This window comes from Bacillus sp. MRMR6, from assembly GCF_001940785.1.
Lineage (GTDB): Bacteria > Bacillota > Bacilli > Bacillales > Cytobacillaceae > Neobacillus.
This window is the reverse complement of sequence record NZ_MSLS01000005.1, coordinates 1-57,671: the sequence shown is the minus strand read 5'-3', so window position 1 is coordinate 57,671 and position 57,671 is coordinate 1. Positions and strand designations below refer to the sequence as shown.

Below are 57,671 nucleotides of genomic sequence, written 5' to 3'. Positions count from 1 at the left end.
GCTGCTTTAACACTCGTTGGTGGTTATATATATGAAATATCACCCGGGCTTTCCTTCTTATCTATGATTGCCTGTACCGTGCCGGCGATGGTGCTGATTGTATCGACAAGAAAGAAATTCAACTATTAATTATGATTGAATGGTTGGTATTAGATGTAACTAAACCACTAAATTCTTTAGCAAGCTAGTCACTCCGACTAGCTTTTATTTTATAGACCTTGCATCTTTTATTGCTTTTCTAGCAATTCTGTATATGAATACCATATATATTTGCTACTGTGTATGCTACAATAGGAACATTCATTTTTGAAACATCAGTATCCCATTAGCACGATTCTTGCAAGAATAGTTGGGTACTGTCTCGTTTTAGCTCGTGTATTATTGGGAATTCCTCTTCTAAAAAAACAGAAGATTCAATATCGTCAAATTTCCAAAGTCTTACTGCCGACTGATTAAATAGTAGATATTTAAATATATAGAAGAAAGTAAAGATTAGAGAAATTTGGTGTTAGCAGTAGGAGAGGAAAAGTCGAAAAGTGTAAGGATTTAATCACATGATCTTTAAGCTAGTCAAAGACCACGTTAGAACTACCATACTAGGAATACTGATCATTTGGATATATTCTAACGTTGAACAAAGTTGGAGGGACTGTAGTGTCAAAGAAAATTCCTGTTTCATTTTTAATAACTTTAGGTTTTATGCTATTTGCCCTATTCTTTGGTGCAGGAAATCTAATTTTTCCTGTCATGCTGGGTCAATCAGCAGGAACAAATATCTGGTCAGCTAATGCTGGATTTATCGTTACTGGAGTCGGTTTACCTTTACTCGGGATTATTGCAGTGGGTATATCAGGGAAAAGCGATGTACAATCTTTAGCAAGCCGTGTACATCCTATTTTTGGTATCATTTTTACAGTTGCTCTTTATTTAGCCATTGGACCCTTGTTTGCAATCCCAAGAGTAGGGACTGTTTCCTTTGAAATCGGGTTTAAGCCATTTATACCTGAAGATTACACTGTAATGGGTTTACTAATCTATACGATTATCTTTTTTGGACTTACCGTATTTTTATCATTAAAGTCCTCGAAAATTGTAGATATTGTTGGAAAACTTTTAACCCCAGTGTTGTTACTTATTATTGCGATTCTAATCATAACAGCATTTTATAACCCGCTAGGGCAATTTCAATCACCTACAGAACACTATATGAATCATGCCTTCTTTAAAGGATTCCAAGAGGGATATCTCACCATGGATGCTCTTGCCGCTTTTGTATTTGGAATCATCGTTATCAATGCAGTTAAAGAAAAGGGTGCCTCGAGTAAAAGGGAAATTTTGATGGCTGTTACGAAAGCAGGAGTAATAGCAGCCGCCATTTTAGGAGCCATTTACGCATCTCTTTCCTTCATTGGGGCTTCAAGTGTAGGTCGTCTTGGACTATTAGATAATGGGGGAGCCGTGCTATCAAGTGTATCGAAATATTACTTCGGTTCATATGGCAGTGTTTTACTGAGCTTGATTGTTTCTGGAGCTTGTTTAACCACAAGTATTGGACTCATTACTTCTTGTGGTTCATATTTCTCTAAATTAATGCCAAGTATTTCGTATAAAACATTTGTTATCATTTTTTCGGTTTTCAGTGCAGTTTTAGCTAATTATGGTCTTACTGAATTAATTGCGATATCCGTTCCCGTTTTAGTAACCATTTATCCTTTAACGATTTGTTTAATTGCCTTAACCTTTTTACATCCATTTTTTAAGGGCGAAAAAGTAGTTTATCAAGGAAGTATGTCATTCACTTTGTTTGTAGCTTTATTTGATGGGCTAAACGCAGCAGGAATTGCAATAGCTCCTATCAACGACCTATTTACCAAGATTCTACCTTTGTATGAAGTGGGCTTAGGCTGGATTGTACCTGCTTTAGTTGGTGGAATATGCGGTTACATTTTTGGTGTATTACGGAAGAAAAAGCTATTTCCAAGTATCATTCACTTGAATAAAAACCCAAAACAGTAAATCGTAAGATAGGTTTAACAGGAGAGTTAAGTATAACTTGATACCTTCCTTCTGTTTTATTGAGTGCCAGCACATGTTATAATGAGTAACTTAGGACCATTTCTACTTTTATTTATAATTTAAAGGGTACCAGGAAAAGCCTCGGAATTAGCAATCCAATATGGAGGTGTAAGAGAATGAATAAACGATGGACGATTGGTAAAATAAAAGAGTTTGTTGAGAACAATTCGGAAAGTAAGTTGTTAACGACGGAATATCACGGTTTCTCTCAAAATTTACTATTTCAATGTGAATGTGGCAGCAACTTCGAAAAAACATTTACAAAATTTAAAAATAATAACCAACGTAAATGTGACGTGTGCCAACCGGCAAAAGTGTCTCGATAACTATAGAGAATAAACGAAGTGCCAATTTCTATTAAAGAGAAGTAGGCACTATTTTATTTTCTAAGGGGAAGTAAAAGGTGGATTAGTCACAAAACGATAGTTCAATTAATGTTCTGGAGATTATATAGTAAATATCAGAAATTAATTTAAAATATTATTGTAAATACTGCGGTCAATTATGCTATAATTAAGAAAATTTAAAATACCTTTTAAAAAACGCAATGATTGGGAGTAGTAAGGAATATTTTTTGTTTAGAGAGCTGTCGGCTGGTGAAAGACAGTCAAAGAATTCCCCAACTCGCCCAGGAGTGGTAAGGCTGATTGGTAGGCCTTAACGGTTGACCGCCGTAATCAAGTCATTAAGTGGGTTCGTTTCGGGTTAAAACGAATCAAAAAGAGTGGTACCACGTAGGCAAAGCCTGTCGTCTCTTATGAGATGATGGGCTTTTTATATTCCAAAAAAATCGAAAAGGTGGTCATAACAATGAAAAATGTCGATAAGTATGCAAGAGGGTATTTTATGCCGCCCGTTAAAAGCTTGAAATGGACAGAGAAGGAGTACATAACAGAAGCTCCTACCTGGTGTAGCGTTGACTTAAGGGATGGAAATCAGGCGTTGATTGTTCCAATGAGTTTGGAGGAAAAGCTAGAATATTTCCAATTGCTTTTGGAAGTAGGGTTTAAGGAAATTGAAGTGGGTTTTCCTGCCGCTTCAGAAACGGAGTATGCTTTCCTAAGAACCTTAATTGAACAGGATTTGATTCCGGAGGATGTAACAGTTCAAGTGTTAACACAGTCCAGGGACCATATTATTGAAAAAACATTCGAAGCACTTCGAGGTGCGAACAAGGCCGTGGTCCACCTTTATAATTCCACTTCAGTGGCACAGCGTGAGCAGGTTTTCAAAAAATCAGAAGAAGAAATTATCGAAATAGCGGTTAGTGGAGCGAAACTCTTACAAAAATACGCAGCTGAAACAGAAGGGAATTTCCAATTTCAATATTCGCCAGAGAGCTTCACGGGTACAGAGGTGGAGTTCGCACTTGAAGTTTGTAACCGGGTACTAGATGTATGGCAGCCAACTGCAGAAAACAAGGTCATTATTAACCTTCCTGCAACAGTGTCGATGAGTATGCCTCATGTTTACGCTAGCCAAATTGAGTATATGAGTGAGCACCTGAACTACCGTGACCATGTAATCCTTTCTCTTCATCCACACAATGACAGAGGAACAGGAGTGGCCGATGCTGAGCTTGGCATGCTTGCAGGTGCACAAAGAGTAGAAGGTACTTTGTTTGGAAACGGAGAAAGAACGGGGAATGTCGATATCGTCACGCTTGCCATCAATATGTTTTCACACGGAGTTGACCCCAAGCTTCATTTTGAAAATATCCGTGAGATTATCTCCAAGTACGAAAAATTAACCAGAATGACAGTCCATCAGAGACATCCCTACGCTGGCGAACTGGTCTTTACTGCCTTCTCAGGTTCCCATCAGGACGCTATTGCGAAAGGGATGAAATGGCGGGAGGAAGAGGACCGCCAGCATTGGAGTGTCCCATATCTATTAATTGATCCAAAGGATATTGGCAGGGAATATGAAGGTGATATTATCCGGATTAATAGCCAATCAGGTAAAGGGGGAATCGGCTACATACTGGAACAGCATTATGGACTTGATCTTCCTGCGAAAATGCGTGAAAGCTTTGGCTATAGTGTTAAAAATGTATCAGACCGTCAGCACAAGGAACTTCTGCCAAATGAAATCTATGAGATTTTCATGAAGGAATATGTAAATATTAAAAGCCCGGTCGAGTTCATTAGCTATCGTTCAACGCAAAATGAAAATTACGAAACGAGCGTTAGAATTCGGATGAATAATGAAGAGCATGAATTTATTAGCACAGGGAATGGAAAACTTGATGCCATCAGCAATGTTCTGCAAACACAGCTTGACATCACTTTTAAAGATTTAGTCTATAAGGAACATGCACTAGAAATAGGCTCGAAATCAAACGCTGTTTCTTATGTTGGCTTTACCGGTATGGATGGAGCCGTTTATTGGGGAAGCGGAATTGACCCAGATATTATGACCTCTTCTGTAAAAGCACTATTTAGTGCCGTTAACAACATGATCACGAGTGCAAACCTGCCAATTGAAAAAGCACTTTCTATTACAAAGAACTAATTTCGATAAAATCTTGCAGAACCTGTTTTTGAACAGCTTCTGCAAGATTTTTTACATGAAATGTTATAATACATAATAATGTTATGTAAACTTATGATGCAGTTACTTTCTTCACCAAAAGGGGAGAGATGCAAGAAAGCGAGTCTCATTGATGAGAGACTCGCTTTTTTATATCTTATCCTGCTAGTTGATTCTTTTCACTTTCTAACACAGCTTTTCCCTTTTTCAAGGAAATTTTATTAATGAAGAATGTAATAAGGAAGGAACAAACTAAGCTACCAGCCATGGCAATAATAAAACCAGGTGTGTTATTGGATAACAATGGTGCCATGAACGAAGGTACATATGCTGTTCCTCGAACATCAAACAGGCCGACGAGTAAACCGCCAAATCCAGATGAAATGATGGCGCCAGCAAAGATAAATTTATTGGAAAACATAAACGGATAGGCAGCCTCTACAAAGGTTCCAAAGCCCATATTGATGGCAAACCCAGGTGCTGCCACCGCCGCTTCGCCTTTATCCCGCGGTGAAACAATATTAGCAAGCGTGATACCTGCTGAAACCATAACCAATCCGACCATGTCAACAGCTCCTAAGAAACTATTGCCTGTCCGCTCCATCTCCAAAAGGACAATCGGGAGGATGGCTGCATGATAAACACCGCCAATAATCGCCGGCCAAATTAACAGGCCTGCAATTAGTCCAGCAAGAATTCCATTGGTTGAAACAAGAAGATCAATCAATGAACGGATTCCTTCACCAGCCCAGAGAGTAATAGGCGAAATTAGGAAATATACAGCCAACCCTGAAATCAACCCGGCAAGACCGCCTGCAGCGATATTTACTGTTGTAGCAGGGAATCGCCATTCGAGACACTTTCTAAATATGTATTGAACTAAAAGACCGGCAAGAATACCTCCGATAATCCCACCAATCATTCCACCTTTTACTGATAATACACCCGCCACGATCCCAGCAACAATCGAGACATCGTCAAGGTCGGCCACTTGTTTAGCAGCGATTACTGCTAGAATGACCGGGAGTGCGTTAATCATTAGATTGAAAACATCTCCTAGCATTGTCAATCCAGGAATCTTACTAAGAGCTAATACCAATGCCATTGCAATGAAACCTGGAAGCGAGGACAACATGATCCCGCGTAGATTTATTCGCTGAAACGCCTTCACAGAGGATGTCTCTACTTCGGTATTAGATGCTACTTTCCCGATAACTGGACGATAATTGAGACCAAAATGTTTACTGAATGCTGTTAGGAAGCTGACCGCCCGTGTTCGATTGGTAGTACCTGTTGTTCCCGAGGTCGAAATGACATTTACCCCTTTAGAGGCAATGGCTGCCATCGACGTTCCGCCAGTACCAGCTGCAGGTAATTTCATGTTCGCCGCAGCTTCAACAGCTAATTGATTCGCTCCATTCGGGTCCGCACTCATTAAAATAAGCGAATCGATTTCTCCATTATTAATTTTTACCGCAATTTCTGCATCCAACAGGGCAGCCGCCTCATTTACTTCCCCAATGGTTCCAATTGCACTAATAGTCGGCTGCTTAGTTGATTCATCCCAACTATATAATACTGCTCGCGTATCCTTCTTGATTGCATCCATAGAAGCTTTTGCGGCAATAAATTGTAAGGAGCCGCACTCCATACCGGCCGCCTCAATTTGTAAAAGCAATTCCTCTAATAGTTTTTCCGGCTCTTTACCGCCTAAATAGTAGAGGTTTCCGCCACTGCTCCCAAGAATAGCTACTTTCTTTTTCATCGAATCTTCCACCGACTTTCATCCTTCCCTAAAGCATTTTTATTTTAACTTAATATTATAGTAAAGCGTTAACTTATTAAAGTACTAAAATAAAAAATGGATAAAATTTCTTTGTGTGATCGGTTTTTTCTACAAGCTTTACCAAATTTGTTTCTAGTTTTATTTAAGAATGCTGTCATAACCTCATTTGAAAAAAGCTGCCAGGCAGTTTATTTGCACATTGCAGTTAACAGTAAGAACTAAATCAGGATATTTATTTCTATTTAGAGAAAATTATAGGAAATTGATTATTTTATAAATTTGGTTTTAATTGAACAAAATTAAAGCGAAAAGTTTCCAAATACTTAAGAGGAAATAAGTAGTGATACCTTGGCAGATCTTTTCCACTTTTGAAAGTAATAAGTGACTCTTTCTTTATGGGGGTTTGATATGGAACCACAAACTATTTTTGTTTATACAACCAGCATTGTTTTTGTGTTAGTGGCTTATAAAATTCCAAAAAAAATGAAACTGTATGAAATGTATGCAACCTCCATATTCGCAACATTATTTGGTCTGCTTGTTGATACAGTTTTAGCTGTAAAATACAAATTATATATACTTGACAAGCCAGGGATCCAAATACCTCCATTAGTTGGCCAAGTTATTTTTTATTTCACTACCAGTATCATATTATTAAACCTATTTCCTTTTAATAAGCCAGTGAAATGGAAACTAGTTTATATCTTATGTTTTTCTTTCCTAACTGTTGCCTTTGAGTTCATTTCCTATAAATTTGGATTAATAAAATATAATGAGTGGAAAATTTGGTATTCAGCTTTGTGTTACCCATTCTTAATTTTATTTCTACTTTTAAACTTTAGGTTTTTTCAATGGTTGGTCAGACGATCCTTGTAATCCTTGTGCCGATTCAACCCAAGAAAAATTTACACGTGAATCAATATTTGAAAACACTTAGTGAATCGATTAAACTTGATGATTGTAATAGTATTAAGAATAGATTGTGTGCAAAAAGCGACTCTTCTTTGAAGAATCGCTTTTTTTGTCTAAAAAATCGCCTGACACCTTTTTAGTTGTTTGCTTGTTGAGCAAGATTAGTGGCTGTATTTGATGCAGTTAAATCCACCTTCAGCTGCTCGCTCAATTCATGCGGATGATAAAATCCCTTTGCGACCATATAGTTTGTAATGTTTTCATGCGTTTGAATGGCCATTCGTAATTGTTCTCTTAATTCATTTCGAAGCTCGGGCGTAGCTGCTTCGGTAATGGCAACTGTATAGTTTCTAATCCCAGCTTTTGTCGAGATTAAAAAGTCAGTTGCAATAACTTGATCCGTCATACCGCCCATTCCCATCAAATTTTGAATAAATTGGTTCATTATTGCACCTCACGATTTGTTAAAAATTCTTGTAATCGCTCAATTTGCTGTTGTCCTGCAGTAGCATCATTTTTAAGTATAGTTTTTAATGCTTCATCTTGTGCAAATGGGCCCATTGTTGTTGATTTTGTTAAACTAAGGGCTTTAAAGGTTATTAGCTCGTGAAGATCAAGAGTCTCGTGCAACCCTAAATATTTGGTCATTCATCTCACTCCATTATTATGCCTATTTTTACTTTCTTATATTTTCAAATGGTTAGGCTAAATATTCATTCTTGCATAATAATAAAAAATGATGTACTTACCTTCCTATTTCCACACATAAAAAAAGTAGCAAGTTGGGGATAATAGACCTGTTAATAGTAAATGGAGGTGGGGGAAAGTGAACCAGGATAAACTAGCTTTACACGAGACATTAGAAACCCATGAACTCATCAATTTTAAAACAGTTTGTTTGCTTAGATCTAAATTAATGCAAGGAATTTGCTTTAATAACGAGTTAAAACAACTGATGGAAAAAGATGTTAAACAATCCATTCAGGATTTAAATGAACTCATTCCATTTTATAAACAGAGTCAAATACTTCATTAAGCTGGAGGTGAAGAAATGCAAGATTACTTAGACCCAAGAAATGCGGAAGGCATGCCTAACTTAGCTGATTCAGCGTTTGCCATGGATTTCTTATTATCTGTAAAAAACGGGATTCGTAATTATGGTTTCGCCATAACTGAAACCGCAAACCCAGAACTCAGAAGAGTATTAGCAAAACAATTAGAAGCAGCCATTGATCTACATGGTGAAATTACCGAATTAATGATAAAAAATAAGTGGCTGCATCCTTATAACTTTAAGGAGCAGTTTCCAGTAGATTTAAAAAGCGCAGAGACTGCCATACAAATAGCTCAATTAAACCTGTATCCTATTGACACCGATCGAGGTGGTATGTTTGCAACACCAAATCAATAAAAGGCGGGATATACTTAGATGAAAGCTGTTACCTACCAAGGGATTAAAAATGTTGAAGTAAGAGAAGTTAAAGATCCCTCAATTAAGAACTCAGATGATATTATTGTGAAAATCACGTCCTCCGCCATTTGTGGTTCAGATTTGCACTTAATTCATGGAATGATCCCGAATATGCCTACGGACTTTGTCATTGGACACGAGCCTATGGGCGTGGTTGAGGAAGTAGGGCCAGACGTTCGAAACTTAAAAAAAGGAGATCGCGTTATCATTCCTTTTAATGTTAGCTGCGGAACTTGCTGGTATTGTTCTCATGACCTAACGAGTCAATGTGATAATTCCAATCCCCATGGTGACATGGGCGGATTCTTCGGATATTCTGAAAATACCGGCGGCTATGCCGGAGGCCAAGCTGAATATATGAGGGTTCCGTATGGGAATTTTACCCCTTTCAAAATTCCTGAAGATTGTGAAATGGATGATGAAAAGCTTGTTTTGCTGTCTGATGCTGCGTCTACTGCATACTGGTCGGTTGATCATGCTGGTGTGAAAGAGGGGGATACAGTTATTGTACTAGGCTGTGGACCCGTGGGCTTACTAGCTCAAAAATTTGCCTGGTATAAAGGTGCCAAAAGGGTGATTGCGGTAGATTACATTGACTACCGCTTACAGCATGCAAAACGTACGAACAAAGTGGAGATTGTAAATTTTGAACAGCATCAAAATACGGGAGAATACCTTAAGGAAATTACCAAAGGCGGGGCAGATATTGTGATTGATGCAGTAGGAATGGATGGAAAGTGGACACCGATGGAGTTTTTGGCATCAGGGTTAAAGCTTCAAGGTGGAGCCATGGGAGCCATTGTCATCGCAAGTCAGGCAGTCCGAAAAGCTGGTACGATTCAAATAACAGGGGCTTATGGCGGGCGTTATAATGGATTCCCACTTGGGGATTTAATGAACCGAAATATTGATATAAAAATGGGACAAGCTCCAGTTATTCCCTATATGCCTTTCTTATATGACATATTTGCAAAAGGGGAAGTTGACCCTAGTGATGTGGTAACACATGTATTACCTTTAGACCAGGCAAAACATGGATATGAAGTATTTGATACAAGAACGGATGATTGTATCAAAGTTGTTTTAAAACCATAAACATACATGCCCAGATCGAGAACTATATCTTAGGTTCTAAGGCTGGGTTTTTACTATTACGCCGATTAAATCTTCTCCACTTTTCTTATTACACGCCAATTTCTTGTTTAGCGTTCTCTTCTGTTTTTAATGTCAAAGGCGCCCTGTTCAACTAACTAGGCCCCTTTTTGTTTTCAATGATTCTCTATTAATCCGGTACAGGATATATGTTAAAATACTATTAATAATGAATAAAATAGAAAAAGAGAGTTTATTTTGAAATTTAACGACTAGTTAAGAGGAGAGGAATACATTGTCAAAAGAAGTGTTAGCGAAAAACACAGCGGGTGTTATAAGTGCTGTTATTAAACAGCCCCATTGGGAAAAAGAGAAGCTTCAAAAAGGGCTTAGCAAAGTACTTAAACAAATAAGAGAGGGAGCGGGCTCTCATGAAGAATATTTAGAGTCAATCTTGAGAAACGTAACCTATCAATATGCAAACACAAATACGGCAAGATCCTTTCTTACGCAGTGTATTGAAGAAGAAAAATTTATCCCGCTAGAAAGTTTTCAAGCCATCATGGTAGATGTTCCTAGACAAGTCAAGGAATCTAATTTCTTAGCAGAGAATATGCCTCGGTTTAAAGAATTGGTATACCAAGGGGCAACGCCTGAAGAGCAGGTAGTTCATGCAGAAAAGGTATTTTACCACAGCAAGCTAGTAAATGAACTGATAGTTGAATTTATAGGAACCTTTCTTCAGCCGAATAACCAAAACTTTATGGTGAACTTTATGGAATATTCTTCTACTATAGTCGTTGACACCGTGACACATTACTGCCAAAGCTATTCTAATTTAATACTTGAGGAGCAATAATCGATTAAGCGTTCTTAATGGTTTACTTGTTATCTATAATTGTAGATTCAACTTACATAAATAGGAAAAGAGTGTATGTTACCACCCTAAGATGAACGTTTTGGTCATAATCACCCCTGCATTACCGTACAAATGATATAGGGTGTATTTTATCCATATATTTGTATAATCTTTCGAAATTCTCAACTTAGAGTTTTTTATCATTAAGGGGGAGTATCTGTGAAATCAATTGGAATCTTGGGCGTAGGTCAAGCAGGTGGTAATATAGCGGAAGTAGCCTCAGCCATGGGGTTTCAGACAGCACTAATTAATACGAATCAGCGTGATGGTGCTGCCAACACCCGGGTGGAAAGAAAGTATTTTGTTCCCGGATATAATGGAGCTGGGCAAGATCGAGCATTAGGATTACGGGCGGTTCAAGGCCACTACCGTGAGCTCATTGATTTTGTCGACAGTTCTTTTAAAAACATCAAGCTGTTATTAGTCGCTTTTTCAACGGACGGTGGCACAGGTTCCGGGATGAGCCCGCTACTAATTGATCTGTTAATCGACCAATTACCCGGTGTCAACGTAGGTGCGATTGCGGTTATTCCTGAAAGAAATGTATTGGCTGGCAATCGAATTAATACTGCAGAGTGTATGGAGGAGCTTTCCAAGATTGAAGGCATTTCTTCTGTGTTTCTAGTAGATAATGATCAGATGCGGAAAATGAAGCCGCAATCAAGCAAACATGAAATTTATCTTTCTGCTAATCTTCAAGCCATGGAGGCGATCAATCACCTGCTGAAAATAACGAAAAAGAGTTCGGTGTACGGAAACTTTGATGAAACAGATCTTATGAATATCCTGGGGTCTAGAGGAGTTACGCTCATATCTTCAGCAGCGATTACCGATGCGAAAACGACTTCGGACGTCTCATCAAAAGTACAACTCTCTTGGGCTAACTCGATTTTCTGTCCCGTTGAATCACAGGGCGTTATCCGGGCCGGGTTGATTTATGAAGGGCCAGAAAGTATTTCCAAACTCATCAATGTGCCGTCGATCTTTGAAAGAGTGGGAGAACCGCTGCAATTATTCGAAGGTACCTATATCACTGAAAATGATCCGACCATCACTACCATACTTTCCGGACTATCCTTCCCGACCAGAAGAATGCTAGCCGTTGAGGAAACGATCGAAAAGAACAGAGAACGACTACAAAATCTTGTTAAAAAGGAATCTAGCCAGAAATATGAATCTCGCATCACCTGGGCATCCAATCTAAAGCTGATCAAACCAGAAAGACAAACGGTTAGCATCACAACCAAATTAAATAAGTATCAGAAATAGTAAATGGAAACACATCGGACCATCCCGATGTGTTTCTTTTAATGCTTAGGAATTTTCTAATGTGATAAAATTTTTTATAAAAATCAGCACATTTTTCAACCTAACAGCATATAGTGACTATTGTGTGAGAAATTGTTAGGAAGGAAGAGAGCACAAATGAGAAACGACAAAATTATCCTATCAACTAAAATCGAGGACAATGCTGGAGAAAATGGATATGAAATTATTGAAGTCAATATTAGCGATCCCATCGAAAACGTCTATGCCGTAGTCACTCCTATTAAAATGAAATAAGAGAAACCTTTTCTCTATACCACCCTATTAATTTGAATGCTAAAAAGGAAAAACGTGGTAAAATATACTTATTCTAGTTCTGTTTGAGGGTGGAGGAGTTCAATTGAAACAAGCACTTTTAGTTATTGATGCACAACAGGCATTAATAGATGGTGATGGTATTGAACAAGGTGTTTTTGAGAAAGAAAGATTAATTAAAACTATTAATAGAGTTGTTAATAATGCGTTAGTAGAAAATGTTCAAATTGTTTTTATAAGAGATAGAGATGTCTCAAATGGTGAATCTCCCGGCTTTGACATTCATAAGGATATCAATATACCTGAGAGTGCCGTTATTTTTGATAAATCTGCTACCAATTCGTTTTACGGGACCAAACTAAATGATTATTTGCAAGAACATAGGACTGAGCATCTAGTCATTATGGGATGTAAAACGCAATTCTGTATTGATTCTGCGGTACGGACTGCAACGATTAATCAGTATGATGTCACTCTAGTTGGGGATGGACATTCTACCTCAGACAGCAAACACCTGTCGGCTGAACAGATTATCCAGCATCATAATGCCGTTTTGTACGGACATGATAATGTAGATCATTTTTCACTCGTTAGAAACTCTGAAGAAGATTTGTTCACACCTATTCATAATAACTATAGGTAAACTTTTGTGCCAGGACCTATCGAGTCCTGGCATTTTTTATATATAGTTCTTAAAATATTGGTAGAATTTATGTTACTATTATCCTATTGTGTTTTTTTCAGTTAATTAGGAGGTATTTTGTGAATTTACGTGGCCTTTTGGTGGATTATCTTAATTGTTGTCATTATAGAACTGATCCATTTAGTTAAAAAACGGAGAAGATACGCATAAAAACATTGAGAGTAGACTAAAAAATGGGTACGGGTTCCGTTTCCTATCGCAAACATTAAAAATGCAAGTTAAAATGAGTGCCAATTTGCGTTTGAAATTAACACTCATTCTTTATTGATCCTGTTCTTGATGCTTTTGTTGATAACGATTACAAAACTACAATTGCTTCTAAAATTATTTCGGAAGGTATAGTTGAATATGATAGAGGATTGGCAAAAAATGAAGCTCCTTTCGGGAATTATATAGTTAAATTTGATTTAAATAATATGGAGATTGTTTCTGAAGAATTAGATGTTACTAATCCTGATTACTCTGAAGAGTGGAGAGTATTTTAAAAAGAAAACAAAAAGTGATTTTTTACGAACGGATGTGTGACTTCAACAAGTTATAAAAATGGATATATAAAATGGCTCAGTATATGAACTGAGCCATTTTATATTTTATGGGTCTTCTACTTAGTTGTAAATAAAAGTAGGTGGACAAAACGAAGACGAATACACTACTGAGTGCATTTACATAAAGTTTACGATTTTATTAGTTTACCACTGCATAGTATTAGAGTTATAATAAAACTCTATAAATTTAGGGTTTCGAAATAAATGAAGTATGAGTAAGGTAAGGAGAGGGAAAATTGAAAAATTTACAACAAAAAAAGAGATTACAGCTTGCTATATTGTTAGGTTCACTCGGAATTTTAGGCCCTTTTACGATAGATATGTATTTGCCGTCATTCCCAACCATTGTGAATGAATTCCATACGACTGCTTCATTGGTCCAAATCAGTTTAACTTCATGTTTGTTAGGGCTGGGTTTGGGGCAATTGATTATCGGGCCATTGAGTGACGTCCAAGGTCGGAGGAAACCTTTGCTTATTTTTCTAGGTTTATACCTGCTTGCTTCACTCATTTGTGCGATCGCACCCAATATCTATTTCTTCATTGGCGCACGTTTGCTTCAGGGCTTTGCTGCAGCAGGTGGACTCGTCATTTCTCGGGCGATTGTTCGGGATCTTTATAGCGGAAGGGAACTGACCAAGTTTTTTGCCTTAATGGTGTTAGTAGGTAACCTTGGTCCCATCATTGCACCGATTGTGGGAGGAGGAGTTCTTGCTTTTACGACCTGGACAGGTGTTTTCCTTTTACTGGCTTTGGTTGGCTTGGTATTAGTCCTTATTGTTTCATTCAATTTAGAAGAAACATTACCAATAGAAAAGCGTGTCCCTAGTAATCTTTCTCACACCATTAAGAATTTTGGTTCGTTGATGAAAGATCGCCAGTTCATGGGGTATGCTTTTACACAAGGCTTTATCGTTGCTGGAATCTTTGCTTATGTATCTGGAATTCCCTTTGTTTATCAAAATATTTACGGTGTATCGCCACAGCAATTTAGTTTCTTATTTCCTGTGAATGGGATTGCTTTAATTATTGGAAGCCAGCTGGTTGGCCGTTTAACAGATATTATTCCAGAGAAGACTTTTCTAAAAATCGGATTGATGATATCTAATACAGCCGCTGGTGCGCTGCTGCTAGCACTCCTTCTAAAAGCACCGTTAATCGTCGTTGCCGTCCCGATTTTCTTTTTAGTCATGTCGATTGGTATTATTTCCACTACGTCTTTCGCATTAGCAATCGAGACACAAGGACATATTGCGGGAAGTGCTTCTGCACTATTAGGATTATTACCTTTTGTTCTAGGTTCATTGACGGCTCCGCTTGTTGGAATTGCTGGGGAGTACTCGGCTATTCCAATGGGTGTCGTAATCTTTGGCGCAAGCTTCTTGGCTTTTCTTTCTTATATCGGTTTAGTCCGTAAACCATCTCTTAAGCTACAGACTTCTAGATTATAAACCGTGGGAGCCTTCACATTGAAGGCTCTTTTTCATTCAGTTATTGCATCGTAAACTTTATCCACGATCTCATCATCTTGAACATCAAATTCCATTCTTAACTGGTATCGAATAATTTCTTTATTAACCGATCCTTCTGTGTTCTCAACTTTACTCGTTTTGAGCCAATAGGCAATTAACTGAATTTGATCATCATCCTTTAAAATACTCATGCTAACGATCTCTCCCTCACTTAGAATCCTCTGTACTATGATTTTCTAAACGTTTAATTATATACTTCATACCAAACCTAACGTTTTTGTTTTATACTGTATACTCAGGTCCATTATTGGAGGGGATAGAGAATATGGCACGTTTTACTGCAAGCAATCGAGATAAAGTCAGTTCTTATAAAAGTCTTCGTTCGCTATATGAACAAAATATTACGGTAAGCAGTATATCTGAATCATTTATTACTTGTAATCTCCATAATGACGCTCTACTCATTAAAGAACAGATGTTGCTAAAAGATTATGATGTCATCGGTGTGGAAGATCAAGGAACCGTCCAAGGATATGTGCTTCGAGCGGATTTGAAGGCCGGGACGTGTAAAGACTTTTTTCGGAGCTTTGGACCAACAGAGCTTGTCGCTGAAAACACACCATTGATTCAGACGCTGTTTATTTTTCGAGAGCGTGAAAGAATCTTTGTTTTAGAGGGGAATCGTGTTACCAAGGTTGTGACCTTAGCGGACCTGCAAAAACCGCCTATCCGAATGCTGTTATTTGGATTGATTTCGTTAATGGAAATGCATCTATATCGGATCATCCATGATTATTTTCCTGAGGACTCCTGGAGAAAGCATTTAAGCACGAAAAGGATTAACCAAGCTGAAGATTTATTTTTACTTAGAAAAACCCGGAATGAAGCCATTCAATTAAGTGACTGCCTCCAGTTATGTGACAAGCGGGATATTGTATTGAACGAGCAGCCACTAAGAGAATTAATGAGCATTGAATCTAAAAGCAAAGGAAAGGTCTTCTTTAAGGAGCTTGAAAACCTAAGGAACAACCTGGCCCACTCACAGGATTTGAATACACAAAGCTCCTGGACTAACATGTTTGCCTTGATTGAAGAAACAGAACAATTGTTAGAAACCTGCGAAAAGCTAAATTTTCCTTAGTTGTTAATGATGGGAAAAATAGTACTTGAAATCGTAAAATGTTTATATTATGATTTAAACTAGTTTTACATCTACATATTGTTGTATTTTTTAACTAGTAAAACTATATATTGTGTTTGCCTTAAGAAAAGATGCCTGCAAAGGCTTAATTGGGAATCTGGTGAAATCCAGAACTGCCCCCGCAACTGTAAATGCTGACGAAATGGACAAGCCACTGAATAATAAAGCTAACGAAAAGGCGATTATTCGGGAAGGGTTCAAAGTAGGACGAAGCATGAGTCAGGAGACCTGTCTTTCTTAAGTAGTTTCACTTCTTCGGGGATTGAGAAGATGGGACGGTGGCAGCAGGAGGTTTGTTCTTCTTTCTTTATGAACCTTTTGTTTTGTGATCGTTTCGTCCGCTCCCATACCCGGGGCGGATTTTTTTATTTATTGGAGGAATGAACATGACCACTGGTGTGGATGGTAGAGTAGCCGAGGCATTGAAGCGGGCTGAGGAAATTTTCAGACTGGATGTTACAGAATTAAGAAAGCGAATCAGTGATCCGCTGATAAAAGAAGCGGAAGCAAATCAACAAGCACTTCACTATTCAATTGAACAAATTAGAATGGATCAGCCTGATTGGACCTTTGTGGCTGCGGAATTTTTTCTTAATGAACTGTATAAGAAAGCGGCGGAAAGCCGGGGCTATAATCGGACTGCAAAGTATGGGGATTTTTATTCGTTACTCAAACAGTTGACAGATGTAGGTATATATTCTCCTGACTTGTTATGTTTATACAGCAAAGAGGAAGTCGATCTACTCGCCAAAATGATTGACGCTGAACGGGACTACTCCTTTAATTACATAGGATTATTTTTATTAGCAGATCGCTATCTTGCTAGAGATTATCGTAAAAATGTTTATGAACTGCCTCAGGAACGTTTTATGATCATCAGCATGACCCTTATGAAATACGAAAGCAAGCAGAAGCGTTTGGAGCTTGTGAAGGAAGCTTACTGGGCATTGAGTCATTTATATATGACGGTTGCAACACCAACACTGGCCAATGCCGGCAAGAGCTACGGACAGCTTTCTTCCTGCTTTATCGATACGGTGGATGATTCGCTCGATAGCATTTATTTAAACAATTGGGATACGGCCCGCCTTAGTAAAGATGGGGGAGGAGTTGGCATTTATTTTGGAAAGGTCCGTGCTCTTGGTTCTGACATTAAAAAATTCAAAGGCAATTCTTCAGGCATTGTTCCATGGGTGAAACTAGTAAATGATACCGCGGTGAGTGTCGATCAGTTAGGTCAGCGGCAGGGTGCGATTGCTGTTTACCTGGACTTGTTTCATAAAGACATTATGAACGGGTTCCTGGATTTAAAGACGAACAATGGCGATGAAAGACGAAAAGCACATGATATTTTCACAGGGGTTACCGTTCCGGACCTATTTATGAAAAAACTAGAGGAAAAAGATGAGAGTGGCAGAAGCATCGGGGAATGGCATACGTTTTGTCCCCATCAAGTCAAGCAAATCATGGGCTGGAAGGACACAAATGGTCAGCCTCTTGGGCTTGAGGATTTCTATGATGAGCACGAGCGAAAGGATTTTTCCGAGAAATATGAGGAGGCAGTTAATCATCCACTTCTTCCGAGGAAGACTTACCGGGCAATGGATATAATGGCCCGGATTATGGTTTCACAATTAGAAACGGGGACACCTTATATGTTTTATCGTGATGAGGTTAATCGGCAAAATCCAAATAAACATATCCTCGGAAAGGGCAGAACCTCGATATACTGCAGTAATTTATGCACGGAAATCATGCAAAATATGTCAGCGACTACAATTGTTAATGAGTACCAAGACCAAGACGGGAATATCGTGATTGTCCGTAAACCAGGTGACTTTGTCGTTTGCAATTTAGCGTCTATTAATCTGGCAAAAGCGGTTCAGGATGATGTGTTGGAACGAGTGGTCAACATCCAGGTGAGAATGCTCGATAATGTGATTGATTTAAATACCATCTCAGTAGGACAAGCCCAGGTGACCAATAAAAAATACAGAGCAATCGGGCTCGGTACATTCGGCTGGCATCATCTCCTTGCCCTTAAAGGAATCTATTGGGAGTCGGAAGAGGCGGTCAAGTATGCTGATGAGCTATATGAAGAAATAGCTTACCATACGATTCGGGCATCAAAAACGCTTGCACAGGAAAAAGGAGCTTATAGTCAGTTCCAGGGATCAGAATGGCAGACAGGTGCATATTTTTCGAGAAAAAATTATCATTCAGAAAAATGGCAGGAGCTAAAAAAAGAGGTTGCAGCACATGGGCTTCGAAATGGCTGGCTGATGGCGGTTGCACCAAACTCGTCCACTGCTAAAATTGGCGGGTCAACAGATGGGATTGATCCGATTTATTCGGTTGAATATGCCGAAGAAAAGAAGAATTTCAAAATGAGAGTGACGGCACCTGACCTAACCCACCATACCTACAGCTATTATCGCCGTGCCCGCTATGAATTAGATCAAGTGTGGAGCATTAAACAAAATGCAGCCCGTCAACGTCATATTGACCAGGGGATTAGCTTTAATCTGTATGTACGGCATGACATTAAGGCAAAGGATTTGCTGAACCTACATCTGGAGGCTTGGAAACAGGGATTAAAAACAACCTATTACGTGAGAAGCACCTCACAGAGCGAAATCGAAGAATGCGAAGCATGCCATAGCTAACAGGAGGAATTTATCTTGAATATTCATGTACCGTTATCAAAGGTGAAACTGTTACATCCGCAGCACCCAAATAAATCAACAGGTATTATTAATGGGAAATCATCCGGTCTCCTCAATTGGAATGATATCGCTTATCCGCAAATGTATGAATTGTATCAAACTCTGCTATCAAATTTCTGGAAGGCGCAGGAAATTAATATGCAGGATGATATTAAACAATGGGATCAACTTAGTTCAACAGAAAAAGAGGTTTTCTTGAGAATCAATACACAGCTGGCTTCGCTCGATAGCTTGCAAACACCGACCATGTTTCAGGTGATGGACTATATTTCCGATTCGAGCTTTAAAGCGATTTTTGCCGTTATTGCCCAGCAGGAGGCTGTTCATAACGAATCGTATTCCTATATTCTTAGTTCACTGGTGCCTTTAAGTGAACAAAATGACCGGTTCAATCAAGCAAAGGCGGACCCGCTGGTTCAAAAACGCAATCAATTGATTTTAGATGCGTATGAAACATTTCGCCAGGCACCTACACCACAGCATTTATTCCAGCTTGCGGTCAATTCTATTAATCTAGAGGGTATTTATTTTTACGCTGGCTTTGCTTTCTTTTATCATCTTGCCCGTCAGCAAAAAATGCTGAAGACAAGTACGATGATTAGTTATATACAACGCGATGAAATGCAGCATGCCTACTTTATGGCCCAATTCATTCGCATTCTCTTAACTGAAAATCCTGAATTAAATACTTTTAAAAACATGGAATATGTCTATGAAACAATTGGCCATGCCGTCAAGCTTGAAAAAGAATGGGCTCGTTTCATTCTCCGAGATATTGAGGGGATTGACTTGATGGAATACGAGCACTACACGGAATACCTGGCAAATAAACGGCTGCGCCAGCTTGGATTTCAAAATTTATACGAAGAACGCACGAATCCAATGCCTTGGATTCATGTGTTCAGCGATGAAATGATGAATGGAACGAAATCGGATTTCTTTGAACAGAAATCCAGAACTTATTCAAAGGTGACTCAGTCAAACGGCTTCGATGAACTATGAAACTTGCAGTTGTGTATGCCTCTCAGTCTGGAAATACCGAAGAACTAGCAGAGTTATTATTTAGGATATGTTTGGAACAGGGGGGAAAGGCAAGTCTATTTAGTGTTGAAGATTTTCCTCATGAGAATTTAACAAGTTTTGATGCGGTGATGATCGGAACCTATACATGGGGGAATGGGGAAATTCCTCTTGAAATGATGGGTTTGTATCAAGCCTTTGAAAAACAAGATGCAAAAAATGTTATGACTGGAGTTTTTGGGACAGGCGATAGCAGTTATCCACATTTTTGTGGTGCTGTAGACCATTTTAGGGACATGCTTTTTCGAAAAAGCCGCTTAGCTGTAACATTAAAAATTGAACTTAGACCGCAATCGAAGGATCTGGAGAGATGCGAGAAGTTCGTTAGTATCCTATTAGGGGCAATGGTTTAAGTTTAGAAACTACGGGAGATTATCTGACAAATTGCTTGAATTTGAATTCTTTTTTTCTATAATTCTATATATGACTACTTAACTGAGGAAAGGGAGCGGTAGGCTTGATTAGGAGAAAAATAGAGGTTGCTGAGTTCCTAAATGAATTTGAAAACTATGCAAATTGGGATGGCATGAAATATTATCTAACCCTTAATACAGTGAAGCCAAAAGGTAACTTGACCATTATGAAGTATGATAATGGCACTTTTACTTATCATCGGAAGAATGAACTTTATTGGGATATAAGAGAGAATAAAATCGAATGTGAGATCCTGACAGATATACTCTGGAGTTTTAGAAAAACAATTAATGAGTATATTAGAAGTAAGGCGATATAGAAATAGTTTATAGTAATCAACAACTGCTGCAAAGCAGTTGTTTTTTCGTTCTCCAAAGATTTAGTGGTCGTTTTGTGGCGGTAAATAACGAAAAAATCCTCAAACAATTGATTTGAGGATTTTTCATGCTATAAGCCTATCTCTGTATCATTCTTAATCGTAATCATTTTTTCCTTTTTGATCCCAAAAATGACTAAAATGGTGCCTGTCACCACGAAAATGGGTTCTAACCAATTGGCTTCTGCACCGCTTGTGATCCGGTGCAACTGAAAGATCCAGTGAAAGACGACGATGTCAAAGCTCAAGAAAAGGCCTGTGGCTACGATAAAGCCGTGAAAGAATGATTTCGGAAAAAAGCGGTAAAATAGTGCAATCAGTAGAAGCAGCACGGTGACGCCGACGCCAACAGCGCCTATGCGCTCTGCACCTGTTTCGGCTTTCATCCCAAATGCCAATGCATCTATTAAATGAAACAGAAAGTCAACTGCAAAAAATCCAAGAATCGCCCCAAAAAGCCTCATGTTCTAAAACCCCTTAACATCTTTTTTTAGAACTATATTATACATTTCCTTTAGGTAATAGGGAATTTATTTGTTGTGTAAGCAAATGTAAATTTGTCTAAATTATTAATTAATTCGCAATAATAATGAAGCTATTGTAAAATATCTTAATATTCAATATAATACGTCTTGTTATCATTTTATATTAAAAGTAGTTTTTTAAAATTGGAGGGACAATATATGAAAAATTCATTGAAGAAATGGAATCAAATCAGTCTTGTCAAACAAATCCTAATTGGGTTAATTATTGGTATTATTTTGGCAGTAACCATCCCAGAAACGGCGAAACCTTTAGTTATATTAGGTTCGTTATTTGTCGGGGCTTTAAAAGCAGTTGCACCGATTTTGGTCCTGTTCCTGGTTATGGCGGCGATCGCCCAACACAAAAGCGGCCAGAAAACAAATATGAAATCTGTTATTAGCCTATACCTTTTAGGAACGTTTTTGGCAGGATTAATCGCCGTTGTGGTCAGCTTTATTTTTCCAGTAACTATCACTCTTACGAAGGGAGTGGAGGATTTAGCTGCTCCTGGCGGCGTGGTGGAAGTTCTAAAAACTTTACTGTTGAACGTTGTCGATAACCCGGTAAAAGCCATCTATAATGCTAACTATATTGGTATTTTAGCATGGGCAATCGTTCTTGGAATTGCTTTACGAAATGCACCTGATACGACTAAGACATTGGTTTCCAATTTCTCAGACGCCGTGTCCAAAGTGGTAGGTTGGGTCATCAAGTTAGCGCCGTTCGGAATTATGGGTCTAGTTATTGAGTCGATTACCACAAACGGTCTTGAATCTTTATTAGGTTATGGAAAGCTACTTGCTGTTTTGGTCGGCTGCATGCTTTTTGTTGCCCTTGTGGTGAATCCGCTTATGGTATTTGCTGCGCTACGTCAGAATCCATACCCGCTTGTCTTTAAGTGTATTAGGGAAAGTGGCATTACTGCCTTCTTCACAAGAAGCTCAGCTGCCAACATTCCGGTCAATATGAAATTATGTGAAAAACTAGGCTTGGATAAAGATTCTTATTCTGTATCCATTCCACTTGGAGCTACCATCAATATGGCGGGGGCAGCCGTTACGATTTCGGTTTTGACACTTGCTGCGGTTCATACACTAGGCATTCAAGTGGACATTCCTACAGCCATCATCCTTAGCGTCTTATCCGCTGTTGCCGCTTGCGGTGCTTCAGGAGTTGCCGGAGGTTCACTCTTATTGATTCCACTTGCTGCCAGCTTGTTCGGAATTCCGAATGAAGTAGCGATGCAGGTTGTTGGGGTTGGCTTTATCATTGGTGTCCTGCAAGACTCTTTTGAAACAGCCCTTAACTCTTCAACAGATGTCGTGTTTACAGCGACAGCTGAATACAAAAAGCGGCTTAAAGAAGGTAAGAAAGTAGATATCAGAGAAATAGCATAAGGCAACGATAAAAATTTCTCAACGAAAAAATGACGTATGTTTTGGCATACGTCATTTTTTATTTTTCAAGATTTTTCGGGTTCTGTTCTTTTTATTGTGAAATCACTCGTTTAAAATGCAACTTAAATTTCTCTCGATCTTCTGCTGTAAATGGTTTCGGCCCCTTTGTACGTTTTCCGCTTTTTCGAGCCATTGCACTCAAATATCGTGTTTGCAATAATTGGTCAATGTTTTCATTTGTATAGCTATAGCCATTGTGGTGAAGAACGGTACACCCTTTTGCTAAACCTAGTGATGCAAGACCATAATCTTGCGTAACGATGATATCTCCTTTGTCTGCTAACTTCATAATTCGATAATCAGCAGCATCTGCTCCAGAATCAACATAAATGGTTTCTACTCCTGATGGTTGTTCCGCAGTTGAAAAATGAGAAAAACTAGTTACCAGGATCACAGGGATATTAGCATTCTTACTTTCGGAGATAATAATATCTTTGACTGGACAAGCATCTGCATCAACATAAATTTTCATCTTTATTTTCTCCTGTAAATTAGTTTGAGTTGATGATAATGGCAGATTTAGCTTTTGTCAAACGATAATGATGCTAGCAATAACCTTTTTAATGTTTGAAGGAATTTATATTCTTTACTGAAATATAACAAAGTTGTCAATATCTTCAATCGTTTCTTGAGAAATCCGCCGTATAATTATAGTAGAGGGATATAGTTTTAAGGAGAGGATGACAATTATGTTAACGGATTATTCAAGAATCGTAGTTGCATATGATCATTCAGAATTGAGTAAAAAAGCCTTAAAAATGGCCATGAATTTGGCAAAGCAGGATCCAATCATTCAATTGAATGTAGTAACCGTCATGTATCCAGATAACCCAGCACCCTACTCATATGGCATTCCAGCAGGATCTTATTATGACAACCGAAGTGAAGAAATCAACATGATTCGAGAAGAGATTGAAGAAGAGTTAGGATCGCTCCCTAATAAAACAAGTGTATTTGTCATAAAAGGAAATCCCGGTCCGACGATTACAGATTTTATTAAGCAAAATGATGCAGATCTTGTGGTAATGGGCAGCAGGGGACTCAGCGGACTAAAGGAGTTATTCCTAGGGAGCGTCAGTCACTACGTCGCACAAAAAGCAACATGCCCAGTTCTAATAGTTAAATAAATAATAAAGTAAGGCCCTATTCCTTCAGGAGTGGGGCTATTTTAATACTTTCTAGTGATGATTACTTTGGTTTTGGTGATTATTGTCGAATGATTATTCMGTTTGAACTAACATTTTTCGGATTTATCCTGCTATATTTAACTTATCAGAAAAGAGCCCTTCTAGAGTGGACATAGGAGTGGATGAAATTGGTTAGCCCAACTAAAGAACAACGCAGATACATGCCAGGTATTGATGGGCTAAGAGCCATCGCTGTAGTCGGTGTGGTGATGTACCATCTGAATTTGAATTGGCTCCCCGGTGGTTTCCTGGGTGTGACAGTTTTCTTCGTCTTATCAGGCTATTTGATTACCGATTTACTAATAGACGAATGGAAGAAAACAGGGAAATTAAATTACCTAAAGTTTATGGTTCGGCGGTTGCGCCGATTAGCACCGGCATTCATAACCATGCTGCTAATGGTATCCGCCTGGGTAACTCTGACCAACCATGAGGCATTTTCTAAACTACAAACCGAATGGTTACCGGCACTATTTTACCTTTTAAATTGGTGGTACATTTTTTACGATTATTCTTACTTTGAAGCATTCGGTTCACCTTCACCGCTTACACATATTTGGTCACTCGCGATTGAAGAGCAATTTTATCTAATTTGGCCGTTTCTGCTCATTCTTATTATTACCCTGTTTAAAAAACAGAGCTCGCGTGTCATGGTCATTTTCGCTGGTATTTTTCTGTCGACCCTGTTAATGGCAATCCTGTACATTCCAGGGACAGATCCGACTCGAGTGTACTATGGAACAGATACTAGGGCATTTTCACTTTTTCTCGGTGCAGCACTTGCGTTCATATGGCCGAGTCAGAAATTATCGAAAACCTTACCAATGCCTGCAAGTTTCGTATTAGAGGCACTAGGAGGTATTGGTTTAACTATTACGATCTTCATGTTTTACGTTACATCCCAATATGATGCTTTTCTTTATCAGGGCGGGATGTTTCTGTTATCCTTTTTTACGATGATTTCCGTAGCCGCATTTGCACATCCTGCTAGCCGTTTTGGCAGGTGGTTAAGTAGTAAGCCGATTCGCTGGATCGGTGTACGTTCCTACGGCATTTATCTTTGGCATTATCCAATCATTATCCTGACTACTCCTTCGATAAATACAGACGGTGTCGATCTAAAGCGAGTCTTAGTTCAAATTGCTGCTACACTAGTACTAGCCGCTTGGTCTTATCGTTTTATTGAAGCTCCGATTCGTGCCGGAAAGTTAACAAAGGCCGTTTGGAGGAATCCTGTTTTCTATCGAAAACTTGCAGGTTTGATTGTTGTCTTTGTCTTATTTATCGGAGCAGGAACGGTATTTGTTTCTCAAACAAATCTCGAATCAGCCGCGGCTCCAGCAGTTGCTGAACCAACGACTGAAATGGGTAGTGGAAATGATCTCATGAACGGACCTGAGGTACTTCCGGTAACACCTACTAAGGAAGAAGGGACCAAGACGGAACCTAAACCGAAAACCATTACTATCATTGGAGATTCTCTCATTCATGATGTAATTCCCTTTTTCAAAAAGATCTACCCGGAAGCCATCATCGACTACAGGATCGGGAGGCAAATGTCTGAAGTGCCAGAGGTAGTCAGCCAACTGAACGAAAACGGCCAATTAGGGGAATATATCATCATCCAAACCGGAACAAATGGACCTTTTAAAAAGTCAGACCTTATCAGTATCATTCAAGGGCTAGGAACGAAAAAAGTCTATCTAGTAAACTGCCGTGTACCCAGGCCATGGGAGAGCACCGTCAATACTACGATAGAAGAAGTAGTAAAAAGTCTCCCGTACACCAATCTCATTGACTGGTATAGTACAAGTGCGGGTCATGAGGAGTATTTTGTAAAGGACGGAGTTCACTTATCAAAGTTAGGTGGAGAAACTTACAGCAACCTATTAGTTGAACATTTGAAAGATGATTAATTCTTTTATTAATAAGCAAGCTTTCTAAATATAAAGATAAGCACTAGCAGAGTCTCTCATAATAAAAGCCTTCCATCATTTGGAAGGCTTTGAACGTTATGATTGATTAATGGATACGGATGATTTCGTAAATATCTTCATCATGATGAACTCTAGTATGCTTGGACTCAATTCTCTCAAACTCTTTTAAAGCATCTGTAGAAATAGAATCGTTCAACAACCAGTTTTTGATTTCAATAAAAAGATCGGTAAGCATCATGATTTCCTCCAATTAGGTTATAGGTTTTTCCTACACTCTTATTATATATGTGATTCCCTTCACATAAAAGCGCTTTCGAAAAAGGCGGAATAGCAAAATAATAGTGAAAAATTAGTTATTTCAATGTTTTTTCGATATTCCCCAATGAGCTGATGTAGTTGGCCCTTCTAGATCAAATTTGTTGAATATCACAAAAAAGGTTTTGATATTTAGTAAAAGTGTCAATGACTAGTTTTCATTTTCTAATTATAATAGAAGGAATGATAAAATTGAGGATTTTCAGGTGGGAGGACCAGCAATGAGTGATAATTGGAATGCTTTTATGTCTAGCGATTTAAACATCAGGATTACTGATACTGGACGGTTAAACGGGCGAACTTTTGCGGTTAAAGATGTCTTTGAAATAAAGAATGTCCTCAGCAGTGCAGGGAATCCCGACTGGTTGCGAACACATCCTCGCGGAAACCAAAATGCCCCAGTGGTTGAGTCACTCTTACAACAAGGTGCATATCTCAAAGGTACTACCCATACAGATGAGTTAATGTACAGCCTGAATGGTGAGAATTTTCACTATGGTACACCCATTAATCCACGAGGATCCGATCGAATTCCAGGTGGGTCTTCAAGCGGTTCTGCTGTAGCCGTTGCAGCAGAGTTAGTTGACTTTGCTATTGGAACTGACACAGGGGGATCGGTTCGAATTCCTTCTTCTTATTGCGGACTATTTGGCTTTAGACCCACACATGGGGTGGTCGAAATGGACGGAGTGATCCCCCTTGCCAAAAGCTTTGATACAGTAGGGTGGATGACGCGTGAACCAGAGCTTTTATTAGATGTAGCTGAAATTCTCATTCATCAGGAAGAGTCAAATAACCAAGTGGAGTTTTCGTCATTTTATCTAGAAGAGGAGGCATGGTCTTTTGTAGAAGAGGAAACTATGAATGTATTTTCTCAAGCGATAAAATTGATCCCATGTCAGAACAGTTATTACATAAAGGTGTCAGAGGGGGGTCTTTCGAGGTGGGCTGAGGTTTTTAGGACGATTCAGGGAATTGAGATTTGGAATGAGCATAGTGCCTGGATAACCGAGGTGTCTCCAACTTTTGGACCCGGGATTGCAGATCGATTCAAATGGGCGAGTACATTGGATAAAAACGAACTTGGACCTCTTCATGAAGTAAGAGAAAAGATAAAGAATGGTCTTTCTAGTTTATTAAAAGAGAACGGACTATTAGTGATACCGACCGCTCCTGGTGAAGCACCGTTACGTAATTTATCTGTTGGAAAAATGGAACAATACCGATCTCAGACCATGAAGCTAACCTGTATCGCAGGCTTATCAGGCTTTCCTCAGGTCACCATTCCATTCATGAAAGAAAACGGAATCCCCATCGGCCTATCTTTTATCGCGAATGAACATCAAGACCTAAAATTATTAAAATGGGTGAATCAGTTCACAAATTCACTAAAGGAAAATAGTGTGAAACTGTTTATGGAGGAAAAGGAATGAAGAATCCACCACCGTTTTCTTACCGTCCAACAACAATGGCACCCAATGCAATGATTACCACTCCTCATTATCTTGCCTCGCAAGCTGGGATGAAGGTTTTGCAGGAGGGTGGAAATGCCGTTGAAGCCGCCATTGCTGCCGCGTCTACCATCGGTGTCGTGTATCCCCATATGAATGGGATCGGCGGCGATAATTTTTGGCTGATTTATCATGCACAGGATAAGGAATTAAAAGCGCTTAATAGCAGTGGTCGATCAGGTGAAAATGCTACAATTGATTTTTATAAAAAACTAGGGTTTGGAAAAATCCCTGCTAGAGGAGCCACTGCAGCCAACACCGTACCAGGAGCTGTTGCCGGCTGGCAAAGTGTCTATGACTATTCCGTTGATAGAATGAAGGGCAGTGTACCTTGGAATCAATTATTACAATCAGCGATTCACTATGCAAAGGAAGGGTTCCCTGTTACCCCTAGTCAAGAGCATTGGACAAATGTTAATCTAGATAAAACTGACAATGAATTTAGGCATTTACAGCGATTCTCTGAATTTAAAAAAATATTTACTCAATCTAATGGCTTTGCCTACCAAGCTGGGGATTTAATGCGGCAGACTGATTTGGCTTTAACATTAGAAAAGATTGCTAAAGAAGGCAGCCGTAGTTTTTATTTCGGTGAAATGGCGAACAGTATGGTGGAGGACCTTCAATATCATGGGGGTGTATTAACTAGCGAGGATTTTGTTTCACACCGATCCGATTGGGTGGATCCGATTTCGGTCAATTATCGAGGATATCAAGCTTTCAACCTGCCTCCTAATACACAAGGCTTTGCTTCCTTATCCATATTGAATATATTGAATCAATTTGACCTTCCATCTATCGAGGAGGGTTCTGCAGATTATTATCATTTATTAATCGAGGCTATTAAGCTAGCATTTGAAGATCGTGATCAATATTTAACGGATCCCGACTTTTCATCTATTCCTCTGGATGAACTTTTGTCTATTAAAAGAGGAGAGGAATTAGCAAGTAAAATCAAATTCACAAAGACTGTCCATCTAGAAAAACAGCTGGATCCCAAAGGGGATACAGTATGGCTTGGTGTTGTCGACCAGTACGGGAACGCGGTTTCGATGATCCAAAGTATTTACCATGAGTTTGGATCAAGTTTTATCCCGAAGGATACTGGAGTGGTCCTACAAAATCGAGGGAGCTTTTTCTCCTTAGATCCGACTCATGTTAATTGCTTACAGCCTAGAAAAAGATCCTATCATACTCTTAATCCAGCGATGCTGTTTAAGGGCAATCAGCCATACTTGGTATACGGTACGATGGGGGGCGAAGGGCAGCCGCAAACACAAGCTGCATTAGTGACTCGAATTGTGGATTATCACTATCCGATTCAGGCAGCAATTGAAGCCCCAAGATGGTTATATGGCCGAACATGGGGAGCTGTATCAAACAGTGTGAAAATAGAAGCAAGAATATCGGAGGAAACCTTTCAAGCACTCAAGGAAAAAGGGCATCAATTAGAGGTACTTGAGGATTTCACCGATATTATGGGTCATGCAGGTGTGATAAAAATTGATCCAGATAGTCAAATAAAATATGGCGGAGCCGATCCACGAGGTGATGGTGCTGCCATAGGGTATTAAAGTTGTACAACAAAAAGAGGTGGGGAAGTCTTGATGCTTCAACGGGATCTGTTTATAGCGTTTTTTAGATCTGGAATGTTAGGATTTGGCGGTGGTCCTTCTACGATTCCGTTAGTACATAAAGAAGTGGTAGGGACGTTCAAATGGTTGAATGATCAAGAGTTTAGTGATGTTTTGGCATTAGGAAACACACTTCCAGGTCCGATTGCTACGAAAATGGCTGGTTATATTGGATACAGAGTCGGAGGTTTCACTGGTATGATGACGGCGATCATCGCCACTGTCCTGCCAACCATTCTACTGATGTTAGTTTTACTAACATCTCTTAATCAATTCAAGGATAACCCAAGGGTTCAAGGGATGACAGATGCCGTTGTTCCGATTGTGGGAGTAATGTTAGGAACGTTAACGTGGGATTTCTTGAAAAAAACTAAGAATGGATTAGGCTGGAAGATTGGCGGTCTTTTGCTTGCCGGCAGCTTCATCGTAATGGAAATTTTCAATGTACATCCAGGTCTTGTTGTGGGAGTCTTGTTGGTTGCGGCTCTGGGTATGCCTGAAAAGAAAGCCAAAGTCGAAATACCTGTTAAAGGACAAAGTGAGAGCCTATGATTTACTTAAAATTATTTATTGCCTTTTTTATCCCGGGCATTGTTGGCTATGGCGGCGGGCCTGCCTCGATTCCGTTAATTGAGCATGAGGTGGTCAGTCGATATCAATGGATGTCAACTAGTGAATTTAGTGAAATATTAGCATTGGGAAATGCTCTCCCGGGTCCAATAGCCACGAAAATGGCTGGCTACATCGGCTATGAGGTAGGCGGTGTGTTTGGGGCAGTAGTAGGGGTTTTTGCGACCGTCGCGCCCTCGTTATTTCTAATGATTGTTTTATTGCAGTTCATTTATCGCTTTAAAGATTCGCCTAGAGTGAAAAGATTGTCTAAGATCGTTCTTCCGGCTATAGCGGTTCTCATGGCAACCCTGACTTTTGACTTTTTTAAAACCTCTTATCAGTCGAGTGGAGTGTGGATAACCTTAGGGATAGCTGTTGTAAGCTTATTACTTTTAGAAAAATGGAAGGTACATCCAGCCTTCGTGATTGTGGGCGGTTTAGCCCTTGGAGCTATTTTTCTCAGTTAATATTCACACTATTTTGGTCCAGTCTAAAGACTGGGCTTTTTTATTTTTTATTTTTAATACTTCATGCAAACGCTTCCCTATTTTCTATGACCATTTTTTAGCTACTATAACTAAAAATAATCTTAAAGTTTGTAAATGTTAGCTAATGTCAAACGATTCTGAAAAATATATAATGAGTCTATGTTACACAGCGGTGTTAGATTAAATAACATGAACTAACTAGTCATTTGTTTTTTGGTTGATTCCAAAAATAATGTTAACAAATATAACATGTAATATAAAAGGAGGGGCGACAATGGAAGCCGTACAGAATGAGGTTGTGTCATTTCGACACGTCGATAAAATTTATAATACCGGAACTGTTGCATTAAGTCGATTTGACTTATCGGTAAAAGAGGGGGAATTTATTAGTTTTCTCGGCCCATCAGGATGCGGGAAATCGACAGCATTAAGGATGGTAGCAGGGTTAGGAGAAGCGACGAAAGGAAACGTAGAAGTATACGGGCAAAAACCCAAAGAGGTGATCCAAAACTCAAATGATATTGCCTTTGTTTTCCAAGATGCCAATTTACTCCCGTGGAGAACGGTACTGGATAACGTGTTATTACCTCTTGAATTAAGAGGGTCTGATAAAAAAAGCAGAAAAGAGGCAGCTATCAAAGTTTTAGAGATGGTAGGTTTAAAAAATTATTTGAAATCATATCCACGGCAGCTTTCGGGTGGGATGAAAATGAGGGTTTCCATTGCGCGTGCATTAGCAGCCAAACCGAAATTGCTATTAATGGATGAACCGTTTGCGGCGTTAGACGAACTGACAAGGCAGACGTTACAAATGGATTTACTTGAAATATGGAAGAGAGAAAATACGACCATCTTATTCGTTACACATAATGTCTACGAAGCCGTCTATTTATCATCCAGAATTGCAGTCATGTCAGCACAGCCAGGAAGATTATCATCGCTCATTAATGTAGATTTACCTTACCCTCGGGAGAGAACAAATAGTAAGTTTACAGAGTATCTTGAAGTTGCTTCAAAAAGTCTTGAACATAGCATCGGTCGAAAGGAGATGGATGAATGTCTACGGAAACAGTAACAACCAAAAGTGGGAAAATCGTCTCGAACTCTTTGGGAAAAGCAGAAAAAAGGAAATCCGGAAAGATTGGAGCTACAGTAATTGGACCAATCATTGCCCTTGTGATTTTCCTTTCCTTATGGCAGTTGATTCCTGTGATCCTCGATATCAAACCATTTATTCTTCCGAAGCCGATAGATGTGCTTGGAGCCGCGATCGAGGATTGGCATTTACTATGGCCAGCCATTCAAATAACCGTAATTGAATCGGTCATCGGCTTTTTATTTAGTGGTGTAGTCGGAATTGGCGTTGCTGTCTTACTAGCTAGCTCGAGAATATTAGAAATTAGTCTTTATCCGTACGCTGTCATTTTACAAACGATACCAGTTGTGGCCGTTGCGCCGATTGTCGTCATCTGGTTCGGTTCTGGGTTTAACGCGATCGTCATCATTGCATTTTTAATTGGATTCTTCCCGGTTGTTTCTAATACACTTATGGGTCTAAATTCTGTTGATAAAAATATGAGTGATTTATTCACTTTATATAATGCTTCAAAATGGCAAACGATGTGGAGACTTCGAATACCTGCTGCGATGCCGTACATTATGTCTGGATTAAAGGTTTCTTGTACATTGGCGATTGTTGGAGCTGTTACCGGTGAATTTGTCGCTGGAATTGGGGGAGGAAAAGGTGGATTAGGCTATGCGATCACAGTCGCTGCTGTTCAATTAAAAACACCATACTTATTCGCATGTGCGATCTCGGGTGCTATTTTTGGAATCAGCTTTTACCTTTTAGTTAGCTTGTTTTCGCGATTAATGCTCAAATCATGGCACGAGTCAGCGATGAAGGTTGAAAAATAAAAGACATAAAAAAGGGGGAAATGAAGATGAAAGCACTAAAAAAATTACATTTTCTTGTCATGGGTATGGTTTTAATTCTTATTCTTGCAGCTTGCGGTGAGGAAGAGGCAGGAAGTTCAGCAACGGATGGAGGTTCAGGAGAAAAGCAAGCAGAAGTGACCGATGTTAAAGTCGTGTTGAATTGGTTTGCGAAGTCTCAGCATGGCGGTGTGTATGCCGCGCAGGAAAACGGATTGTTCGAAGATCAAAATTTAAATGTAACCGTTGAACCGGGAGGACCACAGGTTTCTTCTATTAATATGGTAGCTTCTGGGAAGGCTGAATTTGGACTAGCTCATGCTGACCAGATTATCAATGCGAGAAATGAAGGAATTGAACTAGTCGCAGTAGCTGCTGCTATGCAAGGAAGCCCGCAGGCATTTATGTTCCATAAAGGTCATGGGATCAAGGATTTCGAGGATTTAAATAACAGAAAGGTATATATTCAGCCTGGTATTATTTATTGGGAGTATTTAAAAACACAATATGATTTAAGTAAGGTAGAGGAATTAGCGCATACAGGACAACACGGGAATTTTATTGCTGATATAAATTCTGTTACGCAATCTTTCGTAACATCCGAGCCTTATTTTATGAAACTAGATGGAGTGGACGTAGAAACAAAACTGATTTCCGATGCAGGGTACGACCCGTATAATATCGTGTTATATGTGACGAAAGATTACTTAAAGGAAAATAAAGAAACGGTGAAAGCTTTTACAACCGCCTTTGTGGAAGGTTGGAATCTTTACAAAGATTCATATGAAGAAATCAGTACCGCGGTTCAAAAAGATAACCCAGATATCGAATTGGAATCTTTGATATTCGAGGCAGAGGCACAGGCCGACTTTATCTATGGCGGAGATGCTGTGGACCATGGCGTCGGATATATGACAGAAGAACGATGGGCTACCCTGATCGAACAGTTACATGATTTAGGTATTTTAAAAGAAAAATTTGATGCAAAAGACATTTTTACAACAGAGTTCTTACCTGGGAATTAGTTGGTTTGATATTCATTCAGATAGGCTTAGTATCTCTCAACAGTTACTAAGCTTCTTTATTTAAAACAAAGGAGTGTGACAGCAGTGAAGATGGTTATGGAAGGCAGATTACAAGATAAGGTGTTGGAAAATGAATGGCATCCCGTCTATATATCTAGCAAACTAACGGATAAGCCTGTAGGTGTCGTAGTAATGGGGGAACGAGTCTCACTTTATCGTTCCGAAAAAGGAGCTCATGCTTTCCGTGACCTTTGTATTCACAGAGGGGCGATGCTTTCTGAGGGGTATGTACAGGACGGCTGTCTCGTTTGTCCTTATCACGGCTGGAAATACAACGAAGAAGGCAACTGCGTGAGTATTCCTGCTCAAAACAAAGACACGAAGATCCCTGTAAGAGCTAAAGCAGAGGTGTATCATTGTCAAGAAAAGTTTGGAATCGTCTGGGTGTGCTTAGGTGAACCTTCTAAAGAATTACCTTATTTAGAAGAATTTGAAGACGCTTTAAGAAGGCCGTTGGTCTGCGGACCTTATGATGTCAAAGCGGCAGGAACAAGAGTGATCGAAAATTTCACTGACTATGCTCATCTAATGTATGTGCACGGAGGACTCCTTGGTCATCCTGATTATTCCGAACTACCCGATTTTACCGTTACGAAGGAATCGGACCGGTTATTTACCTCTGAAGTACCAATTTTTCAACCTGTAGCACACTCTGGTTCTGAAGCGGAAGAGGGAACAACCTATGTGTATATCAAGGAAGTTTTTCGGCCATTAGCTGCCAGATTATCCAAGCGTGATGCGGATACAGGACAGACATTGTGGATTCTTTTGACCGTCCTGCCGATCAGTGAAAAAGAGTGCAAAGCCTTCATGGTTGTATCGAGGAATTATGGCTTTGAAGTGTCGGATGAAGATTTTATGAAATTCCAGGACACGGTATTTGAGCAAGATGCATGGATTATCGAAAGTCAAAAGCCCGAACTGCTTCCGCTGGACCTGCAGATGGAGCTAAACCATAAAGCGGATATCCTATCTGTCGCCTACCGTCGCTGGTTAAAAGAATTAGGTGTGACTATCGGTACAATGTAATGAGTTTCTGCTGCAAATCAAGAAAGCCCTCGAGTTCGTTTTAGAACTCGGGGGCTTTCTTCGTTTTGTTGAAGAAATCTTAGCTTCCTCGGTAGGTTTGGTATCCCCAAGGGGAAACGAGTAAAGGGACGTGATAGTGAGCCTTTGGATCGGAAATCCCAAAACGAATTGGTACGCTTCCTAAAAACGGGTAGTCTAGCTGCTCTATATTTTTGCTTTTAAAATAATCCCCGATATGAAAAATGAGCTCATAATTTCCTATTTTCATATCTTCCTCCAAAAGAAGAGGGGTATCGAGCCTACCGTCTGAATTCGTCACAGCGGTTTTTATTAATTTCCATTCTAATTGATTTTGAAAATAAAGCTGTATTGTTACATTGCTTGCGGGTGTGCCGTGGGTTAAATCTAAAATATGCGTCGATAATCCAGTCATAGTTTCTCCTTTTCTACGATTTCGTTTTTGCGGTATTAGCCACTAAATTAGTTTCTTGTCTTGGCCATTCTCCTATAAACTCTATCTCTTTATAAGCAAGGAAGTTCTTCAAGATTTCATCTCGGTTGTCGAGGAACAGCTGATCCGCCACAGCAGAAACGAGCTTTGGCACACCGAATTTCATCCCAGATAGGGCGGAAGCAGAAATTCCACAGCTGATTAAAGCAGAATAATTGAATGCAAAAAGTCCATGAAGGAGCTTTTTACCTTGTTCGTCTCGGCTTATGAAGGAGTAACCAGGACTTAGGTAGGGATGTGCATCAAGCGCCGGACTCGCTATTTCTTCAGGTGCCTGATAGTAATCCTCCCAACGGCCGATGTGTTTTTCTACTAAGTGCAACTCTGGACGTAATGCAGGGTCAGTTTGAAGACCTGTGCTGATAATAAGAAAATCAAAAGTGAATTTCCCTTGGGGCGTTGTCACTTGAGCCCCTTTGTCTGTTGCTTCTACATTCATCCAAGGAGCGCCTAAATGCAGTTGAAAACCTGGCCATGAGGAGGCGCGATCAAATGTATCGTTCGTTGGCGGCTGATTATGCTTAAAGAAATGAGCGATCGCGGCATATTTATCAGCATCCGGAAGTGCGTGGAAACGCTCAATCATTCCCGATACTTCCATTTGGCGGATCGGATTAATCCGCGGCAGCTCTTTTCGACGAACAAACACATGGGCTTCGGCGACACCTACCGAAAGCGCGAAATTCGCATTATCAAAAGCAGAGGCGCCTCCTCCTAAAATCGCAATTTTCTTTCCATTTAAATGATCAAAATTAATCTGTTCAGAGGTGTGTGCATATAGATGTCGAGGTAATTTCTCGGAAATCAACGGAGGTACATGCCATTCACCTCCACCTTGAATTCCTGTTGCTAAAATCACTTTACGCGACAAGAGTTGCTTTGCTGGTGCACCGGCTCCGTCAATCTGTAGACGATGGATTCCTTCCTCAAACGGCTCAATTAATTTCAATTTTACCTCGTTTACAAAAGGGAGATTAAGCACCTTACGATACCAACGCAGATAATTCATCCAGTCATGACGCGGAATTTTATCAATGGCGTCCCAGCTTTTGGGTCCGAATTGCGCTTCCCACCAAGAGCGGAAGGTTAATGAAGGGATTCCGAGGTCTACGGAAGTTAAATGCTTTGGTGTTCTTAACGTTACCATCCGAGCATAAGTGTCCCATGGGCCCTCGTAACCCTCGGGATTTTCGTCAATGACTAGAATATTCGATATTCGCTCTCGTAACAACCCAAAGGCAGCGGCTAAGCCGCTTTGACCACCGCCAACAATGATGACATCATAAACATGTCCCTCAGGATGGGTAAGGGGCCGGACCCAATCGGTTCCGCCGTAAGCGAGATAGGTAAGGTCTTTTTTTACTTGTTTGTTTAATATCTCTAAGCTCATCGGGATATCATCCTTTTCATAATGTTTTTGCTTTCAGTCATGAAGTCAACGGAATGATTGGCTGATTTTCTCTTCCAATCGAAGCCTTGCTATTTTATAGATCTCTATTAAGGCTGTTTGAAACTCAATATCTTTCGAATTTTGGAACCTCGTTTCCATAGCTTCGTAGATTTCGTGTTTGTTTTTTCCTCGAACAGCCAAAATGAATGGGAATCCGAATTTCTCCATATATTGATGATTCATCGAAATAAACTGCTGGTACTCATCAGATGTAAGATTCTGTAATCCAGCACCTTTTTGTTCTTGAACGGAATGGTTTGTCATGGCTACTCGATCACCTAGATTGGGGTGGGCCTTAATTAGAGCCAACTTCTCTTCTGGTAATGAATTTTCAACAACCGCCACCATTTCTTGGTGCAAATGTTGTAGAGAAGTAAAGGGTTTGGCTGTTTCAACTTTTTTTGAAATCCACGGGGAATGTTCAAAAATTCCCTCTGTGATGGCAGCGAATTCTTCGTGATTTGATTGATTGATTTGTTCGATTGTATACATATCCCAACGCCCTTTCTCACTTAAAAATGTTACTAATTTACATGTAACAAAACCTAACATTATTATGGTACTTATAATAACATAATAAATCAGTATCTAGGTGTTGTCATTGTTCATAATGGCTGAAAATTCTGTTTTCCTTTAGGTAAAGTACATAAAAACCTCAAGCCCTATGAGCTTGAGGTTTTAGGCCAATAAGTGTCTTATCCTTAAGGCTAGTCTAATTTGTAAAGTTGTTTCTGAATCCTTTAAGCTTTTTCCAAGGATTTCTTCGCATTTCTCAATCCGATAAACCACCGTATTGCGGTGTACATATAACCTCTTCGCCGTTTCAGAAATTTGGCAATGTGTTTCTAAATAAACAGATAATGTATCAAGCAAAGATTGGTCTTCGTCCGAACTTGTTTCGGCGATACCGCTTAAAGCAAATTCATAAAAATTCTTCAGATCATTTTGGGGGATCAGCCGCAACAATTCTATAACGTCTTTGGCTCGATACGTTTGGATATACGCCTTTTTCTTTGCCAGAAGCCCTTCGGATAAAGCTTCCTGAGAATCGTTGTAAGCATTTTTAACATCTAAAAAAGTTTGGGTCAGATTACTAATTCCAAACGATATCGTATTTTTATAATAATAAGATACTCTTTCTTGTAGCTGGAGTAAGGCGGATTCAGTATTTACACGATTTTCTCCTACTTCAAATAACAAAATACAGGCTTCACCCTTTGTGAAAAAGTGTATTTTGGGGTGGATGGCGGAAACTTCATCTTCTAAAAAGTCATAGATATCATCTGCCTTTTCGATTCGCTGAATATAGGTTGAAGTAAACTCATCCTTGTCTATTTTTCCTGAAACACATATGTATTTCTTGTCATTTTTCAGTGAAAATTCAGCCGCTCGACCGAATACTTCTTCCTGCGAGGAAAAAGTATTATCCAAAAAATGAAGAAAAAAGTCGTTGCGCTTATTCCGATCCAGCTGCTTAAGTGCATTTTCCTTCATGAGTGCGAAGGAGATCACATTGGTGGCTTGTTCGATTGTCAATGAAGACAATTGGTCCGTTCTTTCAATCTCCCCAATAATCATCAAATAGCCTTTTTTCTTTTCACTGATGTGAACAGGAAATAAGGTACAGGTTTCCTTTGTCGATCTGACTGAAAAGCTAACAGAAGACGTCAACGTGGCAGGTATCGTTAGTCCATTCAGAAGAAACGGAAAGTCTATGTTTTTAGCAGATTGATAGATTGGTTTAAAATGCTGATCAATTAATTGCACCGGACGTTGAATCATTTGCGACAGATCTTGAAGTAATCGTTCGATTCCTTTGCCTTGCATGATGATATTAGTAAATTGCTTGTGTGTCTCAAGGGCGAGAGTCAATTCCGTAGCCCTTCGATCGAGTATTGCCCTCAGTGTATGGTTGACAATTTCGCCAAGAGATAATTCTAAGGGAATCTCAATGATTGGAAAGGCTAACTCATTAGCTAGTTGCATTGCATCGTCCGGTATTTTATCTAAAAAACGTTTCGTTTTGATCCCTAATCCAGCACATCCCTGGGCCTCCATAGCTTTCACCAGTTCGGTTAACTGGTGAGGCTGGTCTTTGAAATGGTAAGCCGTCGTGATCAAAAATTCATTCTCATGCAGAAAGTGAATAATATCAGGCGCATCCATCATATTGACCGATTCTACATTTCGCTCGGTACCGGCTTCACCAGCAACTATATTCATTCCTGTTAAATAGGGAACGGATAAGATTTCTATTATTTTCATTCTAAACACTCCTTGGTTGCCAAAAAAATTATACAGAAAATTTTGTATTTTCTACCTATTTTATCACTAATTGGTCATTGTGCATAAAGATTTATTAAAAATTTTACGAATTCACCAATGAAGTTCCTTTGTGTTATAGGTAAACTAGAAATACAACATATTGATGTGAAGAAACGTAACATGAGGATTATTCAGGAGGGTTGAAGAGAATGGTCGTTCAAGTAAACAAACAGTTTTTAGGCAGAGGCGATGCAGGAGAAATGATTGAGTGGCTTGCTTCTATTGGTAAAACAGAAAATGGCGGAGTAACCAGACTTTTATATTCGCCTTCCTGGCTAGAAGCACAGCTGGCGGTTAAAGCAAAAATGGACCAAACCATTTTGCAAACCTATTTCGATCGTGTTGGGAATTTATTTGGAAGATTGCCAGGGACCGATTCAAATAGTAAAACCATCTTGACCGGTTCTCATATAGATACCGTAGTTGATGGCGGCAAATATGATGGAGCATATGGAATTATTGCTAGTTTCATTGCAACTTTACGGCTTTATCATACTTATGGCTATCCAAAGAAATCGATTGAAGTGGTCTCTTTATGTGAAGAGGAAGGGAGCCGTTTTCCGTTAACGTTTTGGGGGTCTAGAAATATCAATGGCGCCTACAATCTCGACCGGGTAAAGGAGGTAACGGATGCAGAGGGGATTCCATTTTTAGAAGCAATGAAACAAGCGGGATTTGATCCTAAGAGCTATACCCCTCCTATAAGAAGTGATTTAGATAGGTTTGTCGAAATTCATATTGAACAAGGGATGATCCTTGAGAGAAATCAGAATCAAGTTGGCATTGTGACTCACATTGTTGGACAACGTCGTTATACCATTCAGATCAAGGGAGAAAGTAACCACGCCGGAACAACTCCGATGGTATTTCGAAAGGATGCACTTCATACTGCCTCTCATTTTATTTCTTTTTTAACTGAAAAAGCGTACCAAGTTGACAGAAGTTTAGTCGCTACGGTCGGTAGATTACATGTTAAACCAAATGTACCCAATGTGGTGGCGGGGGAAGTGGAGTTTAGTCTTGATATACGACATCATCAGGATGACGTCATCGAATCTTACTGTAATGAAATTTTCTTTGAATTTAAGCGATACTCAGAATGCTTAAATATTGAGTTGGTCATCTCGCAATGGATGGATGTTAAGCCGGTTAAGATGGATGAAGAGATGTGCGAACAGGCACGAGAAATTGCCGAGCTGAAAAACCTTCGCTATCAAGAAATAATTAGCGGAGCTGGCCACGATGCCCAAGTATTTGGGACCACATGTCCCACCTCATTATTATTTGTTCCAAGCCAGAATGGAATTAGCCATTCCCCAAAAGAATTTACCAGTTCAGAAGATTTAGAAATCGGAATTGACTTATTAACAGAAATTTTATATAAACTAGCCTATTAAAGGGAGTGGTGAAAGATGGCCTTTTCTGAGCTGCAAACACCGATGAGAACGATTATGACCCCAGGACCAGTTGAAGTAGACCCGCGTGTATTACGCGCGATGAGTACACCGATAGTAGGACAATTTGATCCCGCTTTTACTCGGATTATGAACGAAATAATGGAAATGCTCCGTCAAGTTTTTCAAACAAAAAATCACTGGGCGTTTCCGATTGATGGAACTTCACGTTCAGGACTTGAAGCTTTATTATGCAGCCTCATTGAACCAGGAGATCGAGTGCTTGTACCAATCTATGGGAGGTTCGGACACTTAATCGTTGAGATTTGTGAAAGATATGGTGCCGATGTTTGTACGATTGAGTGCCCGTGGGGAGAGGTGTTTGAGCCGCAAACCGTTATTGATGAAATCGATAAAGTATCTCCGAAAATTTTAGCAGCGGTACATGCTGAAACTTCAACGGGCCGGCTGCAGCCTCTAAAGGAAATCGGGCTTGCATGCCGAGAACGAGAAGTACTGTTCGTTGTGGATGCGGTTGCTTCCATTGGCGGGGTGGAGGTCAAAACCGATGAATGGTGTATCGATGGAGTGATTGGCGGGACACAAAAATGCTTATCTGTTCCCTCTGGACTGGCTCCGATCACCTATAATGAGCGAATTGAAAAAATCCTATTTGCTCGTAAAAAGGTTGAACGCGGAATTGCCACCGAAGAGGATTTACGCTATTTCCGAAGCAGACATTCCATTGCCAGTAATTATTTTGATTTAAGTATGCTTCAAGATTACTGGGGACCAAGAAGACTCAATCATCATACAGAGGCAACTTCGATGAATTACGCTTTACACGAGGGGCTGCGACTTGTATTAGCAGAGGGATTGGAACAGCGATTTGCCCGTCACCGGTATCACGAAGAAGCCTTAGTGGCAGGACTTCAGGTTATGGGATTAACATTGTTTGGTGATCGAAATCATAAGCTGCCTTGTGTGACCTGTGTAGAAATTCCCAAGGGTGTGGATGGAGAAGCTGTCCGAGGCATGCTGCTCGATGCTTTTAGCATTGAAATCGCATCCTCTTTTGGACCACTACACGGAAAGATTTGGAGAATCGGGACGATGGGTTTTAGCTGTCGAAAAGAAAATATTCTATCTGTACTAGCTGCATTAGAGGCCGTTTTGATTCGCCATGGCGCGGTTGTTAATAGAGGGGAAGCATTACAGGCTGCTCTCGATGTATATGCAACCTGAAAACAATCATGGGTTCGCAATAAAGTAGAATCATAGCAGACCTATTTGAAGGAGCCTTCTAAACAAAAAGAAGGTTCTTTTTATATCCATTTTAAGAAGACTCTAAGTGACCTCATCGGATATGATGAAAAACCTCTTCATAGTCATATAAAGAAAAGGCGAGGTCAGTGGTTTAAATTGGTTATTAGTTGGCTTGTTTGAATCAAATTATCAGAAATAAATGCTGAAATATAGTAAGCTGAATTTATCATTAATAATTGGGGGGATTAAATGAAGATTGTGATTGCAGGCGGTTCCGGTTTTATCGGAAAGAAATTAACGGAATCATTTTCTGGAGAAGGGCATCAATTAGTAATTTTAACAAGGAAAGAACAGCGTGCATCTGGCAATGTTACCTATGTAAAATGGCTTGAACAAAACTCCGCCCCTGAAAAAGAAATTATACGTGCAGATGCAGTCATTAACTTGGCGGGTGTTTCCATTAACGATGGAAGGTGGACGAAAAACCATCAGAACCAAATTTATGAAAGCAGAATGACCGCAACGAACGAGTTATTAAGAATAATCGCAGCCTTAGAGGAAAAGCCTTCTGTCTTAATCAATGCAAGCGCTATTGGCATTTACCCCGCATCACTTGAAGAAACCTATACAGAAGATTCAAAGGAAACAGCCTCAGATTTTCTCGGAAAAACAGTTAGGGACTGGGAAAACAAAGCGAAACAAGTAGAGGACGCTGGAATTCGTGCCGTGCTGATGCGATTTGGTGTTGTGCTCGGAAATGAAGGTGGGGCACTACCGCTCATGGCACTGCCTTATAAATTATTCGCAGGTGGTACCGTTGGTTCTGGTCACCAATGGGTATCCTGGGTGCACGTGAGCGATGTAGTACAAGCGATCACTTTTGCACTCGGACATGATAAAATCCGCGGACCTGTCAATGTTACCTCACCATCACCACTTCGGATGAAGGAGTTCGGCAGAACGATTGGATCCGTCTTACACCGGCCACACTGGCTGCCGGTCCCATCGTTTGCAATGAAACTTGCCCTTGGAAAAAAGAGTGCCCTCATCCTTGAAGGACAACATGTACGACCAGAAGTGTTGATAAAAGAAGGGTTTGAATTCAAATACCCAACACTTAACAAAGCTTTAGAGGAACTGCTTATAAATAATCCATAAGACTAACTCCATATGTACTTTGAGCCCAATTCTTTCATATACTATAAAAAGAACTTTATATTGAATTGGGCTATGTCTAAAAGTACAGGAGGGGATGTACGTGAAATTCACGATACAGTATATTCCACTGGAAGAAATCCAGCCAGAAGTATCGGTGAAAATGACAGAGCGGATAAAAAAGCTTCAGAGACTAATGTGGGACTGCATGTTTGTTTTAGTCGTAAGAAAAAATCGAAAAGATAATAGCTACACGATTATTAGCGGACAAGAGCGCTTTGAATCCCTCAAGAAACATACGAAAAATATTTATGCACCTTGTATCGTTGATAAAAATTCAGATTCTAGAATTCAATCGTGGTATTTCCGTATTCGCAACAAACAACCCCTTGACGACTTTCCTTTACTACCAGCAAGCTGGTCCATCTTTCGCTCCTTTTTAAAACAAGAGCCTCGCTTCAACCAATTAACCCGATCCCAGCAAATAAGAATCCTCCTATTGGCAGCCCGATATAAAAAAACAGTCATTATCAACATGAAAACAACAGTAAATGAAATTCTAAAAAACAAAGACTAACCGACATGAAAGAGTAGCTGTATCCAGCTGCTCTTTTTACATTGATAAAAGCCTTCCAATTATGAAGATTACTTTGTCGAAAGGGGGATAAAGTGGTTCTTAATAGCCGATACTGAAATTGGCTAACACCAATAAAAAGGAAGAAAGGGGAGTTACTATGCCACAAGGAGCTACTGAAACAAGTACTCTCAAATTGGGTGATCAGGCACCTGATTTCACCCTGGAAGCTCACGGTAATCGAAAAATTGCATTAAGCGAGTTTCGTGGAAGCAAAAATGTGTTTTTATGTTTTTATCCTCTAGATTGGACTCCGGTCTGAGGCGCTCAAATGCCTTCATACGAGGATGATCTGCCTCGTTTTGAAGATTTTGATACCCAAGTCTTGGGTATTAGTGTTGATAGTGTTCATAGTCATGATGCTTGGGCAAAGTCCATTGGAGGAATTTCTTATCCACTTTGTTCTGATTTCTATCCACATGGGGAAGTTTCAGAAAAATACGGTGTCCTCCGAACTAATAGAGATGAACCGGCATACGGTGCATCCGAACGTGCCCTCTTTATCGTTGATAAAGAAGGGATCATTCGCTTTATCGACGTTCACCCAATCGGACAACAGCCAGATAACGAAGAATTATTTGACGTCCTGCGCAAACTGTAGGTATTCATATAAATATCGAAAGAAAAAGGGAGGCTGTGTATGGAACTCTCAAGAAAAGCGATCCCATATACACCCGTTACAAAACCACTGCATGAATTAACGATTATGATTGTATCTACATCCGGTGTACACCTAAAGTCGCAAGAGGAGTACAATACCGATCCAGCCGAAGGGGATGCAACCTTCCGCATTATACCGGGAGATGTTGACGCAAAGGACTTAACCGTTACCCATGCAGCGCCAAAAGATCATTATAATACCGATTATCCGAAAGAGGATATCAATTGTGTGTTTCCGATTGACCGGTTAAGAGAAATGGTCGATGACGGAGATTTAGGCGGGGTGGCTGAAAAGCATTTAACGATGATGGGCTACTCGATGAGGCTAAACAAAATCAATAATGAAACGATTCCGGCCCTTGTTAAAGAGGTTGTTCGTTCAAAAGCAGATGCGGTCCTCTTAACCGCAGGCTGACMACTCTGTCATCGCACTGTAGTTACAGTGCAGCGTGGAATTGAAGCACAAGGGATCCCGACCGTTCTGATTACCCTTGATGTTGAACAGTCCAGTCTAATGAGACCGCCTCGTGCCATTCATCCGGTTGGTTTTGAATTTGGTCATTCCTTAGGAAAGCCGCACGATAAAAATACACAAATGAAGGTATTACTGGCTGCTCTAGAAGAATTAACCGTAAGACAAGAGCCTGGTAATATCCATGATTCCCAATTTCCAAGTTACTAAAGACAAAGAAGGGACGAATGCTTATGGCAATCGTCCCTTTATGTATGAGAAGCGTTTAATCTTACCCTTGTGTAGGATTCATATTTATCTCTTCATAAGGCTGAATGACAACAAAACCGTCACCTTCAAATTTCATTTGAATTGAATCACCGCTGCCTCTACCAAGAAATGTTTTAAAGCTGATATCCGTTTTAATTTCAGGCTGAAGATTACCAGACCAGGCAACCGTGGCATTTGGGTCTGTAACGACAGGGTTTCCAGGCGTAACTCTTAATGTGATGGGTTCATAATGCGTGGTAAAAGCGATCATACCTGTACCTTCACACCGGACATTAAACAAACCTCCAGCCATCATTCCGGCTATTTTCTTCATTATCTTTATATTCCATTTAATGCTTGGCTCGAAAGCAAGCAGGTCGTTCCCGTTTACATAGATAGCTTCATTTTGCAGATGGAGAATGACAATCTTTTTTCCGGTATCTGCTAGATATAATTTACCTTTTCCGTTTGCTTTCATGAGGGAGGCACCTTCACCCGTTAATGCCTTTTTAAAGGCGGTTCCTAATCCGTGCTCGAGAATACCTTCACGAACAAATTTAATATCACCATTGTAGGCCACCATAGATCCCGCTTTTGCCCAAACCTGACCATCCAGGTTTACCTCCAGCATCCGCGGGGTTTCTAATTCAAAAAATCCTTCGCCTCTGTCCTTTTGCTCGGTTTGCTTTACAAACTCCGTGATTGAATATCTATTCATGCTCACACATCCTTTCTATTCCTGTTATTTACGATTCCCAAGCATGAATGTTTCATTATTTTTAATATTATTTCTTAAATAGGAAAAGCTTGGCTGTAGACATCCAAGCTTTAATAGTGCCTGTTACCGCAAAAATATTGTAGAAATAGGGAACGTCCTTTGGAGCCCGTTCCCAAGTTGTGTTTATTCGACGATGTAATCCATCAATATTTTATAATTTTCTCCGCCTTTAGGAGTCAGCCAAGCTTCTACGGTGTATTTTCCTTTTTCTAGCCCTAGCTCTGTCAAGTCGAATTCATAATTTAATTCATCACCTGGTAAAAGTATTTCTTCACCTAGAGCCATCATAAACAAGGCAACACTTGAGAACAGGTATATTTGCTCACCATTCTCTTTATAAACAGCATAATCAAAGCGCTGGCTGCTTGTAAATTCTAAGGTGATTTCTTTTTCTGTTTGGTTTTTCACTTGATATTGAAACTTGCCGTTACCTAAATCAACCAGACCTGACATCATATCACCTGCTACGATTCCTCCAGTATTTACACCACCAGTGTCTTCCTCACTGGCAGGTGGTTTAACAACTTGTTCCTCTTGTTCAGAAGGGGTTTCATTCGATCCTTTACCAATTGCTGATTTGTCATTCCCAAAAGTGTAACTAAAAAGCACGATTGCAGCTAAACATAATAAGGCTAAGATCGAAAACACCTTTTTACTTAGTTTCATACTAACACCCCTATAATTTATGTTCTTCATTTAAATAGACCACATCCTTTTCCAAAAGTTACAATTTATCTAACTTGATAATAAAAAAAATTTAGCTTCAAAAGCTAAGAGAGATAACCATTTTGCCCGAGGAGTCATAGAAAAACTAATAAATGGTGAGGATAATTCCTACCACTATGGTACTTAATATAGTAGAATAAGGTGATTCAATCGTTGTACAAGCAGTTCTATTTATAAATATAAAAGTGTGGAGGATTTAAGTTGACGTATCATTTAAAAAACACATTTAGAATGTTTTCACTAAATTCCAATAAGAAGCTAGCGGCTGAAATGGCAGAAGTACTAGGCTGTGAGTTAGGGAAATGCTCCGTTACTCATTTCAGTGACGGTGAAATTCAAATACATATTGAAGAAAGTGTTCGCGGCAGTGAGGTATTTGTCGTTCAATCTACTTCCTTTCCTGTCAATGATAATATCCTAGAACTCCTAATTATGGTTGATGCTTTAAAAAGGGCATCGGCTCGTGTTATTAATGTTGTCATCCCTTATTATGGTTATGGTCGACAAGATCGGAAGGCACGATCACGCGAACCGATTACAGCGAAGCTAGTAGCAAACCTCCTAGAAGCTGCTGGAGCAAGCCGAGTGCTTACCATGGACCTTCATACACCACAACTTCAAGGATTTTTTGATATACCCGTTGAACATCTTATTGGTGTTCCAATCCTTACGCAGTATTTCCAAGGTAAAGGATTAGAAGACGTGGTTATAGTAGCTGCACATAATGGCAGTATTGGCAGAGCTAGAAAAATGGCTCATCTACTACATGCTCCCATTGCACTGATTGATAAAAGGAAATTTGAAGAAAATGCTATCGAAACAATCAATGTTGTTGGAAACGTGCAAGGGAAAAATGCTATCCTGATCGATGATTTAGTAGATACTGGGACAACGATTACAGGAGCTGCCAAAGCATTAGCAGAAAATGGGGCAAAAGCTATCTATGCAGGCTGTACTCATCCTGTGCTTACTGCAGATTCAGTTAAATTAATCGAAGAATCACCACTTAAAGAACTAGTTGTCACCAACACAATCGAACTGCCAGAAGAAAAAATGATTGATAAAATAAAAGTCATATCCGTCGCACCACTTCTAGTCGAAGCCATCGACCGCATACACAACGAGAAAGCCGTAAGCCCATTATTTGAGTGAGAGTGACAGGCACTACCCATCATAGTGAAAAGCTGTTCCGCAATATGCCGGAGCAGCTTTTTTCAGTTACTTAATTGGCATTTCTCACCGAATTATTACAATTTTTTCATTTTTTGAAACTTTTTTGTATTTTTTTGCGTTTAATATATGTAATAATTTTTAAGAATACAAGAATCGCTACACAAAAAAGAATAGTTAAAGGGGAGTATGTGGGGTTATGAAGATGAAGAAAAAGGGATGGATTTGGAGCGGTGTTACAATCGGGGTCTTACTATTGGCTGTTGGAGGCTTTTTCGCTTTTAAATCGTATGGATCTGCCCCGGTAGACACAGAGGCAGAAAATGCCATGCCCATTACAGTTCAAAAAGTGAAAGAGCAGGAATTAACAGACACCATTTTAGTTACAGGAAAAATTGTACCAGAGGAAGAACAGAAAATTTTCTTATCACCGGAAAATGGAGAAATCGTTGAATATAAGGTGGAAGAAAATCAAACAGTCGAAGCTGATCAAGTACTTTTCGTCTACGACACTACTAAACTAGACTCAGAATTGAAAAAAGCAAAGAGAGAAAAGGAGCTTATTCAAAAGCGTTTAAAGACAGAAAAAGACCAAATTGCTCAAATGAATAGTCAAATTACGGCAGCGAAAAAGAATGGAGATCCTCAAGAAATCATTACAGAACTTGAGAAAGAGAAAATCAACATAGAAATGCAATATGAGTCAACTAGTACAGAAGTTGAAAACTCACAAGAGCGAATCAATGAACTGGAAGCACAGAAAAAAAGCATGGAAGTAAAAAGTAAAATTAACGGGATCATTGTTAAGGTAAATAAAAACGTGGCGAAAACAGAAACTGGCTCTCAAGAGCCTGTGATCCATATCATTTCCAATCAGCCTTATAAGGTAATTGGGACGATGAGTGAATTCGACACAGTGAAGGTTCAACCAAATCAGCCTGTGATCATCCGTCCAAAGGTGTACAAAGATCGAGTCTGGAATGGGGTAGTAGAATCGGTTTCCCAATTTCCAGAAGGTGATGCTGGCCATGGGGAAGGAATGTATGGCCCTGGTGGCGGTGGCAATGTCACGATGTATCCATTTAAAGTGGCAATAACAGATGATACCTCTGAACTTCGTCAAGGGTTCCATGTGTCGCTAGAAGTTAATTTAAGCAGCGGTGAGAAGCATCTTGTTGTTCCTGCGTATTCTATTTGGGAGGTTCCTGAGGAAGGAATCCAAGTGGTCTATGTTTTAAAGGACGGGATTTTGCAAAGAAAAACAGTTGAGACAGGAGCAATGGGCGATGAGTTTATTCAAATCATAAGCGGGGTTGCATTAGATGAATTAGTCGTTCTTGGTCCTACGGAAGAAATGTTCGACGGAATGGAAGTGACCAACTTTGATGAGGTTGAATAAGATTCAAAAAGTGTACGGAAGCGGGGAACTGCAAGTTCCAGTATTACACGGAATTGACTTAACCATTGAGGATGGTGAATTTATCGCCATAATGGGCCCTTCCGGTTCAGGCAAGTCCACTCTCATGAATATTATTGGGTTTTTAGACGTACCTACGTCTGGGTCGTTTGAATTAAATGGTGAAGAAATTAGAGAAGCGAAACAAAAAAGACTGGCCAAGCTTCGCAATGAACATATTGGGTTTGTTTTTCAGCAATTTTATATGCTTCCGCGGCAAAATGCCCTAAAAAACACGGAGGAACCGCTAATTTATGCAGGGGTGTCAAAGAAGGAACGACGTGAACGAGCAAAGGAAATGCTGACAAAGGTTGGTTTGGAGGACAGAATGAAGCATCTTCCGAATGAATTATCAGGTGGTCAGAAGCAGCGGGTTGCGATTGCCAGAGCCATGATCAACAATCCAACCATTCTTTTAGCGGACGAACCGACTGGTGCCTTGGATTCAAAAACGAGCGAGCAGATTATGGAATTGTTTGTTCAGTTAAATAAAGAAGGTAAAACGGTCATCGTTGTAACCCATGAAGAAGAGGTTGCTTCCTACGCCAATCGAGTGATTATCCTCCGCGATGGAGTTATTACAGAAGATCGGAGGAAAGAAGCATGAGTATTTGGGAAAGCTTTGTAACCGCTCTCGGTTCCATCTGGAGTCATAAGATCCGGTCGATTTTAACGATGCTCGGAATTATTATTGGTGTGGGTGCCGTAATCGTCATTGTCGCCATTGGCCAAGGGGCTAAGAAACAAATGACAGAGGACCTTTTTGGTACAGATAAAAACATCATTGAGATCTTTCCTGAATATATCCCTACCGAAGAAGATGAAATGAATATGTACTGGGAGATTCCGGTTCTGACAAGAGAGGATTTAGAGGCTGTTAAAGAAGTACCAGGTGTTAAGGCTGTTTTTGGCACCAATTATGGCTATGGTATGCTCTCGTATAACGAAGTACAGGGCAATCCTCAAATCATTGGAATTGACGAACAGTACATTCGCGGCAGAAAGATATCGGTTCTAGAGGGAAGACCATTTACTAGAAATGATATTGAAGGAATCAGCCGTGTCGTCATGATTGATAAGGCTGCAAGAGAAAAATATTTTAAAAAGGACCAGCCTGTCATTGGGGAAATTGTCGAAATTGAAGGAAATCCATATAAAGTGGTTGGTGTGTTTGAATCACTGATTCCAGAGCAGTACCGAAACCCGGAAGGCGAGATGTTTATGCCTCGGACTCTGATTTCTATGATGTATGGTAATGCTGAAATCGAAAATATCTCTGTACTTGGTGATAATCCTGAAACGGTTGCTGAAACAGGAAGGATGGCGGCTGAGCGGCTGACTGAAGTGAAAAATGTAGAAAACCTAGTCTACAGAACTTATGATATGTCAGAATATGAGAATGAAATCAATAAATTCTTAACCATTATTACCCTTGTTATTGGCAGTATTGCCGGAATTTCTTTACTGGTCGGCGGAATTGGTGTCATGAATATTATGCTAGTCTCGGTCACCGAAAGGACGCGTGAAATCGGTCTGAGAAAAGCCTTAGGAGCAACAAGGGGAAGAATATTATTACAGTTTTTGATTGAAGCGATGACGCTTACGTCACTTGGAGGGTTAATCGGGATCGGATTAGCAAGTGTAGGAACGATCCTCGTCACCAAATTTTCTCCGTTAGCAGTTACCGTTAATCCGCTGATTGTCATTATTGGCATTAGCTTCTCTGCTTTCATAGGCATTATCTTTGGTATTCTGCCTGCAAACAAAGCATCAAAATTACATCCAATTGATGCATTACGTTATGAGTAATGGTGTGTCAATATTTATTTCGGGACAATAAATAATTTTAACTAAAGGTTCATCAGTGCGACACAGACATATGATTAGATTTCCACTATTATTAGAGAAAAGTAATGGGATGTGATTCACGATGAGTAATATAAAAGTTATATACAAAGGCAAAGAATATATTATTCTTCGCCAGGATGCATCTGGGTTCTGTGAAATTCTTGCAGTAAATGAAACAAAGGACCAAATTAAACTCGTTCATTTTTCTGAATTAGTTTTGAATATAAAAAGTTCATAATAATGAATCAAGAGAGCCGCTAATTGCGGCTCTCTTTTTTTCGTTGAAAAGTCAGAATTATTAATCTTTCCTTTTTTTGTAACTTAACCCATTTAGCCCCGTCTATTATTAGCGAATCCTTAAATTCGGAAATAAAAAAGGAGAATTCAAAATGAGAAAATTAAAGGCTGGGTTAATTATAAGTTCTGCATTGGTTATCGGATTACTGTCAGGATGTGGAACCGAGGGAAAAACAAATGGAGGCACTGCTCAAGCAAAAACAAATGAAAATTTAAACGAAGAAGTATTAGTAGATAAGAATCTGTACCTTGAAGGCGAGGGTACTTACGTAGGTCAAATTGATAATCGCTCCATCGAAATAACGGTCAATGGTACACCGACAGCTTTCCAGTTAACCGACGAAGCGGCCAAGCAGCTAGAAGGGATTAAAGAAGGCGAGGAAGTCTCCTACGTTTATACAGATTCGAAAATGGAACAAAAAACGATTGAAAAATTTCATCTTAAAGATAACAAAATTACCTTAACTAAATCAGTGCTAGAGGTCGATCAAGCGTTAATAGATTTGCAGGAAAAATTCGATGACACTAAAGATCAAGGTGTATTAAAGGATGTTTCTCCCTTTGAAGTATTTTCCTTATACATGTATATAAAAGCAGGCCAGGACTTTGAAACACTCTATTATCTTCACGAACTAGATGCGAATGTAATGTCAGTTGAACAATTTAAAAAGGAAAATATGCTGGCTGATGCCATTGCACAGAATGACACTTTCTTTAGAAAACTAGATCAGGTCCGCGAATTTGAAGTCGTACAAACCGATGAAAACCGTGTATACATTGCTTTCACATTACCGAATGACGACCAAACCTACGAATTCAAGTTGATCAAATCAGAGGCGGAAAACATCTGGCATGTGATGTGGATGCCATTTCAGTAAGAACATATAAAAAGTAGTGGGGGATTTCCCACTACTTTTTATATTTACTGCCTTTACTCTTTGAACGAAGTTTTTCCATCATATCATCTACTTTTTGTTGTTGTGCAGACGTTTCCTGCTCGTTCCATGTAATGGCTGTGATTTGGCCGTTTTCTACGGTGACATCAAAATATGATTTTTCTGTGCTGTCCGGAGGCAATTTCTCTTTAGGTAAAATAAACTCCTGGTTAAGTTCTTCTACTAATATAACAGCAAATTGTTGATCCTCAATTCTATCAAGAAACCCCTTCATATGCTTAGCCTCCAATGCAAGCAACTCCTTGCTTTTTTATATCCTTTATTCTGGCTGGACCAATGCCGCTTATACGTGATAAATCATCTATGGATGTAAAAGGTCTTGAATCAATCAGTGCTTGAGCCCTTGCAGCACCAAAATGAATAATTTCTTGTAATTCTGCTAAGGTCGCAGTATTAACATCAATACAGCTTCCGATCATCGGATTTGTTTCATTTTGTGAATCGCGGCTGTTTGTTTCATCGTTCGTTGTATTTCCGCTGCTTGATGGTGAAATGGTGCCTTCTTTTTTTGTCAAAATCTTATAATCCTTACCGTCGGTGGTAACGATGATGGTTCCGTGTACATCGGTTCCGTAAAGTTGAATACCTCTGCTTTGGATCAAATTTACCACTTCGGCATGTGGATGACCGTACGTATTGTTTAAGCCAGCGCTGTATATCGCCACCGTGGGATTCACTTTACTTAAAAAGTTAGGATGTGTTGATGTAGAAGAACCGTGATGTCCTAGCTGAAGAATGTCTGCTTGAACATCAAATCCACTTTGGAGCATTTTTAGTTCATCACCAGTGCTGGCATCACCAGTAAAAATAAATCGAACGTCTCCATAGGTGAATTTTAACGAAATCGATTCATCGTTATCATTTTCTGAGATGGTTTTTGGATACAAAACATCAATCGTTAACTGACCTATTTCAAAGGTATCACCCATCCTAGGTTCGTAGTACTCTACATCTTTAGCGTCGATCGCCGTTAACAGCCGCTGAAACGTCTGAGAGGGGTTTGTGTTTCCTGATAACCATACTTCGCCCACGCTAAATGTATTTAGTACTTTATCTAATTGTCCAATGTGATCGGCGTCTGGATGTGTTCCAATCGCTATATCAACTTGATTCACTTTTTGCGCAATTAGATAATTTACTACTTCGTTCCCATTCCAGTTACCTGCGTCGATGAGGATGTTAAAGACCTCACCCTGATAGGGAAATTGTAAAAGTGTAGAATCTGCCTGTCCCACATCAATATAGTGAACCTTTAAATCGGATAATTCTTTGGTCACCACTTTTTCTTCGTCTTTCGTCTCTTTTTGCTCCATAGAGTCGTTTGATCCGATTTCTTGTTGCTTCACCTGATCTGTTAGTTTTGACTCGGTAGATGGCTGGCCACACCCGCTAATTAGAAAAATGGTGAAGAAACACATTAGAGCAAAGAGGTACCGTTTGTGCATGATATTCATCCTTTTTTATTACTAAGCTTATCATTATTGTTATTTTAATAAAAGTAATTTCCATATTTTGTCTTTAGTTCTTGTGTTTTCAAWACAACGCTATATCAACTCTTCTTTATTGTAGAGAACGTGAGGCAATCAAATCTTGGGGAGACCTAAAATATATAAATGAATCTTTGACTCCTCCGCTGAATAAGTATATAGGTAGAAGGAGGAATTTCCATGTTGAGTGATGATTTAACTCTTAAAATATTGGAGGGGGTAGGATGCAAGTTTTTTATACAGTTCGTCCGGGTGATACCCTGTATCAAATTGCGAACCGATGGAAGCTTCCCGTTGATTCTTTGATTGCTGCAAACAATCTTTCCTCGCCCTATACGATCTTTGTTGGACAACAGCTTTCCGTTCCTCCTGGTGTGGACGTCTATCGTGTCAGACCAGGTGATTCAGTTTATACCATTGCCCAATTCTTCGGTGTTCCTCAAACGATCTTGATTGAAACAAACCAACTACAGCCTCCCTACACTATACAAGTGAACCAACTATTAAAAGTTCCACCAGGCAATCCCTATTATCTGGTCCAGCCTGGTGACACCTTGTTTCAACTCGCTCGGCGATTTAACGTGACAACAGCAGGACAAAATAACTATGAGTTCATTAGGCAAATCAACCAACTGCCATCCTATCTTCTTTTTCCAGGGATGAAGTTAATCATTCCATATGCACCACCAGGTGACTTAGGTTTGATTGCTTATACCTCAAATCGAGCTGGGACTGGTTATGATATTTGGGTTTATCATCCTTCTAACGGTGCAAATGTGCAGCTCACATCTGGACTTGGAGATGCTTTTTCGATTCCTTTTTGGTCGCCAGACAGTAGTCGAATTGCTTTTATTGGCAGAAACGGCATTATATTTATCATAAATCTAGTTGATCATAGCGTCGCTCGGATTGACCAGTTAGCGGAAGGGGAAGGTTTTTACCTGGATTGGTCACCTGACAGTCAAAAGATCGTTTATGTAAAAGAGAATCAAATAATTTTGTATTATGTTATTACCCACCAAATTCAGAGAATTCCACATCCTGGGGCAACAGATGCCCAGTGGTTCCCAACTGGAACAGAACTGCTTTTTCAAGCGCCTGATGCTTCAGGCGTTAGTCAACTGTTTCGAATTCAGACTGATGGAACCAATAAACGGCAAATCACGCAAAACTCCGGTGGACGCTATAATCATGTACGGCTTTCTCCGGATGGCAGGTTTATTCTCTATACCACTCCCGGTGCTAGTATTTCGCTGGTTTTTATACTAGAAATCTCGACTGGAAGATTAATAGAAGTAAAGGGCGGCCCGCTTGCGAAAAACTATTTCCCAGCATGGTCACCAGATTCCCTAAACATTGCTTACAGTGCGACTGCATTTGAAGATGTTGGTTATTTTTCTCTAATTAGAACCGTCGGAAGGCAAGGAGGGAATGACCGAACCCGGGCAATATCAAATTGCTTTGCTACGCCTGTTACATGGTCAGTGAATAGCAGGAAAATTGCCTATCTATCCGGCTGTATGAACCAAGGGACTCCGAGCGAAATGTGGGTAATTGATTTACTCCATCCTGTGCCTATCAGGTTATTAGCTGGAGCTAGAGTGACAAATTTACAATGGTCTCCTACCGCTGCAGTTCCTTTTAAGAAGACACTTACCAATACAGAACTTAGAGTTCAACTTCACTATCCAGGACATTGGCAAAAAGTAAATGAAGAACGAGCGGAAGGAACAGATGGCTTTTTGCAAATTGCCGCTATCTTCTCAGAAGAATCGTTGAACACCGTGTGCCAAAACGAAGCATTTCATCAACTGCTTCCATACGGCACAACCCCCCGGATCAGCAGTACTACCATTCAAAATCAAGAGGCATGTTTGATTGAACCATCGGAGGACCAGCCTGCTGAAATGAGAGGGCAGGCCGCTCTCATTGTCCGCTATCCTCAGCCGATTCAAATTGGAACCGACACATACAACTTCTTCATTCTATGGGCTGACCAAAACCACATTAAAGAAATAGCTTCTACAATCAAGTTTTTGTAGCCGATTACGAGTAACACAAAAACGCCCATCTCGAGCGAGACAGGGCTTTTTGCTATTTTATTCAATTGTAAACACAATGGAATATAATCAACTTTTGGTATTATAAAGTGATGATGCTCCAAGTATTTTTGCTTGTTTCTCAAACGACAAGGTCATTCAATATTATGGGCAAGAAAAGCTGGAGAGGCTCGAACAAGCAGAAAAGTTTATTGAATTTTTTTCGAACAATTTTAAGGAGAAAAGAGGGATCCGCTGGGGAATTGAAAGGAAAGCGGAAGAGGGGATTATTGGTACCATTGGATTTAATGCTTGGTTACCAAAACATAACCGGGCAGAGATCGGCTATGAAATCCATCCAGATTACTGGGGAAAAGGATACATGTCAGAAGCAGTAGGAAAAGTCCTTTCGTTTGGGTTTAATGAGATGAATTTAACCCGCATTGGTGCCATCGTCTTTTTAGAAAATGAAGCGTCAAATCAATTGCTAATGAAAACAGGCTTTCAACAAGAAGGCATCTTAAGAAAATATATGGTTCAAAATGGGATAGCACACGATACCTATGTCTATTCCTTACTTAAAGGGCACTTTTGAAAAATAATTGGAAGGAGCGTTCATGAAGATCATCACTGCACAATGAACGCTTAATGTATTGGATTGGTTATATATACAATTACACTCTTATCTAAATCGAAATCCCAATCCACAAAGATATCGAGTACTTTCATATTTAGAATACGTTCAAAGTGATTATTATTATGTAAAAGTCCTTTTTCAAGCACTCGCTTTGCTAGCTTTAATTCTTCTCTCATCCCTTGTCTAATTAATTGTTTTTCAATGCTGACCAATATTCCATTTCTGACGACAAGTAATGTCCTTTGGTTTAATTGGCAGGAATAGACTTCTTCGGGTCTTTTTTCAGACTCCCGGCTTAGGTTGATAATTTCCTTATGGATTTCTTCTCGTCCCGAATAATTTTCCACGACAGCTTTTTCTAAACTAGTTGAATCAGTACCAATCCCTGTAAATATTGCTGATTTATTATGAAGGTCCCAATCATAATAAAACTCACGAACTTCCATACCAGTTACCATTTTGATATAGGCTTTTATTTCAGGAATTAGTGTCTGCATAAGCATGTCGCGCGTTCTTTGAACGATTTCTTCCTGCTTTTGATTCATTAACACTTTTTCAGTAGGAGATTCTAAATGTCTGATATAAATCGTAATAAAGGTATATCCACAGGAAACATAAACTGATTCTGGTCCTTTACCGAAATTGTCACGAAGGATTTTACTAATATAGCTGCTTAATTCAGCGGTTTGTTGAAGAGTGTTTTTTTCCATTTTGCATTTTTCTCCTTTTGCGAAAAAGTTTATTCATTATATTATTCCCTATCGTCTTTATATTATTGGAAGATATTAGGCATGGTTTGTTTTCGTGAATAAAAATATAATGAAGATAGGGTGAAGRGAAAGAATGCCATTCGCTTTAAGGAGTACGATATGTTTTCGAAGTTAAGCAACAAAGAATTAATAGATTCATACTTGAACGCATTAAAATTAAAGCTGGATCAAGAGTTTATTTGTTTATTAGAAGAGGAAATCATCCGAAGAGGGATTGAGCTAGAAGGGTAAAAGAAGAATAGCTTTTACCTAAATGAAGATTATTCGAAGGTTTTCTTCTGAAACTTTTGTATTAAAATGTAAGCACTTTAGATAGTACAGCGAATGGCTTCCAGCTCTTCACTCTTTTTTTAAATTGGATAGGAACAACCATTTTATTTGCTTTGAATGTCAAAAGGAGAACAATATTGTTCTCCTCAGGCTGTCGAGAAACTTTCGACAGCCTCTTATTTTTATGCAAGTATTTTAACGATTCACCGCGTTAATTTGTTTTAATATTATTATAAAAGGCTTTGAAATATGTCTGTTGAATTGCGCTCCAGGCACTTCGCTTTCCGCGGGCGGTCGGTGAGCCTCCTCGTCGCTTGCGCTCCTGCGGGGTCTCACCCTGACCTTCTAGTCCCGCAGGAGTCTACGTGCCTTCCACGCAATTCAACAGAGTTTAAATCTATAGTGTACAGCTCTCTACATAATTAAAAATTAAATAATAAGTGGTGAAATATATGTTTAAACCAAAAGTATCAACCCAAAATGAATTTGAATTTGTAACTATTGATGACTTGGTTCCTGA

Annotated in this window: 59 protein-coding genes, 1 pseudogene, 1 riboswitch and 1 other annotated feature (1 of these 62 running past the window's edge); of the genes and pseudogenes, 44 read left to right on the top strand and 16 right to left on the bottom strand. The window is 39.5% G+C overall.

Going from position 1 to position 57,671, the window contains the following annotated elements; genetic code table 11:
- The 4 genes from BTR25_RS07335 to BTR25_RS07320 all read left to right on the top strand — a co-directional run.
- On the top strand, nt 1-129 hold the final stretch of the coding sequence (locus BTR25_RS07335) for a 3-phenylpropionate MFS transporter (protein WP_075687419.1). The gene continues 1,074 nt to the left of window position 1, outside the view; 129 of the gene's 1,203 nt are visible here — the last part of the coding sequence; its start codon lies off the left edge, out of view; its stop codon occupies nt 127-129.
- 525 nt (nt 130-654) lie between these two features.
- Nucleotides 655-2,016, top strand: coding sequence for a branched-chain amino acid transport system II carrier protein (brnQ, locus tag BTR25_RS07330; protein WP_075687418.1), 1,362 nt, complete (start codon nt 655-657; stop codon nt 2,014-2,016).
- 176 nt (nt 2,017-2,192) lie between these two features.
- The gene (locus tag BTR25_RS07325; protein ID WP_075687417.1) at nt 2,193-2,402 is read left to right on the top strand and encodes a hypothetical protein; all 210 of its coding nucleotides are present in this window, start codon (nt 2,193-2,195) and stop codon (nt 2,400-2,402) included.
- Between the two features lie 212 nt (nt 2,403-2,614).
- Nucleotides 2,615-2,835 (top strand) — a binding site (T-box leader).
- A gap of 51 nt (nt 2,836-2,886) precedes the next feature.
- A complete protein-coding gene (locus tag BTR25_RS07320) occupies nt 2,887-4,590 on the top strand; it encodes a 2-isopropylmalate synthase (protein ID WP_075687416.1) in 1,704 nt (567 codons plus the stop codon).
- A 175-nt stretch (nt 4,591-4,765) separates the two neighbouring features.
- Here BTR25_RS07320 and BTR25_RS07315 read toward each other — a convergent pair whose 3' ends face one another.
- The 3 genes from BTR25_RS07315 to BTR25_RS07300 form a co-directional block, all read right to left on the bottom strand.
- On the bottom strand, nt 4,766-6,373 hold the full coding sequence (locus BTR25_RS07315) for a PTS sugar transporter (protein ID WP_075687566.1): 1,608 nt from the start codon (nt 6,371-6,373) through the stop codon (nt 4,766-4,768).
- Between the two features lie 1,069 nt (nt 6,374-7,442).
- Entirely contained in the window at nt 7,443-7,751 is a 309-nt protein-coding gene (locus tag BTR25_RS07305; RefSeq protein WP_075687414.1) for a spore coat protein, read from the bottom strand.
- The gene (locus tag BTR25_RS07300) at nt 7,751-7,954 is read right to left on the bottom strand and encodes a hypothetical protein (protein ID WP_075687413.1); all 204 of its coding nucleotides are present in this window, start codon (nt 7,952-7,954) and stop codon (nt 7,751-7,753) included. The genes BTR25_RS07305 and BTR25_RS07300 overlap by 1 nt, the downstream gene beginning before the upstream one ends.
- A gap of 178 nt (nt 7,955-8,132) precedes the next feature.
- On the opposite strand from BTR25_RS07300, the gene BTR25_RS07295 reads away from it, so the two are divergent.
- From BTR25_RS07295 to BTR25_RS07265, 8 genes are all read left to right on the top strand, one after another.
- Nucleotides 8,133-8,342, top strand: coding sequence for a spore coat protein (locus tag BTR25_RS07295; RefSeq protein ID WP_075687412.1), 210 nt, complete (start codon nt 8,133-8,135; stop codon nt 8,340-8,342).
- Between the two features lie 15 nt (nt 8,343-8,357).
- The gene (locus BTR25_RS07290) at nt 8,358-8,717 is read left to right on the top strand and encodes a spore coat protein (RefSeq protein WP_075687411.1); all 360 of its coding nucleotides are present in this window, start codon (nt 8,358-8,360) and stop codon (nt 8,715-8,717) included.
- 18 nt (nt 8,718-8,735) lie between these two features.
- On the top strand, nt 8,736-9,872 hold the full coding sequence (locus BTR25_RS07285; RefSeq protein ID WP_075687410.1) for a zinc-dependent alcohol dehydrogenase: 1,137 nt from the start codon (nt 8,736-8,738) through the stop codon (nt 9,870-9,872).
- A 292-nt stretch (nt 9,873-10,164) separates the two neighbouring features.
- Nucleotides 10,165-10,728, top strand: coding sequence for a hypothetical protein (locus BTR25_RS07280; protein ID WP_075687409.1), 564 nt, complete (start codon nt 10,165-10,167; stop codon nt 10,726-10,728).
- Between the two features lie 219 nt (nt 10,729-10,947).
- A complete protein-coding gene (locus tag BTR25_RS07275; RefSeq protein ID WP_075687408.1) occupies nt 10,948-12,057 on the top strand; it encodes an FtsZ/tubulin family protein in 1,110 nt (369 codons plus the stop codon).
- Nucleotides 12,058-12,213: 156 nt separating this feature from the next.
- Nucleotides 12,214-12,351: a hypothetical protein gene (locus BTR25_RS27445; protein WP_175596716.1), complete on the top strand. Its 138-nt coding sequence runs from the start codon at nt 12,214-12,216 to the stop codon at nt 12,349-12,351.
- A 103-nt stretch (nt 12,352-12,454) separates the two neighbouring features.
- Nucleotides 12,455-13,012: an isochorismatase family protein gene (locus BTR25_RS07270; protein ID WP_075687407.1), complete on the top strand. Its 558-nt coding sequence runs from the start codon at nt 12,455-12,457 to the stop codon at nt 13,010-13,012.
- Nucleotides 13,013-13,853: 841 nt separating this feature from the next.
- Nucleotides 13,854-15,068 (top strand): Bcr/CflA family efflux MFS transporter, encoded by a 1,215-nt coding sequence (locus BTR25_RS07265; protein WP_075687406.1) that lies wholly within the window; start codon nt 13,854-13,856, stop codon nt 15,066-15,068.
- 32 nt (nt 15,069-15,100) lie between these two features.
- On the opposite strand, the gene BTR25_RS07260 is transcribed toward BTR25_RS07265, so the two are convergent.
- Nucleotides 15,101-15,280 carry a hypothetical protein gene (locus tag BTR25_RS07260; protein ID WP_075687405.1) on the bottom strand — a complete coding sequence of 60 codons (180 nt, stop codon included), beginning with the start codon at nt 15,278-15,280 and terminating at the stop codon, nt 15,101-15,103.
- 134 nt (nt 15,281-15,414) lie between these two features.
- Between BTR25_RS07260 and BTR25_RS07255 the strand changes: the two genes are divergently transcribed.
- The 5 genes from BTR25_RS07255 to BTR25_RS07235 all read left to right on the top strand — a co-directional run bounded on the left by BTR25_RS07255 (nt 15,415) and on the right by BTR25_RS07235 (nt 20,829).
- Nucleotides 15,415-16,230, top strand: coding sequence for a CBS domain-containing protein (locus BTR25_RS07255; protein WP_075687404.1), 816 nt, complete (start codon nt 15,415-15,417; stop codon nt 16,228-16,230).
- Between the two features lie 112 nt (nt 16,231-16,342).
- Nucleotides 16,343-16,539, top strand: a riboswitch (cobalamin riboswitch).
- Nucleotides 16,540-16,676: 137 nt separating this feature from the next.
- Nucleotides 16,677-18,956, top strand: coding sequence for a ribonucleoside-diphosphate reductase subunit alpha (locus tag BTR25_RS07250; RefSeq protein WP_483295241.1), 2,280 nt, complete (start codon nt 16,677-16,679; stop codon nt 18,954-18,956).
- 15 nt (nt 18,957-18,971) lie between these two features.
- Nucleotides 18,972-20,018 (top strand): ribonucleotide-diphosphate reductase subunit beta, encoded by a 1,047-nt coding sequence (locus BTR25_RS07245; RefSeq protein WP_075687402.1) that lies wholly within the window; start codon nt 18,972-18,974, stop codon nt 20,016-20,018.
- The gene (locus tag BTR25_RS07240) at nt 20,015-20,449 is read left to right on the top strand and encodes a flavodoxin domain-containing protein (protein ID WP_075687401.1); all 435 of its coding nucleotides are present in this window, start codon (nt 20,015-20,017) and stop codon (nt 20,447-20,449) included. The genes BTR25_RS07245 and BTR25_RS07240 overlap by 4 nt, the downstream gene beginning before the upstream one ends.
- Before the next feature lie 104 nt (nt 20,450-20,553).
- Nucleotides 20,554-20,829: a hypothetical protein gene (locus BTR25_RS07235; protein WP_075687400.1), complete on the top strand. Its 276-nt coding sequence runs from the start codon at nt 20,554-20,556 to the stop codon at nt 20,827-20,829.
- Between the two features lie 128 nt (nt 20,830-20,957).
- On the opposite strand, the gene BTR25_RS07230 is transcribed toward BTR25_RS07235, so the two are convergent.
- Nucleotides 20,958-21,350, bottom strand: coding sequence for a DUF2243 domain-containing protein (locus tag BTR25_RS07230; RefSeq protein WP_075687399.1), 393 nt, complete (start codon nt 21,348-21,350; stop codon nt 20,958-20,960).
- A gap of 219 nt (nt 21,351-21,569) precedes the next feature.
- Between BTR25_RS07230 and sstT the strand changes: the two genes are divergently transcribed.
- Nucleotides 21,570-22,808, top strand: coding sequence for a serine/threonine transporter SstT (sstT, locus tag BTR25_RS07225; protein ID WP_075687398.1), 1,239 nt, complete (start codon nt 21,570-21,572; stop codon nt 22,806-22,808).
- 91 nt (nt 22,809-22,899) lie between these two features.
- On the opposite strand, the gene BTR25_RS07220 is transcribed toward sstT, so the two are convergent.
- On the bottom strand, nt 22,900-23,340 hold the full coding sequence (locus BTR25_RS07220; protein WP_075687397.1) for a YaiI/YqxD family protein: 441 nt from the start codon (nt 23,338-23,340) through the stop codon (nt 22,900-22,902).
- A 217-nt stretch (nt 23,341-23,557) separates the two neighbouring features.
- Between BTR25_RS07220 and BTR25_RS07215 the strand changes: the two genes are divergently transcribed.
- Nucleotides 23,558-23,995: a universal stress protein gene (locus tag BTR25_RS07215; RefSeq protein ID WP_075687396.1), complete on the top strand. Its 438-nt coding sequence runs from the start codon at nt 23,558-23,560 to the stop codon at nt 23,993-23,995.
- A 188-nt stretch (nt 23,996-24,183) separates the two neighbouring features.
- Complete coding sequence (locus tag BTR25_RS07210; RefSeq protein WP_175596715.1) at nt 24,184-25,971, top strand: acyltransferase family protein; 1,788 nt, start codon at nt 24,184-24,186, stop codon at nt 25,969-25,971.
- A gap of 106 nt (nt 25,972-26,077) precedes the next feature.
- Here BTR25_RS07210 and BTR25_RS27440 read toward each other — a convergent pair whose 3' ends face one another.
- A complete protein-coding gene (locus BTR25_RS27440) occupies nt 26,078-26,230 on the bottom strand; it encodes a hypothetical protein (protein ID WP_175596714.1) in 153 nt (50 codons plus the stop codon).
- A 298-nt stretch (nt 26,231-26,528) separates the two neighbouring features.
- Between BTR25_RS27440 and BTR25_RS07205 the strand changes: the two genes are divergently transcribed.
- From BTR25_RS07205 to BTR25_RS07170, 8 genes are all read left to right on the top strand, one after another.
- Complete coding sequence (locus BTR25_RS07205) at nt 26,529-27,740, top strand: amidase (RefSeq protein WP_075687394.1); 1,212 nt, start codon at nt 26,529-26,531, stop codon at nt 27,738-27,740.
- Nucleotides 27,737-29,392, top strand: coding sequence for a gamma-glutamyltransferase (gene ggt / locus BTR25_RS07200; protein WP_075687393.1), 1,656 nt, complete (start codon nt 27,737-27,739; stop codon nt 29,390-29,392). Before BTR25_RS07205 ends, ggt begins: the two co-directional genes overlap by 4 nt.
- 33 nt (nt 29,393-29,425) lie before the next feature.
- Nucleotides 29,426-30,004 (top strand): chromate transporter, encoded by a 579-nt coding sequence (locus BTR25_RS07195; RefSeq protein ID WP_075687392.1) that lies wholly within the window; start codon nt 29,426-29,428, stop codon nt 30,002-30,004.
- Nucleotides 30,001-30,531: a chromate transporter gene (locus tag BTR25_RS07190; RefSeq protein WP_075687391.1), complete on the top strand. Its 531-nt coding sequence runs from the start codon at nt 30,001-30,003 to the stop codon at nt 30,529-30,531. The genes BTR25_RS07195 and BTR25_RS07190 overlap by 4 nt, the downstream gene beginning before the upstream one ends.
- Nucleotides 30,532-30,826: 295 nt before the next feature.
- Nucleotides 30,827-31,627, top strand: coding sequence for an ABC transporter ATP-binding protein (locus tag BTR25_RS07185; protein ID WP_075687390.1), 801 nt, complete (start codon nt 30,827-30,829; stop codon nt 31,625-31,627).
- Nucleotides 31,609-32,469: an ABC transporter permease gene (locus tag BTR25_RS07180; RefSeq protein ID WP_075687389.1), complete on the top strand. Its 861-nt coding sequence runs from the start codon at nt 31,609-31,611 to the stop codon at nt 32,467-32,469. The genes BTR25_RS07185 and BTR25_RS07180 overlap by 19 nt, the downstream gene beginning before the upstream one ends.
- 26 nt (nt 32,470-32,495) lie before the next feature.
- On the top strand, nt 32,496-33,512 hold the full coding sequence (locus tag BTR25_RS07175; protein WP_083652269.1) for an ABC transporter substrate-binding protein: 1,017 nt from the start codon (nt 32,496-32,498) through the stop codon (nt 33,510-33,512).
- Nucleotides 33,513-33,602: 90 nt separating this feature from the next.
- Nucleotides 33,603-34,601, top strand: a complete 999-nt coding sequence (locus tag BTR25_RS07170; RefSeq protein WP_075687565.1) for an aromatic ring-hydroxylating oxygenase subunit alpha — start codon at nt 33,603-33,605, stop codon at nt 34,599-34,601.
- A 79-nt stretch (nt 34,602-34,680) separates the two neighbouring features.
- On the opposite strand, the gene uraH is transcribed toward BTR25_RS07170, so the two are convergent.
- From uraH to BTR25_RS07150, 4 genes are all read right to left on the bottom strand, one after another.
- A complete protein-coding gene (gene uraH, locus BTR25_RS07165; RefSeq protein WP_075687387.1) occupies nt 34,681-35,034 on the bottom strand; it encodes a hydroxyisourate hydrolase in 354 nt (117 codons plus the stop codon).
- Nucleotides 35,035-35,047: 13 nt separating this feature from the next.
- The gene (locus tag BTR25_RS07160; protein ID WP_075687386.1) at nt 35,048-36,502 is read right to left on the bottom strand and encodes a flavin-containing monooxygenase; all 1,455 of its coding nucleotides are present in this window, start codon (nt 36,500-36,502) and stop codon (nt 35,048-35,050) included.
- A 45-nt stretch (nt 36,503-36,547) separates the two neighbouring features.
- Nucleotides 36,548-37,054 carry a 2-oxo-4-hydroxy-4-carboxy-5-ureidoimidazoline decarboxylase gene (gene uraD / locus BTR25_RS07155; RefSeq protein WP_075687385.1) on the bottom strand — a complete coding sequence of 169 codons (507 nt, stop codon included), beginning with the start codon at nt 37,052-37,054 and terminating at the stop codon, nt 36,548-36,550.
- Between the two features lie 186 nt (nt 37,055-37,240).
- Nucleotides 37,241-38,827 (bottom strand): PucR family transcriptional regulator, encoded by a 1,587-nt coding sequence (locus tag BTR25_RS07150; protein WP_075687384.1) that lies wholly within the window; start codon nt 38,825-38,827, stop codon nt 37,241-37,243.
- A gap of 209 nt (nt 38,828-39,036) precedes the next feature.
- On the opposite strand from BTR25_RS07150, the gene allC reads away from it, so the two are divergent.
- The 7 genes from allC (at nt 39,037) to BTR25_RS07110 (ending at nt 44,678) form a co-directional block, all read left to right on the top strand.
- Nucleotides 39,037-40,284 carry an allantoate deiminase gene (gene allC, locus BTR25_RS07145; RefSeq protein WP_075687383.1) on the top strand — a complete coding sequence of 416 codons (1,248 nt, stop codon included), beginning with the start codon at nt 39,037-39,039 and terminating at the stop codon, nt 40,282-40,284.
- 15 nt (nt 40,285-40,299) lie between these two features.
- Nucleotides 40,300-41,526 carry a pyridoxal-phosphate-dependent aminotransferase family protein gene (locus BTR25_RS07140; protein ID WP_075687382.1) on the top strand — a complete coding sequence of 409 codons (1,227 nt, stop codon included), beginning with the start codon at nt 40,300-40,302 and terminating at the stop codon, nt 41,524-41,526.
- Nucleotides 41,527-41,796: 270 nt separating this feature from the next.
- The gene (locus BTR25_RS07135; RefSeq protein ID WP_075687381.1) at nt 41,797-42,705 is read left to right on the top strand and encodes a TIGR01777 family oxidoreductase; all 909 of its coding nucleotides are present in this window, start codon (nt 41,797-41,799) and stop codon (nt 42,703-42,705) included.
- Between the two features lie 100 nt (nt 42,706-42,805).
- A complete protein-coding gene (locus BTR25_RS07130) occupies nt 42,806-43,279 on the top strand; it encodes a hypothetical protein (protein ID WP_075687380.1) in 474 nt (157 codons plus the stop codon).
- A gap of 157 nt (nt 43,280-43,436) precedes the next feature.
- Entirely contained in the window at nt 43,437-43,937 is a 501-nt protein-coding gene (locus BTR25_RS07120) for a redoxin domain-containing protein (protein ID WP_083652268.1), read from the top strand.
- A gap of 39 nt (nt 43,938-43,976) precedes the next feature.
- Nucleotides 43,977-44,411 (top strand): glycine/sarcosine/betaine reductase selenoprotein B family protein, encoded by a 435-nt coding sequence (locus BTR25_RS07115; protein WP_075687378.1) that lies wholly within the window; start codon nt 43,977-43,979, stop codon nt 44,409-44,411.
- 27 nt (nt 44,412-44,438) lie between these two features.
- Nucleotides 44,439-44,678, top strand: coding sequence for a hypothetical protein (locus BTR25_RS07110; RefSeq protein WP_075687377.1), 240 nt, complete (start codon nt 44,439-44,441; stop codon nt 44,676-44,678).
- Between the two features lie 61 nt (nt 44,679-44,739).
- Here BTR25_RS07110 and BTR25_RS07105 read toward each other — a convergent pair whose 3' ends face one another.
- Nucleotides 44,740-45,435 carry an AIM24 family protein gene (locus BTR25_RS07105; protein ID WP_075687376.1) on the bottom strand — a complete coding sequence of 232 codons (696 nt, stop codon included), beginning with the start codon at nt 45,433-45,435 and terminating at the stop codon, nt 44,740-44,742.
- Nucleotides 45,436-45,618: 183 nt separating this feature from the next.
- On the bottom strand, nt 45,619-46,161 hold the full coding sequence (locus BTR25_RS07100; protein WP_075687375.1) for a BsuPI-related putative proteinase inhibitor: 543 nt from the start codon (nt 46,159-46,161) through the stop codon (nt 45,619-45,621).
- A gap of 261 nt (nt 46,162-46,422) precedes the next feature.
- Here BTR25_RS07100 and BTR25_RS07095 point away from each other — a divergent pair, with 261 nt between their 5' ends.
- From BTR25_RS07095 to BTR25_RS07075, 6 genes are all read left to right on the top strand, one after another.
- Complete coding sequence (locus BTR25_RS07095) at nt 46,423-47,373, top strand: ribose-phosphate diphosphokinase (protein WP_303046818.1); 951 nt, start codon at nt 46,423-46,425, stop codon at nt 47,371-47,373.
- A gap of 217 nt (nt 47,374-47,590) precedes the next feature.
- Entirely contained in the window at nt 47,591-48,790 is a 1,200-nt protein-coding gene (locus tag BTR25_RS07090; RefSeq protein ID WP_254842651.1) for an efflux RND transporter periplasmic adaptor subunit, read from the top strand.
- Nucleotides 48,774-49,454, top strand: coding sequence for an ABC transporter ATP-binding protein (locus BTR25_RS07085; protein ID WP_175596713.1), 681 nt, complete (start codon nt 48,774-48,776; stop codon nt 49,452-49,454). Before BTR25_RS07090 ends, BTR25_RS07085 begins: the two co-directional genes overlap by 17 nt.
- Nucleotides 49,451-50,656, top strand: a complete 1,206-nt coding sequence (locus BTR25_RS07080; protein ID WP_075687373.1) for an ABC transporter permease — start codon at nt 49,451-49,453, stop codon at nt 50,654-50,656. The genes BTR25_RS07085 and BTR25_RS07080 overlap by 4 nt, the downstream gene beginning before the upstream one ends.
- A 121-nt stretch (nt 50,657-50,777) precedes the next feature.
- A complete protein-coding gene (locus BTR25_RS27435) occupies nt 50,778-50,933 on the top strand; it encodes a hypothetical protein (protein WP_175596712.1) in 156 nt (51 codons plus the stop codon).
- Nucleotides 50,934-51,084: 151 nt separating this feature from the next.
- Complete coding sequence (locus BTR25_RS07075) at nt 51,085-51,870, top strand: hypothetical protein (protein ID WP_075687372.1); 786 nt, start codon at nt 51,085-51,087, stop codon at nt 51,868-51,870.
- Nucleotides 51,871-51,901: 31 nt separating this feature from the next.
- On the opposite strand, the gene BTR25_RS07070 is transcribed toward BTR25_RS07075, so the two are convergent.
- Together BTR25_RS07070 and BTR25_RS07065 are read right to left on the bottom strand one after the other, a co-directional pair.
- Entirely contained in the window at nt 51,902-52,162 is a 261-nt protein-coding gene (locus BTR25_RS07070) for a DUF3006 domain-containing protein (protein WP_075687561.1), read from the bottom strand.
- Nucleotides 52,163-52,166: 4 nt separating this feature from the next.
- Nucleotides 52,167-53,393, bottom strand: coding sequence for an MBL fold metallo-hydrolase (locus BTR25_RS07065; RefSeq protein ID WP_075687371.1), 1,227 nt, complete (start codon nt 53,391-53,393; stop codon nt 52,167-52,169).
- A 266-nt stretch (nt 53,394-53,659) separates the two neighbouring features.
- Between BTR25_RS07065 and BTR25_RS07060 the strand changes: the two genes are divergently transcribed.
- Nucleotides 53,660-55,477: a LysM peptidoglycan-binding domain-containing protein gene (locus tag BTR25_RS07060; protein WP_075687370.1), complete on the top strand. Its 1,818-nt coding sequence runs from the start codon at nt 53,660-53,662 to the stop codon at nt 55,475-55,477.
- 112 nt (nt 55,478-55,589) lie between these two features.
- A pseudogene (locus tag BTR25_RS07055) lies at nt 55,590-56,069 on the top strand (GNAT family N-acetyltransferase); the annotation flags it as partial.
- 50 nt (nt 56,070-56,119) lie between these two features.
- On the opposite strand, the gene BTR25_RS07050 reads toward BTR25_RS07055, so the two are convergent.
- Entirely contained in the window at nt 56,120-56,821 is a 702-nt protein-coding gene (locus tag BTR25_RS07050) for a Na-translocating system protein MpsC family protein (protein ID WP_075687369.1), read from the bottom strand.
- A 159-nt stretch (nt 56,822-56,980) separates the two neighbouring features.
- Here BTR25_RS07050 and sda point away from each other — a divergent pair, with 159 nt between their 5' ends.
- Nucleotides 56,981-57,112, top strand: a complete 132-nt coding sequence (sda, locus tag BTR25_RS07045; protein ID WP_083652264.1) for a sporulation histidine kinase inhibitor Sda — start codon at nt 56,981-56,983, stop codon at nt 57,110-57,112.
- The last annotated feature ends 559 nt before the right edge of the window (nt 57,113-57,671 follow it).

Bases quoted from the DNA above. Each gene is read 5' to 3' on its own strand.
- BTR25_RS07325 (WP_075687417.1), top strand. From the start codon at position 2,193: ATGAATAAACGATGGACGATTGGTAAAATAAAAGAGTTTGTTGAGAAC.
- BTR25_RS07320 (WP_075687416.1), top strand. From the start codon at position 2,887: ATGAAAAATGTCGATAAGTATGCAAGAGGGTATTTTATGCCGCCCGTT.
- BTR25_RS07315 (WP_075687566.1), bottom strand. From the start codon at position 6,373: ATGAAAAAGAAAGTAGCTATTCTTGGGAGCAGTGGCGGAAACCTCTAC.
- BTR25_RS07305 (WP_075687414.1), bottom strand. From the start codon at position 7,751: ATGAACCAATTTATTCAAAATTTGATGGGAATGGGCGGTATGACGGAT.
- BTR25_RS07300 (WP_075687413.1), bottom strand. From the start codon at position 7,954: ATGACCAAATATTTAGGGTTGCACGAGACTCTTGATCTTCACGAGCTA.
- BTR25_RS07290 (WP_075687411.1), top strand. From the start codon at position 8,358: ATGCAAGATTACTTAGACCCAAGAAATGCGGAAGGCATGCCTAACTTA.
- BTR25_RS07285 (WP_075687410.1), top strand. From the start codon at position 8,736: ATGAAAGCTGTTACCTACCAAGGGATTAAAAATGTTGAAGTAAGAGAA.
- BTR25_RS27445 (WP_175596716.1), top strand. From the start codon at position 12,214: ATGAGAAACGACAAAATTATCCTATCAACTAAAATCGAGGACAATGCT.
- BTR25_RS07260 (WP_075687405.1), bottom strand. From the start codon at position 15,280: ATGAGTATTTTAAAGGATGATGATCAAATTCAGTTAATTGCCTATTGG.
- BTR25_RS07255 (WP_075687404.1), top strand. From the start codon at position 15,415: ATGGCACGTTTTACTGCAAGCAATCGAGATAAAGTCAGTTCTTATAAA.
- BTR25_RS07250 (WP_483295241.1), top strand. From the start codon at position 16,677: ATGACCACTGGTGTGGATGGTAGAGTAGCCGAGGCATTGAAGCGGGCT.
- BTR25_RS07240 (WP_075687401.1), top strand. From the start codon at position 20,015: ATGAAACTTGCAGTTGTGTATGCCTCTCAGTCTGGAAATACCGAAGAA.
- BTR25_RS07230 (WP_075687399.1), bottom strand. From the start codon at position 21,350: ATGAGGCTTTTTGGGGCGATTCTTGGATTTTTTGCAGTTGACTTTCTG.
- sstT (WP_075687398.1), top strand. From the start codon at position 21,570: ATGAAAAATTCATTGAAGAAATGGAATCAAATCAGTCTTGTCAAACAA.
- BTR25_RS07220 (WP_075687397.1), bottom strand. From the start codon at position 23,340: ATGAAAATTTATGTTGATGCAGATGCTTGTCCAGTCAAAGATATTATT.
- BTR25_RS07215 (WP_075687396.1), top strand. From the start codon at position 23,558: ATGTTAACGGATTATTCAAGAATCGTAGTTGCATATGATCATTCAGAA.
- BTR25_RS27440 (WP_175596714.1), bottom strand. From the start codon at position 26,230: ATGATGCTTACCGATCTTTTTATTGAAATCAAAAACTGGTTGTTGAAC.
- BTR25_RS07205 (WP_075687394.1), top strand. From the start codon at position 26,529: ATGAGTGATAATTGGAATGCTTTTATGTCTAGCGATTTAAACATCAGG.
- ggt (WP_075687393.1), top strand. From the start codon at position 27,737: ATGAAGAATCCACCACCGTTTTCTTACCGTCCAACAACAATGGCACCC.
- BTR25_RS07195 (WP_075687392.1), top strand. From the start codon at position 29,426: ATGCTTCAACGGGATCTGTTTATAGCGTTTTTTAGATCTGGAATGTTA.
- BTR25_RS07190 (WP_075687391.1), top strand. From the start codon at position 30,001: ATGATTTACTTAAAATTATTTATTGCCTTTTTTATCCCGGGCATTGTT.
- BTR25_RS07185 (WP_075687390.1), top strand. From the start codon at position 30,827: ATGGAAGCCGTACAGAATGAGGTTGTGTCATTTCGACACGTCGATAAA.
- BTR25_RS07180 (WP_075687389.1), top strand. From the start codon at position 31,609: ATGTCTACGGAAACAGTAACAACCAAAAGTGGGAAAATCGTCTCGAAC.
- BTR25_RS07175 (WP_083652269.1), top strand. From the start codon at position 32,496: ATGAAAGCACTAAAAAAATTACATTTTCTTGTCATGGGTATGGTTTTA.
- BTR25_RS07170 (WP_075687565.1), top strand. From the start codon at position 33,603: ATGGTTATGGAAGGCAGATTACAAGATAAGGTGTTGGAAAATGAATGG.
- uraH (WP_075687387.1), bottom strand. From the start codon at position 35,034: ATGACTGGATTATCGACGCATATTTTAGATTTAACCCACGGCACACCC.
- BTR25_RS07160 (WP_075687386.1), bottom strand. From the start codon at position 36,502: ATGAGCTTAGAGATATTAAACAAACAAGTAAAAAAAGACCTTACCTAT.
- uraD (WP_075687385.1), bottom strand. From the start codon at position 37,054: ATGTATACAATCGAACAAATCAATCAATCAAATCACGAAGAATTCGCT.
- BTR25_RS07150 (WP_075687384.1), bottom strand. From the start codon at position 38,827: ATGAAAATAATAGAAATCTTATCCGTTCCCTATTTAACAGGAATGAAT.
- allC (WP_075687383.1), top strand. From the start codon at position 39,037: ATGGTCGTTCAAGTAAACAAACAGTTTTTAGGCAGAGGCGATGCAGGA.
- BTR25_RS07140 (WP_075687382.1), top strand. From the start codon at position 40,300: ATGGCCTTTTCTGAGCTGCAAACACCGATGAGAACGATTATGACCCCA.
- BTR25_RS07135 (WP_075687381.1), top strand. From the start codon at position 41,797: ATGAAGATTGTGATTGCAGGCGGTTCCGGTTTTATCGGAAAGAAATTA.
- BTR25_RS07115 (WP_075687378.1), top strand. From the start codon at position 43,977: ATGGAACTCTCAAGAAAAGCGATCCCATATACACCCGTTACAAAACCA.
- BTR25_RS07105 (WP_075687376.1), bottom strand. From the start codon at position 45,435: ATGAATAGATATTCAATCACGGAGTTTGTAAAGCAAACCGAGCAAAAG.
- BTR25_RS07100 (WP_075687375.1), bottom strand. From the start codon at position 46,161: ATGAAACTAAGTAAAAAGGTGTTTTCGATCTTAGCCTTATTATGTTTA.
- BTR25_RS07090 (WP_254842651.1), top strand. From the start codon at position 47,591: ATGAAGATGAAGAAAAAGGGATGGATTTGGAGCGGTGTTACAATCGGG.
- BTR25_RS07080 (WP_075687373.1), top strand. From the start codon at position 49,451: ATGAGTATTTGGGAAAGCTTTGTAACCGCTCTCGGTTCCATCTGGAGT.
- BTR25_RS27435 (WP_175596712.1), top strand. From the start codon at position 50,778: ATGAGTAATATAAAAGTTATATACAAAGGCAAAGAATATATTATTCTT.
- BTR25_RS07075 (WP_075687372.1), top strand. From the start codon at position 51,085: ATGAGAAAATTAAAGGCTGGGTTAATTATAAGTTCTGCATTGGTTATC.
- BTR25_RS07070 (WP_075687561.1), bottom strand. From the start codon at position 52,162: ATGAAGGGGTTTCTTGATAGAATTGAGGATCAACAATTTGCTGTTATA.
- BTR25_RS07065 (WP_075687371.1), bottom strand. From the start codon at position 53,393: ATGCACAAACGGTACCTCTTTGCTCTAATGTGTTTCTTCACCATTTTT.
- BTR25_RS07060 (WP_075687370.1), top strand. From the start codon at position 53,660: ATGCAAGTTTTTTATACAGTTCGTCCGGGTGATACCCTGTATCAAATT.
- BTR25_RS07050 (WP_075687369.1), bottom strand. From the start codon at position 56,821: ATGGAAAAAAACACTCTTCAACAAACCGCTGAATTAAGCAGCTATATT.
- sda (WP_083652264.1), top strand. From the start codon at position 56,981: ATGTTTTCGAAGTTAAGCAACAAAGAATTAATAGATTCATACTTGAAC.